At 74.1% G+C, this 53,215-nt stretch carries 57 protein-coding genes and 2 pseudogenes (1 of these 59 cut by a window edge); 32 read left to right on the top strand and 27 right to left on the bottom strand.

Translation table 11 applies throughout. The features are described from left to right. On the top strand, positions 1-252 hold the 3' end of the coding sequence (locus ACFVHI_RS25570) for a serine hydrolase domain-containing protein (RefSeq protein WP_380343072.1). It extends 903 nt beyond the left edge of the window; only the last 252 of its 1,155 coding nucleotides appear in the window; the start codon falls outside the window, past its left edge; it ends in the stop codon at positions 250-252. 93 nt (positions 253-345) lie between these two features. On the opposite strand, the gene ACFVHI_RS25565 is transcribed toward ACFVHI_RS25570, so the two are convergent. Further along, positions 346-831 carry a cysteine/serine endopeptidase inhibitor gene (locus ACFVHI_RS25565; protein ID WP_063346414.1) on the bottom strand — a complete coding sequence of 162 codons (486 nt, stop codon included), beginning with the start codon at positions 829-831 and terminating at the stop codon, positions 346-348. Between the two features lie 261 nt (positions 832-1,092). Here ACFVHI_RS25565 and ACFVHI_RS25560 point away from each other — a divergent pair, with 261 nt between their 5' ends. Beyond that, positions 1,093-1,293 carry a hypothetical protein gene (locus tag ACFVHI_RS25560; RefSeq protein ID WP_063346415.1) on the top strand — a complete coding sequence of 67 codons (201 nt, stop codon included), beginning with the start codon at positions 1,093-1,095 and terminating at the stop codon, positions 1,291-1,293. Positions 1,294-1,321: 28 nt separating this feature from the next. On the opposite strand, the gene ACFVHI_RS25555 is transcribed toward ACFVHI_RS25560, so the two are convergent. Next, on the bottom strand, positions 1,322-2,131 hold the full coding sequence (locus ACFVHI_RS25555; RefSeq protein WP_063346416.1) for an SMP-30/gluconolactonase/LRE family protein: 810 nt from the start codon (positions 2,129-2,131) through the stop codon (positions 1,322-1,324). Positions 2,132-2,156: 25 nt separating this feature from the next. Beyond that, positions 2,157-2,315, bottom strand: a complete 159-nt coding sequence (locus tag ACFVHI_RS25550) for an SDR family oxidoreductase (protein WP_380343068.1) — start codon at positions 2,313-2,315, stop codon at positions 2,157-2,159. Between the two features lie 19 nt (positions 2,316-2,334). Between ACFVHI_RS25550 and ACFVHI_RS25545 the strand changes: the two are divergent. The 3 genes and pseudogenes from ACFVHI_RS25545 to ACFVHI_RS25535 all read left to right on the top strand — a co-directional run. Next, a pseudogene (locus ACFVHI_RS25545) lies at positions 2,335-2,605 on the top strand (hypothetical protein); the annotation flags it as partial. 47 nt (positions 2,606-2,652) lie between these two features. Then, positions 2,653-3,306 (top strand): 4'-phosphopantetheinyl transferase, encoded by a 654-nt coding sequence (locus tag ACFVHI_RS25540; RefSeq protein ID WP_380343065.1) that lies wholly within the window; start codon positions 2,653-2,655, stop codon positions 3,304-3,306. Positions 3,307-3,347: 41 nt separating this feature from the next. Next, on the top strand, positions 3,348-3,731 hold the full coding sequence (locus ACFVHI_RS25535; RefSeq protein ID WP_063346419.1) for a barstar family protein: 384 nt from the start codon (positions 3,348-3,350) through the stop codon (positions 3,729-3,731). Between the two features lie 25 nt (positions 3,732-3,756). On the opposite strand, the gene ACFVHI_RS25530 is transcribed toward ACFVHI_RS25535, so the two are convergent. Beyond that, complete coding sequence (locus ACFVHI_RS25530; RefSeq protein ID WP_380343062.1) at positions 3,757-4,662, bottom strand: polysaccharide deacetylase family protein; 906 nt, start codon at positions 4,660-4,662, stop codon at positions 3,757-3,759. A 199-nt stretch (positions 4,663-4,861) separates the two neighbouring features. Here ACFVHI_RS25530 and ACFVHI_RS25525 point away from each other — a divergent pair, with 199 nt between their 5' ends. Together ACFVHI_RS25525 and ACFVHI_RS25520 are read left to right on the top strand one after the other, a co-directional pair. Continuing rightward, positions 4,862-6,484, top strand: a complete 1,623-nt coding sequence (locus ACFVHI_RS25525; protein WP_380343059.1) for a CehA/McbA family metallohydrolase — start codon at positions 4,862-4,864, stop codon at positions 6,482-6,484. 183 nt (positions 6,485-6,667) lie between these two features. Beyond that, positions 6,668-7,162, top strand: coding sequence for a hypothetical protein (locus ACFVHI_RS25520; RefSeq protein WP_063346422.1), 495 nt, complete (start codon positions 6,668-6,670; stop codon positions 7,160-7,162). Between the two features lie 48 nt (positions 7,163-7,210). Here the strand turns inward: ACFVHI_RS25520 and ACFVHI_RS25515 are convergent, their stop codons facing one another. Then, complete coding sequence (locus ACFVHI_RS25515; RefSeq protein ID WP_380343078.1) at positions 7,211-7,669, bottom strand: DinB family protein; 459 nt, start codon at positions 7,667-7,669, stop codon at positions 7,211-7,213. 386 nt (positions 7,670-8,055) lie between these two features. Between ACFVHI_RS25515 and ACFVHI_RS25510 the strand changes: the two genes are divergently transcribed. Further along, positions 8,056-8,898, top strand: a complete 843-nt coding sequence (locus ACFVHI_RS25510) for a class I SAM-dependent methyltransferase (protein ID WP_380343054.1) — start codon at positions 8,056-8,058, stop codon at positions 8,896-8,898. A 100-nt stretch (positions 8,899-8,998) separates the two neighbouring features. On the opposite strand, the gene ACFVHI_RS25505 is transcribed toward ACFVHI_RS25510, so the two are convergent. Next, positions 8,999-10,285 carry an MFS transporter gene (locus tag ACFVHI_RS25505; RefSeq protein WP_380343051.1) on the bottom strand — a complete coding sequence of 429 codons (1,287 nt, stop codon included), beginning with the start codon at positions 10,283-10,285 and terminating at the stop codon, positions 8,999-9,001. A 230-nt stretch (positions 10,286-10,515) separates the two neighbouring features. Between ACFVHI_RS25505 and ACFVHI_RS25500 the strand changes: the two genes are divergently transcribed. The 3 genes from ACFVHI_RS25500 (at position 10,516) to ACFVHI_RS25490 (ending at position 13,963) form a co-directional block, all read left to right on the top strand. Further along, positions 10,516-11,865, top strand: coding sequence for a condensation domain-containing protein (locus ACFVHI_RS25500; RefSeq protein WP_380343048.1), 1,350 nt, complete (start codon positions 10,516-10,518; stop codon positions 11,863-11,865). A 108-nt stretch (positions 11,866-11,973) separates the two neighbouring features. Continuing rightward, a complete protein-coding gene (locus ACFVHI_RS25495; RefSeq protein WP_380343045.1) occupies positions 11,974-12,948 on the top strand; it encodes an NAD-dependent epimerase/dehydratase family protein in 975 nt (324 codons plus the stop codon). A gap of 142 nt (positions 12,949-13,090) precedes the next feature. Beyond that, positions 13,091-13,963 carry an aminoglycoside N(3)-acetyltransferase gene (locus tag ACFVHI_RS25490; protein WP_380343043.1) on the top strand — a complete coding sequence of 291 codons (873 nt, stop codon included), beginning with the start codon at positions 13,091-13,093 and terminating at the stop codon, positions 13,961-13,963. Between the two features lie 101 nt (positions 13,964-14,064). On the opposite strand, the gene ACFVHI_RS25485 is transcribed toward ACFVHI_RS25490, so the two are convergent. The 4 genes from ACFVHI_RS25485 to ACFVHI_RS25470 form a co-directional block, all read right to left on the bottom strand. Further along, positions 14,065-15,591 (bottom strand): M1 family metallopeptidase, encoded by a 1,527-nt coding sequence (locus ACFVHI_RS25485; protein ID WP_380343041.1) that lies wholly within the window; start codon positions 15,589-15,591, stop codon positions 14,065-14,067. A gap of 187 nt (positions 15,592-15,778) precedes the next feature. After that, positions 15,779-16,651, bottom strand: a complete 873-nt coding sequence (locus ACFVHI_RS25480; protein WP_063346426.1) for a sulfurtransferase — start codon at positions 16,649-16,651, stop codon at positions 15,779-15,781. A 139-nt stretch (positions 16,652-16,790) separates the two neighbouring features. Next, entirely contained in the window at positions 16,791-17,123 is a 333-nt protein-coding gene (locus ACFVHI_RS25475) for a hypothetical protein (RefSeq protein ID WP_063346427.1), read from the bottom strand. Positions 17,124-17,300: 177 nt separating this feature from the next. Continuing rightward, positions 17,301-18,176, bottom strand: coding sequence for a polysaccharide deacetylase family protein (locus ACFVHI_RS25470; RefSeq protein ID WP_380343037.1), 876 nt, complete (start codon positions 18,174-18,176; stop codon positions 17,301-17,303). 228 nt (positions 18,177-18,404) lie between these two features. Between ACFVHI_RS25470 and ACFVHI_RS25465 the strand changes: the two genes are divergently transcribed. Next, positions 18,405-19,265, top strand: a complete 861-nt coding sequence (locus ACFVHI_RS25465; protein ID WP_079135406.1) for an SAM-dependent methyltransferase — start codon at positions 18,405-18,407, stop codon at positions 19,263-19,265. A 118-nt stretch (positions 19,266-19,383) separates the two neighbouring features. On the opposite strand, the gene ACFVHI_RS25460 is transcribed toward ACFVHI_RS25465, so the two are convergent. Beyond that, positions 19,384-20,253, bottom strand: a complete 870-nt coding sequence (locus ACFVHI_RS25460) for an Fpg/Nei family DNA glycosylase (protein WP_380343030.1) — start codon at positions 20,251-20,253, stop codon at positions 19,384-19,386. A 134-nt stretch (positions 20,254-20,387) separates the two neighbouring features. Between ACFVHI_RS25460 and ACFVHI_RS25455 the strand changes: the two genes are divergently transcribed. The 4 genes from ACFVHI_RS25455 (at position 20,388) to ACFVHI_RS25440 (ending at position 23,177) form a co-directional block, all read left to right on the top strand. Continuing rightward, the gene (locus ACFVHI_RS25455) at positions 20,388-20,840 is read left to right on the top strand and encodes an SRPBCC family protein (RefSeq protein WP_363369629.1); all 453 of its coding nucleotides are present in this window, start codon (positions 20,388-20,390) and stop codon (positions 20,838-20,840) included. A gap of 149 nt (positions 20,841-20,989) precedes the next feature. Further along, the gene (locus tag ACFVHI_RS25450) at positions 20,990-21,667 is read left to right on the top strand and encodes a hypothetical protein (RefSeq protein ID WP_063346431.1); all 678 of its coding nucleotides are present in this window, start codon (positions 20,990-20,992) and stop codon (positions 21,665-21,667) included. A gap of 98 nt (positions 21,668-21,765) precedes the next feature. After that, positions 21,766-22,563 carry a thioredoxin domain-containing protein gene (locus tag ACFVHI_RS25445; RefSeq protein WP_063346432.1) on the top strand — a complete coding sequence of 266 codons (798 nt, stop codon included), beginning with the start codon at positions 21,766-21,768 and terminating at the stop codon, positions 22,561-22,563. After that, positions 22,560-23,177: a vitamin K epoxide reductase family protein gene (locus ACFVHI_RS25440; RefSeq protein ID WP_380343027.1), complete on the top strand. Its 618-nt coding sequence runs from the start codon at positions 22,560-22,562 to the stop codon at positions 23,175-23,177. The genes ACFVHI_RS25445 and ACFVHI_RS25440 overlap by 4 nt, the downstream gene beginning before the upstream one ends. Positions 23,178-23,276: 99 nt before the next feature. On the opposite strand, the gene ACFVHI_RS25435 is transcribed toward ACFVHI_RS25440, so the two are convergent. Next, positions 23,277-24,260, bottom strand: coding sequence for an adenosine deaminase (locus tag ACFVHI_RS25435; RefSeq protein WP_063346434.1), 984 nt, complete (start codon positions 24,258-24,260; stop codon positions 23,277-23,279). A 173-nt stretch (positions 24,261-24,433) separates the two neighbouring features. Between ACFVHI_RS25435 and ACFVHI_RS25430 the strand changes: the two genes are divergently transcribed. After that, a complete protein-coding gene (locus ACFVHI_RS25430; RefSeq protein ID WP_063346435.1) occupies positions 24,434-24,715 on the top strand; it encodes a DUF6158 family protein in 282 nt (93 codons plus the stop codon). A 122-nt stretch (positions 24,716-24,837) separates the two neighbouring features. Continuing rightward, positions 24,838-26,226, top strand: coding sequence for an NADP-dependent succinic semialdehyde dehydrogenase (locus tag ACFVHI_RS25425; protein ID WP_380343024.1), 1,389 nt, complete (start codon positions 24,838-24,840; stop codon positions 26,224-26,226). Between the two features lie 51 nt (positions 26,227-26,277). On the opposite strand, the gene ACFVHI_RS25420 is transcribed toward ACFVHI_RS25425, so the two are convergent. Beyond that, positions 26,278-26,568, bottom strand: a complete 291-nt coding sequence (locus ACFVHI_RS25420; protein ID WP_380343021.1) for a hypothetical protein — start codon at positions 26,566-26,568, stop codon at positions 26,278-26,280. Between the two features lie 44 nt (positions 26,569-26,612). After that, positions 26,613-27,665, bottom strand: a complete 1,053-nt coding sequence (locus ACFVHI_RS25415) for a Ku protein (RefSeq protein WP_063346438.1) — start codon at positions 27,663-27,665, stop codon at positions 26,613-26,615. Between the two features lie 101 nt (positions 27,666-27,766). On the opposite strand from ACFVHI_RS25415, the gene ACFVHI_RS25410 reads away from it, so the two are divergent. The 3 genes from ACFVHI_RS25410 to ACFVHI_RS25400 all read left to right on the top strand — a co-directional run bounded on the left by ACFVHI_RS25410 (position 27,767) and on the right by ACFVHI_RS25400 (position 31,044). Continuing rightward, positions 27,767-27,991 (top strand): hypothetical protein, encoded by a 225-nt coding sequence (locus ACFVHI_RS25410; protein ID WP_363369643.1) that lies wholly within the window; start codon positions 27,767-27,769, stop codon positions 27,989-27,991. A 256-nt stretch (positions 27,992-28,247) separates the two neighbouring features. Next, a complete protein-coding gene (locus tag ACFVHI_RS25405; protein WP_063346440.1) occupies positions 28,248-29,687 on the top strand; it encodes an amino acid permease in 1,440 nt (479 codons plus the stop codon). A 166-nt stretch (positions 29,688-29,853) separates the two neighbouring features. Then, positions 29,854-31,044, top strand: a complete 1,191-nt coding sequence (locus ACFVHI_RS25400; RefSeq protein ID WP_380343018.1) for a helix-turn-helix domain-containing protein — start codon at positions 29,854-29,856, stop codon at positions 31,042-31,044. A gap of 115 nt (positions 31,045-31,159) precedes the next feature. Here the strand turns inward: ACFVHI_RS25400 and ACFVHI_RS25395 are convergent, their stop codons facing one another. Continuing rightward, positions 31,160-31,957: a serine protease gene (locus ACFVHI_RS25395; RefSeq protein WP_380343015.1), complete on the bottom strand. Its 798-nt coding sequence runs from the start codon at positions 31,955-31,957 to the stop codon at positions 31,160-31,162. 200 nt (positions 31,958-32,157) lie between these two features. Here ACFVHI_RS25395 and ACFVHI_RS25390 point away from each other — a divergent pair, with 200 nt between their 5' ends. Continuing rightward, positions 32,158-33,009 (top strand): EI24 domain-containing protein, encoded by an 852-nt coding sequence (locus tag ACFVHI_RS25390; RefSeq protein WP_380343013.1) that lies wholly within the window; start codon positions 32,158-32,160, stop codon positions 33,007-33,009. 191 nt (positions 33,010-33,200) lie between these two features. Here the strand turns inward: ACFVHI_RS25390 and ACFVHI_RS25385 are convergent. Further along, positions 33,201-33,251: pseudogene (locus ACFVHI_RS25385) on the bottom strand (hypothetical protein); the annotation flags it as partial. A 297-nt stretch (positions 33,252-33,548) separates the two neighbouring features. Between ACFVHI_RS25385 and ACFVHI_RS25380 the strand changes: the two are divergent. The 3 genes from ACFVHI_RS25380 to ACFVHI_RS25370 all read left to right on the top strand — a co-directional run bounded on the left by ACFVHI_RS25380 (position 33,549) and on the right by ACFVHI_RS25370 (position 38,517). Continuing rightward, entirely contained in the window at positions 33,549-34,214 is a 666-nt protein-coding gene (locus tag ACFVHI_RS25380) for a lytic transglycosylase domain-containing protein (RefSeq protein WP_380343010.1), read from the top strand. A 202-nt stretch (positions 34,215-34,416) separates the two neighbouring features. Continuing rightward, complete coding sequence (locus tag ACFVHI_RS25375; RefSeq protein ID WP_063346445.1) at positions 34,417-35,421, top strand: glycosyltransferase family 2 protein; 1,005 nt, start codon at positions 34,417-34,419, stop codon at positions 35,419-35,421. Positions 35,422-35,595: 174 nt separating this feature from the next. Then, positions 35,596-38,517: an FAD-binding and (Fe-S)-binding domain-containing protein gene (locus tag ACFVHI_RS25370; protein ID WP_380343007.1), complete on the top strand. Its 2,922-nt coding sequence runs from the start codon at positions 35,596-35,598 to the stop codon at positions 38,515-38,517. Here the strand turns inward: ACFVHI_RS25370 and ACFVHI_RS25365 are convergent. Both ACFVHI_RS25365 and ACFVHI_RS25360 read right to left on the bottom strand, forming a co-directional pair. Further along, a complete protein-coding gene (locus ACFVHI_RS25365; RefSeq protein ID WP_380343004.1) occupies positions 38,514-39,020 on the bottom strand; it encodes a hypothetical protein in 507 nt (168 codons plus the stop codon). The genes ACFVHI_RS25370 and ACFVHI_RS25365 overlap by 4 nt on opposite strands. Positions 39,021-39,061: 41 nt before the next feature. Continuing rightward, positions 39,062-39,574, bottom strand: a complete 513-nt coding sequence (locus ACFVHI_RS25360) for a DUF1453 domain-containing protein (protein WP_380343001.1) — start codon at positions 39,572-39,574, stop codon at positions 39,062-39,064. A gap of 79 nt (positions 39,575-39,653) precedes the next feature. Here ACFVHI_RS25360 and ACFVHI_RS25355 point away from each other — a divergent pair, with 79 nt between their 5' ends. Then, positions 39,654-40,277 carry a TetR/AcrR family transcriptional regulator gene (locus ACFVHI_RS25355; protein WP_380342998.1) on the top strand — a complete coding sequence of 208 codons (624 nt, stop codon included), beginning with the start codon at positions 39,654-39,656 and terminating at the stop codon, positions 40,275-40,277. A 63-nt stretch (positions 40,278-40,340) separates the two neighbouring features. On the opposite strand, the gene ACFVHI_RS25350 is transcribed toward ACFVHI_RS25355, so the two are convergent. The 3 genes from ACFVHI_RS25350 to ACFVHI_RS25340 all read right to left on the bottom strand — a co-directional run bounded on the left by ACFVHI_RS25350 (position 40,341) and on the right by ACFVHI_RS25340 (position 43,145). Next, positions 40,341-40,799: a CBS domain-containing protein gene (locus ACFVHI_RS25350; protein WP_063346447.1), complete on the bottom strand. Its 459-nt coding sequence runs from the start codon at positions 40,797-40,799 to the stop codon at positions 40,341-40,343. Between the two features lie 76 nt (positions 40,800-40,875). Next, entirely contained in the window at positions 40,876-41,847 is a 972-nt protein-coding gene (locus tag ACFVHI_RS25345) for a slipin family protein (protein ID WP_380342995.1), read from the bottom strand. Between the two features lie 380 nt (positions 41,848-42,227). Then, positions 42,228-43,145: a PIG-L deacetylase family protein gene (locus tag ACFVHI_RS25340; RefSeq protein ID WP_063346448.1), complete on the bottom strand. Its 918-nt coding sequence runs from the start codon at positions 43,143-43,145 to the stop codon at positions 42,228-42,230. Between the two features lie 294 nt (positions 43,146-43,439). Between ACFVHI_RS25340 and ACFVHI_RS25335 the strand changes: the two genes are divergently transcribed. Then, positions 43,440-44,222 (top strand): uracil-DNA glycosylase, encoded by a 783-nt coding sequence (locus ACFVHI_RS25335; RefSeq protein WP_380342991.1) that lies wholly within the window; start codon positions 43,440-43,442, stop codon positions 44,220-44,222. Positions 44,223-44,300: 78 nt separating this feature from the next. Here ACFVHI_RS25335 and ACFVHI_RS25330 read toward each other — a convergent pair whose 3' ends face one another. Further along, complete coding sequence (locus ACFVHI_RS25330; RefSeq protein WP_380342988.1) at positions 44,301-45,074, bottom strand: SDR family NAD(P)-dependent oxidoreductase; 774 nt, start codon at positions 45,072-45,074, stop codon at positions 44,301-44,303. Positions 45,075-45,206: 132 nt separating this feature from the next. Here ACFVHI_RS25330 and ACFVHI_RS25325 point away from each other — a divergent pair, with 132 nt between their 5' ends. Then, entirely contained in the window at positions 45,207-46,058 is an 852-nt protein-coding gene (locus tag ACFVHI_RS25325) for a helix-turn-helix transcriptional regulator (RefSeq protein WP_380342985.1), read from the top strand. A 212-nt stretch (positions 46,059-46,270) separates the two neighbouring features. Here ACFVHI_RS25325 and ACFVHI_RS25320 read toward each other — a convergent pair whose 3' ends face one another. Then, a complete protein-coding gene (locus tag ACFVHI_RS25320) occupies positions 46,271-47,158 on the bottom strand; it encodes a CHAD domain-containing protein (RefSeq protein WP_380342983.1) in 888 nt (295 codons plus the stop codon). Positions 47,159-47,444: 286 nt separating this feature from the next. On the opposite strand from ACFVHI_RS25320, the gene ACFVHI_RS25315 reads away from it, so the two are divergent. The 3 genes from ACFVHI_RS25315 (at position 47,445) to ACFVHI_RS25305 (ending at position 49,795) form a co-directional block, all read left to right on the top strand. Then, a complete protein-coding gene (locus ACFVHI_RS25315; RefSeq protein ID WP_063346453.1) occupies positions 47,445-48,119 on the top strand; it encodes a hypothetical protein in 675 nt (224 codons plus the stop codon). Positions 48,120-48,254: 135 nt separating this feature from the next. Further along, on the top strand, positions 48,255-49,076 hold the full coding sequence (locus ACFVHI_RS25310) for a thioredoxin domain-containing protein (protein WP_063346454.1): 822 nt from the start codon (positions 48,255-48,257) through the stop codon (positions 49,074-49,076). A gap of 68 nt (positions 49,077-49,144) precedes the next feature. Then, positions 49,145-49,795, top strand: coding sequence for a vitamin K epoxide reductase family protein (locus ACFVHI_RS25305; RefSeq protein ID WP_380342979.1), 651 nt, complete (start codon positions 49,145-49,147; stop codon positions 49,793-49,795). A 33-nt stretch (positions 49,796-49,828) separates the two neighbouring features. On the opposite strand, the gene ACFVHI_RS25300 is transcribed toward ACFVHI_RS25305, so the two are convergent. The 4 genes from ACFVHI_RS25300 to ACFVHI_RS25285 all read right to left on the bottom strand — a co-directional run bounded on the left by ACFVHI_RS25300 (position 49,829) and on the right by ACFVHI_RS25285 (position 52,521). Further along, positions 49,829-50,326, bottom strand: coding sequence for an NUDIX hydrolase (locus tag ACFVHI_RS25300; protein ID WP_363623640.1), 498 nt, complete (start codon positions 50,324-50,326; stop codon positions 49,829-49,831). Between the two features lie 113 nt (positions 50,327-50,439). Continuing rightward, the gene (locus tag ACFVHI_RS25295) at positions 50,440-51,513 is read right to left on the bottom strand and encodes a serine hydrolase domain-containing protein (protein WP_380342976.1); all 1,074 of its coding nucleotides are present in this window, start codon (positions 51,511-51,513) and stop codon (positions 50,440-50,442) included. Positions 51,514-51,559: 46 nt separating this feature from the next. Then, positions 51,560-52,072, bottom strand: coding sequence for a GNAT family N-acetyltransferase (locus ACFVHI_RS25290; RefSeq protein WP_380342973.1), 513 nt, complete (start codon positions 52,070-52,072; stop codon positions 51,560-51,562). A gap of 23 nt (positions 52,073-52,095) precedes the next feature. Continuing rightward, positions 52,096-52,521: an ankyrin repeat domain-containing protein gene (locus ACFVHI_RS25285; protein ID WP_380342970.1), complete on the bottom strand. Its 426-nt coding sequence runs from the start codon at positions 52,519-52,521 to the stop codon at positions 52,096-52,098. 408 nt (positions 52,522-52,929) lie between these two features. Between ACFVHI_RS25285 and ACFVHI_RS25280 the strand changes: the two genes are divergently transcribed. Continuing rightward, a complete protein-coding gene (locus ACFVHI_RS25280; RefSeq protein ID WP_063346460.1) occupies positions 52,930-53,124 on the top strand; it encodes a hypothetical protein in 195 nt (64 codons plus the stop codon). Positions 53,125-53,215 lie beyond the last annotated feature (91 nt).

The following is a 53,215-nucleotide window of genomic DNA, read 5'->3' as shown; positions in this document are numbered from 1 at the left end:
CTCGCCCAGATGCAGGTCACCGTCCCCGCCGAGTACATGGGCCCCGGCGGCCGGTACGGGCTGGGGCTCGCCAGCCGCCCGCTGTCCTGCGGCGGTGTGTACTGGGGCCACGGCGGCACGCTCCCGGGCTACGCGACCCGCGGTGGTGTCACCGAGGACGGTCGCGCCGCCGACATCGCCGTCACCACCCTGCCCTCTGCCGATGTCAAGCAGCGCGTCGCCGACGCCGTCGACGCCGCGCTCTGCCGCTGAGGCGGTCAGGCACTCACACGCGAGAGCGGACCCCGGGCGACGACCGTGCCCGCCCCCGCGTCACGGGGCGGGCACGGTCGCTCATCCGCGGTCTCAGCCGATGGTGGATCCGGTGATGGGCTCGGAGAGTTCGACGGTCTTGCCGTTCAGGCCGGCCTTGACGAACTGCCAGGTGAGGCCGTTGATGACGCCCTGGCCGAGCGGGGCCAGCTGGGCGAAGGCGGGCTGGCTGAGGTCGAGGTGGCTGGCGTCGCAGGAGGGGCACTTGTCCCGGACGGGGACGGTGACGGTCTTGCCCTGGTAGCTCACCTTGACCGAAATGCCCTGACACAGGGGGTCGTTGTTGGGGTTGGCGCTGGTCCACCAGGTGTGGGAGACCGCGACGAGCATCTGGTTGGAGGCGTTGATCTGGGTGCCGCAGGCGCCGTAGCCGGCGTCGTTGTAGTAGGTGGCCTTGCCGGCCATGGGCGTGTTGATCGGTATCGCCGCGCTGGCGGTGCCGGCGGTGAGGGCGATGAGGGCGGCGGCCGCGAGCGGGGCGCCCGCGAGGATCCTGAGGTTCTTGCTGATGGCGCGCATGGTTCCCTCCGGTTCTTTAGCCATGGACATGACAGGCAGAAGTCGCCGAAGCCGCAGGGGGATTCAGCGAGACCGCCCGATGCCCGTCCGAGTGAAGAGAACGTATGCGCCCGACGGCGGTGTGGTCCAGACCGCCGCCATGTTGACATGAACACAAGTCAGGAATCTTTACCAATACGGCCGAAGGGGCGAAGATACGTGACCGCACCGCGCCGCAGGGTGTTGACAGGCCACCACGCCCACCCCCGGAGGCCCCGCCCCATGCGCACCGCACTCGCCGCACTGCTCCTCGGCGCCGCCCTGATCCCGGCCGCCGCCGCACCCGCCAACGCCGCACCCGTGCCCGTACCCCGCGCCGTGAACCAGGGCTACAGCATCCCCGTCGGCGCCGTCACCGACCTCGGCGCGCTGCCGGTGCTCGGCAGCCTCGGGCTGGACTTCGCCCGCCTGCTCGGGCAGTAGGGACGCGGACCCTTCAAAACCGGCCCCCTCACACCCGGACGCTGAACAGGCCGCCGGAGAGCGGCTGTTGGTCGGACCGGGCGGACGTGATGTAGAGCGTCCGCCCGTCCGGCCCGCCGAAGGCGCAACTGGTGACGCGCGGCACCGGCAGCTCGACCGACGCCAGCACCTCACCCTCCGGCGAGAGGCACCGGACCGCCCAGCCGTCCCAGAACGCCACCCACAGGTTGCCGTCGGCGTCGAGCGTCATGCCGTCCGGGTAACCCGGCAGGTGGGAGACGTCGAGCGTGCGGATCCGCTCGCCGAGGGGGCCGTGCTCGGGATAGGGGTAGAGGGCGATGCGGCGCGTGGTGGTGTCGATGTGCCAGAGCCGGTCGGGCTCCGGCCAGGCGAGGCCGTTGGGGATGTCGAGCCCGTCGAGGATCGCCCGGACGCCGCCGTCGCGCTCCAGCCGGTACAGCGATCCTGGCTCGCGCGGCTCCCCCCGCCCCATCGAGCCGGCGACCGGCCGGCCGTACGGGTCGGTCTTGCCGTCGTTCATCCGGCGGTCCTGGCGGTCGGCTTCGACGGCGGCGACCAGCGTGGTGCGGCCGGTGGCCGGGTCGAGCCGTTCGAAGCCGCGCTCGGTGGCGAGCATCAGTCCGCCGTCGCCGTACGGCATCAAGGTGCCGGGGGTGACGTCGAGTTCGACCGAGCTGATCGCGCCCGAGGCCGGGTCCAGGGTGAGCACCCGCCGGTCGGGGATGCCGATCCAGCGCAGCAGTTGCGCGGACTGGTCCCACAGCGGGCCCTCGCCCAGCTCCAGGTACGGTGTGTCGGCGACCGGTTCGGCACGCACAGCGGGGCCCTCCTCGAACAAGGTGTCAGCGCAGCAGGGCTTCGGGCAGCATCGCGGTCATTCCGCCGTCCACGGCGAGGCAGGCACCACTGATGAACGAGGATTCCTCACTCGCCAGGAAGCCGACCACCCGCGCGACCTCGGCCGCACTGCCGAACCGCCCCAGTGGGGACGACCGTAGCATCGCGGCGCTCGGCTGCGGATCGGTCCACCAACTGATCGGCACGGCCCCCCTTCCAGGGCATCGGCGTCGACGTCGACCGCAAGTCCCCGGTGTCCTGGCCGGTGTACGAGCGCCACCGCTCCCTCCGCTGCACCGGCGGCCTGCACTCCGTCACCTACCTGCCCGGTGGCCCTGGCGTGTTGGTGGCCCTGGCGTGTTGGTGGCCCTGGCGTGTTGGTGGCCCTGGCGTGTTGGTGGCCCTGGTGGATCTTCCCCGGAAGGCCCGCCGGGACCGCCCCCACCCGGGTTAGGCTCGATCCGCGCGGCGGCCGTCCGCGCACCGACCGAGGGGGAGCGTGTGATCGGGGACCTGCTGCCGGACGCCGTCGTGACCGAGGTGTCCTACGACGACCCGCCGGAGGCCCGGCTGGAACCGGCCGAGGAGGCCGCCGTCGTCCAGGCGGTGGCGAAGCGCCGCCGGGAGTTCACCACCGTCCGCCACTGCGCCCGCACCGCCCTCACCCGCCTCGGCATCCCCTACCGCCCGCTGGTCCCCGGCCTGCGCGGCGCCCCGAGCTGGCCCGACGGCGTCGTCGGCAGCCTCACCCACTGCGAGGGCTTCCGAGCGGCGGCCGTCGCCCGCTCCGGCGACCTCGCCTCGGTCGGCATCGACGCCGAGCCCGCCCTGCCGCTCCCGGACGACGTCCTGGACGTCATCGCGCTGCCCGAGGAGGGGAAGCGGATCGTCGACCTGCTCGCCGAGCACCCCGGCACCCCGTGGGACCGCATCCTGTTCAGCGCCAAGGAGTCCGTGTACAAGGCGTGGTTCCCGCTCACCGAGCAGTTCCTGGACTTCAGCGAGGCCGACCTGGTCCTCTCCCCCGACGGCTCCTTCACCGCCCGCCTGCTGGTCCCCGGCCCGAACGTCAACGGCCGCCGCATCGAGGGCTTCGAGGGCCGCTGGGCCGTCGGTGACGGGCTGCTCGCCACCGCCATCGCGGTCGCCCGGTAGTCCGGCGCACCGACGACCGCACTCGGCATATCCTCGACCCCGTGACCGTGACCTATGTGATAGCTGGCACCCGGATCCACACGCTGGACGACTTCTGGGACGTGGTCGGTGAGACCATCGGCAGCGACGGCTACTTCGGCCGGAACCTCGACGCCTTCGCCGACTGCCTGCGCGGCGGCTACGGCACCCCCGAGGACGGCGACTACCTGATCGAGTGGCGCGACCACGCGGTCTCCCGGCGCAACCTCGGCTACCCGGAGACGGTCCGCCAGCTGGAACTGCGACTGGCCCACTGCCACCCCGCCAACCGCGAGCACGTCCGCGCCGACCTCGCCGCCGCCCGGGCCGGCAAGGGGCCGACGGTGTTCGACTGGCTGGTCCGGATCATCGAGGAGGAGCACCCGGGAGGCCTCCGACTGGCCTAACGCCGCAACGCGGCACCCCTGCACCTCACCGCAGCACGTCCGACAGCCGGACGAAGCGCCGCCCCGCCGCCAGCAGCCCCGGCACCGCCGCCACCACCCCGGGGGCGGTGCCGCCGCCCGGGTGGTTCATGTGGCAGATCACGATCGCCCCGGGCGGGGCCGCCGCGATCTCCTGCCGCACCTCGGCGGCGCTGAGCGTCGCCCCGCCGTCGCCGTTCACCGTGAAGCCCGCGGCGCGTTCCCCCAGGTCGGCGACCACCCGGGCGGCGACGTCGTCGTAGTGCGCGGTGCCGGAGCGGAAGAACCGCACCGGGTGGCCGAGCAGCCCGGCGAGCTTGTGTGCGTTGCCCGCGACCTCGTCGTACACCTCGCCGACGCCACCGGTGCCGGCGATGCCGTAGGCGGAGCGGCCGGTGACCGAGAGCGGGCGGTGGACGGTGCCGTGGTTGCCGATCTCGAAGAGCGGATCGGCGGCAAGCTGCTTGAACACGTCCGGGTTGGCGTCGATCCAGCGGGCGTTCAGGAAGAGCGTGGCGGGGACGGAACGTTTCCGCAGGAAGTCGATCAGGTCGGCGTCGTACCCGTTCCCGCCGGGGCCGCCGCAGGCGTCGAAGGTGAGCGCCGTCGCGCTCTCGCCGGCGGGCAGCTTGGTGGTCACCCCGGTGACCTCCATCCCCCACTCCTTCGGCGCGGTGCCGCCGTACCGGGCGATCAGCTCGGCCCGGGTCGGCTCCCGGCTCGCGGTCGCAGCGGTCGGGGCGGGCGTCGGGGGCGTCGCCTCCGATATCGCCGAGGCCCCGGAGGCCCCGGAGGCCCCGGAGGCCGAAACGGGGGCCTCCGGGGCCGCCGCCCCGCCGCCCGCCGAGGACCCGCACCCCGCCAGCGTGCTCCCGGCCACCGCCGCCAGCAGCGCCCGCCGACTCAGTGCCACACCCGTCTCCTCCGCGATGACCCGATCCGCTCGTTATGAATATGAACGGACTAATCGTCATCGCCCGCAACTCGCCGACCCGGCCGACGCCGACCCCCTTCACCGACCCGCCCCCCGCCCGTGGGCCCCGGCTCACCCCTGATTCACCACCACGGGTAAGGAGCCGAACGGACCCGCCCGCCCCGACCCGGAGGACCCGATGCCCGCCGACCACGACACCCCACGCCCCGCCCGCCGCGACCTCCTCCGCACCGGCCTCACCACCGGAGCCGCCGCCGCCCTCGGCCTCACCGCGACCACCCCCGCCGCCGCCTCCGCACCCGGCGCCCCCGCCACCCCGGGCACCCCGGGCACCCCGGGCACCCCCAGCGCCCCCAGCGCCCCCGGCACCGAACGGACCCTCACCCTCACCGGCCACCTCCCCACCGGCGCCCCCGACTTCGTCTACCTCCCCGTCGAAGTCCCCGCAGGCGTCCGCGAGATCGCCGTCAGCTACGGCTACGACAAGCCCCCGGTCCCGGCCGGCACCCCCGGCAACTCCTGCGACATCGGCATCTTCGACGAACGCGGCACCGACCTCGGCGGCCCCGGCTTCCGCGGCTGGTCCGGCGGTTTCCGCACCGAGTTCAGCCTCGCCCGCGACGCCGCGACCCCCGGCTACCTCCCCGGCCCGATCAACCCGGGCACCTGGCACCTCGTCCTCGGCCCCTACCAGATCGCGCCGCAGGGGCTGGACTACCACGTGCAGGTCACCCTCCGGTTCGGCGCCCCCGGGCCGGCGTTCGCCCCGCACTACCCGTCCGAGCGGGCCCGCGGCCGCGGCCGCGCCTGGTACCGGGGCGACTGCCACCTGCACACCGTGCACTCCGACGGCCGGCGCCTCCCGGAGGAGGTGGCCGCCGGCGCCCGCGCGGCCGGCCTGGACTTCATCGTCTCCACCGACCACAACACCAGCTCCTCGCACGCGGTCTGGGGCCCGCTGGCCGGCCCCGACCTGCTGATCATCCCGGGCGAGGAGATCACCACCCGCAACGGCCACTGGCTGGCCCTCGGCCTCGAAGCGGGCCAGTTCGTCGACTGGCGCTACCGCTCCCGCGACGAGGAGTACCCGCGCTTCGTCCGTCAGGTCCATCGCGCCGGCGGCCTGGTGGTGCCCGCGCACCCGTACTGCCCGTACGTCGCCTGCCAGTGGAAGTTCGGCTACGAGCAGGCCGACGGCGTCGAGGTGTGGAACGGGCCCTGGACGTACGACGACGAGTCCGCGGTCGACACCTGGGACGGCCGGCTCGCCGTCGCCCTGCGCGAGGGCCGTTCCTGGCTGCCCGCCCTGGGCAACAGCGACGCGCACAGCGCCCCGCAGGTGATCGGCTCCCCGCACAACGTCGTCCTGGCCGAGGACCTCACCCGGGACGCGATCCTCGACGGGCTGCGCGACGGGCGCAGCTGGCTCGCCGAATCCGCCGCCGTCCAGCTGGAGTTCACCGTCACCGGGCACGGCCGCCGGGTCGGCATCGGCGAGGAACTGGCCGTCCCGGCGGACGCCCCGCTGGACGTCCGGCTCACCGTCTCCGGCGTCCCCGGCGGGACGGTCCGCCTCCTCACCGACGAGGGCCAGCTGCACCAGGAGTCACTGCCCGCCGACGGCTCCGGCACGGTGGTCTGGCGCACCACCGCCTCGCTCGCCGCCTACGTCCGGGCCGAGGTCCGCCACCCGAAGCCGGACGGGTCGCCCGGCAAGGGCAACGCGATGGGCCCGGACCTCCCCTGGGGTCCGATGGCGGCCCTCACCAACCCGATCGTGCTGCGCGTCGAGGACCGCTGAGGCGTCCGGAGCAGGAGTGGGGACGACTCGGGGCACCGGCGTGGACTAGGTTGATCCCCGAAAGCACCAGTCGTAGGGACGAGGCGGTCGGCTGTCCGTATCCGGGCCGGCCGGCCCTTCCGCACTCCGACCGCCTCGCCCCGGCTACCCGTCCGTCCCCGGCCCGCGAAGGGATCAGCAGCTGTGAACCGTACGACCGTAGGTGGGCCGGAGCTCGGGGGCGGCCGGGGCGCCGGCGGCGTCCTCGTCCTCGTCGACCCGGCCGGGGCCGGCCAGAGCCCGGTCGCGAGCCGGCTCGCGGAGGAGCTGCACCCGAGCGTCCACCTGCGTGCGCACGACTTCCTGCGGGTCATCCGGCGCGGCCAGCTCCCGCCGCACCTCCCCGAGGCCGAGCGGCAGAACACCACCGCCCTCGCCGCCGCCGCGCAGGCCGCCTTCGCCTACGCGACCGGCGGCTACCAGGTCATCGTCGAGTGCCCGGCCGCCCCGCCCACCCTGGACACCTTCCGCCGCGAGAGCCGCACCACCGGCGCCGCCCTCCACCTCGTCGTCCTCCAGCCCACTCCGGGCGCCGTCCCCGGCCCGCACACCCTGGACACCAGCTCCCTCACCCCCGTCGGCGCCGCCGAGTCCATCCTCGCCGCCCTCACCCGCCGCACCCACCTGCTCGGCTGGTGACCCCGCGGGGTGCCCGAGGCCCCGGCCCCGGGCACCCGGCGCGCACGGCTACGCCCCCACCACCCCGTCGATCGCCTCCCGCAGGAAGTCGGCGTGCCCGTTGTGCCGGGCGTACTCGTGGATCAGGTGCAGCATCACCAGCCGCAGCGACACGTCGGCGTCCCACCGGGCCTGGTACCCGGTGACGTCGAGGGTCTCGGCGGCGCGCTCGATGCGGCGCGCGTGTTCGACCTCGGCCTGCCAGACGGCGAAGGCCTCGGCCCGGGTGGCGCCGGTGGCGTCGTACGCGGCCTGGAAGTCGCCGTCCTGCGACCAGACCAGCGGGACGTCCTCGCCGTCGATCACCCTGCGGAACCAGGTGCGCTCCACCTCCGCCATGTGCCGGACCAGCCCGAGCAGGGTCAGGGTGGACGGCGGGCTGGAGCGCCGGCGCAGCTGCTCGTCGGTGAGGCCCTCGCACTTCAGGGCGAGGGTCGCCCGGTGGAAGTCCAGGAAGCCGCGCAGCATCTCGCGCTCGCCGCCACGGAGCGGCGGTGCGGGGCGCTGGTCAGGGATGTTCACGGTGTCGCTCTCCTCAAACCCTCGGGAATCCTCGCGGACTGTAGCGAACCGGCCGTCCGCGCCCGGTAGCCGCCCCCGGTAGTGCGGCGGTGTTCTGAGCCCCCCGGGCCACCTCCGCGCCCCTTTCCCGCCCCGGACCGGGGTCCATCACGTACCGTGTTCGGATCACCACCGGTTTGGGTACGTACCTCGGCGCGCCCGACGGGCGCCGAGCACCGCGGTGCCGGTCACAGCGCCGCCACATCGTCACGCAGCACGTTCAGCGCCCCCGGTCCGGGGTCGTCACTCCACCGCCGAGACCGGGTACATCACACACCGGGAGACCGACCATCATGAGCCACGACCACATCCCCGCCCCCGTACGCCGGACCTACGGTGCCGGCGATCTGTCCCAGGCCGCGAGCTTCGCCGGTGGATTCATCAACTTCGGCTACTGGCAGGACATGGACCTCACCGCCCCGACGACCGAGGACCGGGTCCACAGCCAGGAACAGCTCTACCGCCGGGTCCTGCGGGAGTTCGCGGAGCCACGTGAGCGGCTGCGGCTGGCCGAGGTCGGCTGCGGGCGCGGGCTCGGCGCGGCGCTCGCCCTGCGCGAGTTCCGGTTCGGGGGCGTGACCGGCGTCGACATCCACCCCGACCAGATCGAGCGCGCCCGCGCCGTCAACGCCAAAGCCCTGGCCACCTACCCCGATCGGCTCGCCTACACCTTCGGATCGGCCAACCAACTCCCCTTCGCCGACGGCTCCCTGGACGGCGTCTACTCCGTCGAGGCCGCCCAGCACTTCCGCGAACTCACCGGCTTCGCCCGCGAGACCGCCCGCGTCCTACGCCCGGGCGGCCGGCTCGTCGTGACCACCTTCTTCGCCGCCGCCGGACCGGACATCACCGAGCGCCTGAGCATCCTCCTCGCCAGCTTCGCCGACGGCCTCGACCTCCCCCACCCCCTCGCCGCCTTCACCAGCGACCTCACCGCGGCCGGCTTCACCACCATCACCACCGAGTCCATCGGCGACGCCGTCTGGCCCGGCCTCGACCGCTACCTCACCGACGCCGTCCCTCCCGGTCACTGGAGCCGCAACTTCCTCCCCGCCTGGCGCAGCGGCCTCCTCGACTACCACGTCGTCACCGCCACCCGGCCCGGGCCGGCGGAAACGGCCCGCCAGTCGATCTGACGCGCCGTCCTGCCCCCCCCCGGTACGTCGCGGGGCCCTGACGCCCCCTCCGCCGTCCGCTCCGGGCCCGGCGGGCGCCCGTCGGCCGCGACGCGCCGGATCAGCCGACCGCCGCCCCCACCCGCGGCGACGGCTCGGCCGCCGGGCCGGCCAGGGCCGCCAGCCGGCGCAGGCTGGCCCGGCGCTGGAGCGCGCCGAGGCCGACGGTCGCCGCGCCGAGGGCCAGCCAGCCGGCCGGACCGGCCGTCATCACCACGCCGGTGAGCAGCAGCGGGCCCACCGACTTCTGCACCGACTGGGCCATCCCGGCCACCCCCAGGTAGGAGGCTTGGGCCCCCGGGGGCGCCAGGACGACCGCCAGCTCCCAGGAGCTCACCGAGCGCATCAGCTCCGCCAGCGTGACGAGCATCGCCGCGGCCAGCAGCGCGAGCGAGGCCGTCCACGGCCCGCCGCCGGTGGCGAGCGCGGTCAGCAGGCAGCAGCCGAGCAGCGTCAGGCCGTACCAGCCCACCGCCGCGGCCGCCCCGTGCGGGCCCTGCGCCCGCGCCGAGACGCGCAGTTGCAGGAGCACCACGAGCACCGTGTTGAGGATCAGGAAGACCGGGACGACGGCGTGCGGCGCGCCGGTGTGGTGGACGAGCCAGAGCGGCAGGCCGACGTTGAGGATCGAGTCGTCCAGGTTCAGCGGCATGTCCAGCGCGACGAACAGCAGGTAGCCCCGGTCGCGCCAGGGGCTCGGAGCTGCCGCCGGAGCTGTCCCCGGGGCGGCGGCGGGCTCTTCCCCGGAGGCCGCGGCGACCAGGCCGCGCCCGGCCGGCTCCCGGGTGCGCCAGACCAGGACGGCGGCGAAGGCGAAGGAGAGTGCGTTGGCCACGATCAGCGCGCGGTAGGCGTTCGTGGTGCCCATCGCCAGGCCGATCGCCGCGATGCCCGCGCCGAGCGCGTACCCGGCGTTGGCCACGCTGCGGAACAGCGCCTGGTACGTGCCACGCCGCTCGCCCGCGATCCGGGTGGCGAACAGCATCTCCAGGGTCTTGGCCGCCCGTTCGGCCAGGCAGGTCAGGGCGACGGCGGGGAGCAGCGTGGCGAAGTCGTCGACGACCAGCAGCAGGCCCATCGTCCCGATCCGCAGCAGGTGGCACCCGATCAGCAGCCACCGCACCGGCAGCCGTTCGGCCGCCCGCCCGGCGAGCGGGGACCCGGCGATCCCCGCCGCCGCGCCCACGCCCAGCAGCACGCCGAGCTGCCGGGCGTCCATCCCGCACACGTAGGTGAAGTACAGCACCGAGGCCGCCGCCCACACCCCGCTCCCGGTCCGGTCGACGCACTGCGCCAGCAGCATGATCCGCGCGTCGCGCCCGCCCGGCGGCTTCCGCAGCTGCGCCATCAGTCCGTTCCCCCGCATGGCAGGCCCCCGTTGCATGATCGACATCAATCTCGACATCAAGATACTTCACGTCGAGATAGATGCGGAAGCCCCGGCCGCACACCCGCCGGGCCCCGAACCTCGGACCTCGACGGCGGGCGGGCGGTGCGCCACACTCTCCCCAGCAGCATCCGCGCTCCCAACGCACCGGCACGACGTCACGATCCACCGCCACATCGGAGAGCCACACGGTGACCACTCGTCAACTGCTGGAGATCGCCTTCTCGTCCGGCCGGGCCGGGTCCGGCCCTGCCACCTGGGGCCAACAGGCCATCTGGGACGTCCTGAGCCGGCTCACCCCGGCCGACGTGCCGCGCTACAACATCGCCGCGGCGGCGCCGCTCGACCCCGGGCTGCCGCTGCCCGCCCTGCTCGCCGGCCTGGAGGGGCTGCTCCACCTGCACGACTCGCTGCACACCCGCCTGGTGCCGGGCGAGGCCGGCCGGTTACACCAAGTGGTCGACGCCGAGGGCCGGTTGGAGGTGGAGGTACGGCACTGCGCGGAGCCGGCCGATCCGGCCGAGGCGGGCGCGCGGCTGCACGAGGAGCTGGCGGCACTGCCGTTCGACACCGCCACCCAGTGGCCGATCCGGGTCGGCGTGGTGGAGGCGGGCGGGTCGGCCCGGTACGTGAGCCTGGTGCTCTCGCACACCGCGGTGGACGGCACGGGGATGAACCGCCTGGTGGCCGACCTGACCGCGCTCTGCCAGGGCACCTCGCCGGACGAACTGGCCAAGATCCGCGAGCCCGCCCAACAGCCGCTGGAGGAGGCGGAGTTCCAGGCCTCCGAGCGCGGTCGGCGGCGGGACGAGGGCGCCCGCAAACAGTTCCTGCGCAAGCTCCGGCTGGCCCCGGCCCGGCTGTTCCCCCCGCCCGGCGAGCCGGCCACACCGGGCGCCAGGTTCCCGAACGCCGTCCTGCGCTCGCCCGCGCTGCCCCGCGCGGTGGACCAGGTGGCGGCCGCCCACCGGGTGACGTCCTCCTCGGTGCTGCTGGCGGCGACGGCGGCGATGACGGCCCGGCTGTCGGGCTCGACGGAGGCGGTGCTGAACGTCGTGGTGAACAACCGCTTCCTGCCCGAACTGACCAACGCGGTGAGCGTGGTCGCGGGCGACGGGCTGTTCCACCTCCCGGACGCCACCGCCGAGTTCAGGGACGTCGTCCGGCGCACGAACGCCGCCGCGATCGGCGCCTACCGCCACGCCTACTACGACAAGCTGCGACTGCAGGCCGAGATCGGGCGGCTCGCCGCCGAGGGCGTCCCGCTCGCGGACCGGTCCTGCATCTTCAACGACACCCGCGAGCTGGTCACCGCCTCCCCCGACACCGGGACGGGTGAGGAGACCACCCTGACCTGGCCGGTGGAGTTCGAGCCCCGCCCCGGCCTGACCTACGCCCTGGACGCACTGCAGTCCCCGGGCGCACTGAGCCTGACCATGACGGCCGACCCCGCGGTGCTCCCGCGCCCGGCGATGGAGCGCTTCCTGTACGGGATCGAGGAGTTGATCCTCACCGAGGCCCGCACCCTCGAAGCAACCTAGCCGTGCCCCGAGACCGGAGGGCACCGTGCACCACGCGGCGCCCTCCGGCGCCTCCCCGCCACCCGCCGCTCCCCCCGGGCCCGTTGGCCCCGCCGCTACGCTGAGCCCATGCGGATCCTCCTCCTCGGCGGCACCTCCTTCGTCGGCCGCGCGATCGCCGACGACGCCCTGCGCGGCGGCGCCGAGGTCGCCCTGTTCACCCGCGGCCGGACCAAGCCCGGCCTCTTCCCCGCCGCCGCCCACCTGATCGGCGACCGCGACACCGGCGACTACACCGCCCTGCGCGGCGGCCGCTGGGACGCGGTGGTGGACGTCAGCGGCTACCGCCCCCGCCAGGTCGGCCAGGCCATGGACGCGCTCGGCGACCGGGTCGGCCGCTACCTGTTCATCTCCAGCCACGCGGTGTACGAGCGCGCCGGCCTCGCCCCCGGCTCGGACGAGTCCGCCCCGCGCCGCGCACCCCTGCGCGACGCCGAGCAGCTCACCGAGGAGACGTACGGCCGGCTCAAGGTCGCCTGCGAGGACGACGTCACCGCCCGCTACGGAGACCGGGCGACGATCGTGCGCCCCGGAAAGGTGGCCGGCCCCCACGACGAGCAGCGCGGGCTCACCTACTGGGCGCGCCGGGCCGCCCGGGGCGGGCGGATCGCGCTGCCGGGGCGGCCGGAGCAGCCCGTCCAGGTGGTCGACGTGCGCGACCTGGCCCGGCTGGTGGTCCGGCTGCTCCAGGACGGCCGGGCGGGCGCCTTCCACGCCGTCGGCCCGGCCGAACCGACCACGCTGGGTGGGCTGATCGCCACCTGCGCCGAGGTCGCGGGCGCCGAGGTGGAGGTCGTCCCGGTGCCGCCGGAGAGCGCGCCGCCACCGTTCTTCCCGCTGGTCCGGGCTGCGCCGCTCTGGACCGGACAGCAGCGCAGCGCCGCCCGGGCCAGGGCGGCCGGGCTGCCGGCGACCCCGCTCGCGGTCACCGCCGCCGACGTGCTCGCCTGGGACCGCGAGCGCGGCGAACCGCCCCTCGGCCACGGCTTCACGCCCGAGCAGGAGGCCTGGGTGCTGGCCGAAGCGACGGGGCCGAGGCCCTGAACGACCGCCGACCCTGCACAGCACGACCGGTCAGGACGGACTGCCGGACGGCCACCCCGTCCTGACCGGTTGTCAGTGTCACGCGCTATGGTCGGCCCCGAACGATCCCACCAGCACCTGCACAGCACCGCCAGGGGGCACCATGACCGCGCACCGCACCACCGCGCACAGCGCCGGCCCGCGCACCACCCCGCTCGACGCACCGCTCGACACCCCGCTCGACGCGTCGCTCAGCACCGCCGATCTCGTCGACGGCTGGCGGCGGGTGGGCGTCCGCGAGGGCATGGCGATGATCGTGCACTCCTCGCTCTCCAGCCTCGGCCGGGTCGACGGCGGCGCCGCGGCCGTGGTGGCCAGCCTGCGCGAGGCGGTCGGGCCCGGCGGCACGGTCGCGGTGCCCACCTTCACCACCGCCGTCGTCCGGGACCCGGCACCGGAGCACGCCGGCCTGCCGAGCCCCGAGGTCGCCGAACGGCGCGCCGCCGTCCCGCTGTTCCACCCCGGGCTCCCCTCCCCGATGGGTGCCGTGCCGGAGGCGCTGCGCGCGCTGCCGGAGAGCCTGCGCAGCACGCATCCGCAGGCCTCGGTCGCCGCGGTCGGGGCGCACGCCCGCGAGGTCACCGCCCGCCGCTCGCTGGGCTTCGCGGTCGGCCGCGAGTCGCCCTTCGGCGCGCTGCACGACCTCGGTGGGTACGTGCTGCTGATCGGTGTCGGGCACAACCGCAACACCTTCCTGCACTACGCCGAGACCTTCGCGCCCAACCGCCGCCTCAAACTCCGGCGCTTCCCGATGGCGATCCAGGGCGAGCGGGTCTGGATCGAGGCGCCCGACGTGGGCGACGACAACGACACCCACTTCCCGGTCGTGGGAAAGGAGTTCGAGGAGCGGGCGGGCATCCACGAGGTGCTGGTCGGCAACGCGCCCTGCCGGCTGATCCCGGTCCGGGAGCTCATACCCTTCGCCGTCCGCCGCCTCACCGAACTGCTGGCGGCGGACGGCCCCGGAGCGGCGTAGCCCGATCGACCGCCCGCTTCCTCAAGCGGCCGACCGGACCACGCCCGTCACCAGGTCACCAGCTCACCAGGTCACATCCGGGGGCTCAACGAGCCCAGACCTCAATGCTCCTCGTCGTGCAGCGAGTTGGTCTCCTGGATCTTCTTCCAGGACTTCGGCTCCGCCGGCAGCTGCCCGTCGGCCTGTCCCGCGCCCGCACCCGGCGCGAGCGAGGCCGCCGCTGCGGCCGGCGCCGGCCCGACGGCCGGCTTCGAGGCCGTGAACAGCCAGGTGGCGAAGAGGTCCCCGAGCTTCTTCCCGGAGACCTTCTCGGCGTACGCCTGGAACTCCGGGACGGAGGCGTTGCCGTAGCGGCGCTCGGTGGGCCAGCCCTTCAGGATCTGGAAGAACTTGTCGTCCCCGACGGCGTTGCGCAGCGCCTGGATGGCCACCGCGCCCCGGTCGTAGACGGCGTTCGCGAACTGGTTGGCGGCTCCCGGGTCGCCCGGCTTGACGGTCCAGAAGGGGTCGTCGGCCGGGTGCGAGGCATAGACGTAGTCGGCGATTTCCTGCGCCGTGCCCTCGTCCTCGTGCTCGGACCAGAGGAACTGCGAGTACCGGGCGAAGCCCTCGTTCAGCCAGATGTCGCTCCAGTGCGAGACCGAGACGCTGTCGCCGTACCACTGGTGGGCCAGCTCGTGCACGACGACGGAGGTGTTGGAGCCGCGCGCGAACTGCCGGGGGCTGTAGAAGACCCGGGTCTGGGTCTCCAGGGCGAAGCCGGTCTTGACGTTGGGCACGTAGCCGCCGACCGAGCTGAACGGGTAGTCGCCGAAGTAGCCGCTCAGCCAGTCGACGATCTCGCCGGTGCGCTCGACGCTGGCCTTGGCCGCGTCGGTGTTCTCGCCGAGGTCCTTGCTGTACGCGTTGTAGACGGGCAGCCCGCTCGGTGTGCTGTCGGTCGTGACGTCGAACTTGCCGACCGCGAGGGTGGCCAGGTAGGTCGCCTGCGGCTTGTTCTCGCGCCAGCTGTAGCGGGTCCAGCCGGCCTGCGAGACGGCGCCGGCCAGGATGCCGTTGCTGATCACCTGGTTGCCGTCCGGCACCTGGACCGAGACGTCGAAGGTGGCCTTGTCGCTCGGGTGGTCGTTGCTCGGGAACCACCACCACGCCGACTCGGGCTCACCGGCGGCCACCGCGCCGTCCGGCGTGCGCAGCCAGGCGGTGAAGCCGTACTTCTTCACGGTGGACGGGACGCCCTTGTAGCGGACCACCACGGTGGCCTGGCTGCCCTTGGCGAGCGGCCGGGCGGGCGTGACCTCCAGCTCCTGCTCCCCGCTGGTGGCGAAGGTCGCCGGACGTCCGTTGACCCGGACCTCCTGGACGTTCAGCGCGAAGTCCAGGTTGAAGCGGGAGAGGTTCTCGGTCGCCGTGGCGAGGATGGTGGTGGTGCCCTCCAGTTCGTCGGTGGCGGGCTGGTATTTCAGCCGGATGTCGTAGTGCGAGACGCGGTACCCGCCGTTCCCGTAGGTCGGGTAGTACGGGTCTCCGATGCCGGCCGCGCCGGGTTGGAAGTCGGCCGCCGAGGCGGGGACGGCCAGGAACAGGCTCAGGGCGCTGGCAGCGGAGACGATCAGCCTCTTGCGCACGTGGTCCTCCAGGGTCACTGGGACGATGGGTCGGATCGATCCATGTCCCGGTGGCTCCCGGTCCACTCCCCAATTGTGAGATGTTCATGAAAAGAAACAGGCCGACATGGCGCCGCCGCGACACCGCCACACACCCCGGGGACCCCCTGCGCCCCACCCGCCCCTCACACCCCGGCCCCCGCCCCCCTCACCCGCCGAGCGTCACCGGCGCCCGCACCAGCGAGCCGTACTCCGTCCACGAGCCGTCGTAGTTCTTCACGTGCGGGTACCCCAGCAGCTCGGTGAGCGCGAACCAGGTGTGCGCCGACCGTTCGCCGATCCGGCAGTACGCGATCACCTCGCGCTCCGGTTCCACGCCCTTCCCCCCGTACAGCGCCCGCAGTTCCTCCGCCGAGCGGAACGACCCGTCGTCGTTGGCCGCCTGCGACCAGGGGACGTTCACCGCGCCGGGGATGTGCCCGGGCACCTGCGCCTGCTCCTGCGGCAGGTGCGGCGGCGCGATCAGCTCGCCCCGGTACTCGGCGGGCGAGCGGACGTCGACCAGCACCGCGTCCGAACCGGGCTTGGCGAACAGCTCGGCCTTGCCGAGCACTTCGTCCCGCAGCGCCCGCAGCTCCGGGCGCTCGGGCCCGGTCAGCCGGTAGGCGGTGTGCTGGTAGTCCATCACCTCTTCGGTGAGCCCGCGCCCCTCCAGCTCCCACTTCTTGCGCCCGCCGTCCAGCAGTCGCACGGGGCCGAAGCCGCGCAGCCGCAGCAGCCAGTAGGCGTACGCGGCGAACCAGTTGTTGTTGCCGCCGTAGAGCACCACGGTGGTGTCGTCCTCCACGCCGGCCGCCCGCAGCAGGTGCTGGACGCCCTCCCGGTCGGCGTAGTCGCGGCCGACCTGGCTGTGCAGGTCGGTGGTCCAGTTCCAGCCGATCGCGCCGGGGATGTGGTCCCGGTCGTAGGCGGTGGTGTCCTCGTCCACCTCGACGACCCGGATCGTCCCGTCGTCCAGGTGGTGGGCCAGCCACTCGGTACCGACCAGCGCCTCGGGGTGTGCGTAGCCGTTGCCGGTCATCCCAGGCCCTCCTTCGCTCTGCCCAGGCTTTCGGCGCCCGACCAGGGGCACAGCGAGCCGCGCACGGGCACGGCGGGGCGCCGGCGACCGGGCCGGACAGTTCGACGCTACGCCGACCGCCCGGCCCGGGCCACCCCGCTCAGGAGAAGATCACGGAGCGCAGCTTCAGCCGGTCGCCGAGCTTCTTGCCGGGGTTCATGACGTAGTAGACGTCGCCCTCGCAGTCGAAGTCCAGGAACACCGTCGCCGTCGAGCGGGTGAGGTTCTCCGGCGCGAAGGCCGGGTCCGCCTCGGTGGCCCCGAACAGGTTGATGCACTCGCGGCTCTCCGGGTCCGCGAGCCCGGCCGGCACGCCGGGGAGGCGGCCGACCTTGTAGAGGAAGTCGCCGGTGGCGGCGTTGGCGGAGGTCGGGACCGCGAGGATGAGGGCGACGGCGCTGGCGACGGCGAGTGCGGTGTTGCGGAGACGCATGATTGATGGCCTTTCAGGAGGTACCTGGCGGTACCTGATGCATTGATGCGAGATCACCCTAGAGGCCAAAAATCAGCAGAAACGGTTCTCCCAATCCACTCTTTCAGGTGGTTTAAGCGGCAAAGCCGCGACTTCTGCCGAGAACCGTCACCCGCACCCGCCGCCCCGCGCCCGCACTCAGTTCGCCGGGGCCGAGAAGGAGTACCCCTGGTCGATCAGCACCGGCAGGTACGCCTTCAGCGCCGCCACCGTCTGTGACCGGTCACCACCGCCGTCGTGGTTGAGCACGATCGACCCGGGCCGGACGTTCTTGAGGATCCGCTCGGTGATCACCGAGGTCCCGGGCGTGGCCCAGTCCTCCGGGTCCACCGTCCAGCCCATCGGCCGCATCCCCAGCTCGGTGGTCACCCTGATCGCGACCGGCGACCAGTCCCCGCCGGGCGCGCGGAACCAGGACGGCTGGCGCCCGGTGGTCCGGTACAGCAGGTCGGAGGTGCGCTCCAGCTCGTCCCGCACCGCCTCGTCGGACATGTGCCGCAGGTCGGGGTGGGTCCAGGTGTGGTTGCCGATGTGGTGGCCGCGGTCCGCGATCTCCCGCACCAGCCCGGTGTTCTCGACGGCGCACTCGCCGACCAGGAAGAAGGTCGCCCGGATCCCGTACTGCTGGAGCAGCGCCAGGACGGTCGGCGTGTACCGGGGATCCGGCCCGTCGTCGATGGTGAGCCCCACCACCCGTTGGCCCGGGTCGAGTTGGTTGACCGGCTTGGCCTCCTCCTCCGTGAGCCGCCGGCGGGCGGGCATCGGCGGCGGGGCGGCGGCGGGTGTCGGCGGGGCCGGGGCGGCCTGCGGGGGCGCGGCGGAGGGCGCACCGGAGGCGGCGGCCTGGGCCGCCTCCGCCCCGGGGGCCTCCGGGGCGGCCCCCGGCGGCCGCGCCGTAGCGCCCGCCCCGGCGTCGTCCGCGCCGCTCCAGGGGCTCCCGCAGCCGGCCGCTCCGAGCAGGGACATCCCGGCCGCGACCAGCAGCAGTCGCCGCGAGGGCGTTCGTTTGGGCATTTGTGAGTAAATCTGATGATCTGACAGCATTCTGAATGCTTCCCCCGTGTGCCGCCGCCGCTCCCCGATGGCGCCTCAGACGGACCCGATCACCACTCCGACGGCGCAAGCACACCCCGCCCGCCCCCGGCTTCCGCAGCACTTCCCCGACCGGACGCCCGCCCTCCCCTCCCGACCGCTACGCTGTGCCTTCCCCAGTGTGATGATCTGCCATCAGAGGACGTGGCCATGACGACAAGTCAGGACATCCCGGACCAGGGCCGGCCCGACGACGACCCCGCCGAGCTGAGCCAGTGGGAACGGTTCGGCGTCGACACCACCGCCCCCCACTCGGCGCGCGTGTACGACTACTGGCTGGGCGGCAAGACCAACTTCCCGCCGGACCGCGCCATGGGGCAGGCCATCGAGGAGGCCGTGCCGAGCGTCAAGCAGATGGCCAAGGCGAACCGCGCCTTCCAGGGCCGGGCCGTCCGCCACCTCGCCCGGGAACACGGCATCCGCCAGTTCCTCGACCTCGGCACCGGCATCCCCACCTCGCCCAACACCCATGAGATCGCCGAGGCGGTCAGCCCCGGCACCCGGGTGGTCTACGTCGACAACGACCCGATCGTGCTCGCCCACGCCCGCGCCCTGATGGTGTCCAGTCCGGCCAGCCGGACCACCTACATCCACGCCGACCTGCGCAAGCCCGAGGAACTGTTCACCGACCCGGCGCTCACCGCCACGCTGGACCTCACCCAGCCGGTCGGCCTGCTGATGATCGCCGTGCTGATGCTCATCGCCGACGAGGACGACCCGTGGGGCCGGGTCGCCGCCCTGCGCGACGCCCTGCCCGCCGGCAGCTGCATCGCCCTCACCACCCCCACCCAGGACTTCGACCCGGAGGCGGTCGGCAAGGTCACCGAGGCCGCCCGGGCCGGCGGCATGACCCTCGTCCCGCGCACCCACGACGACGTCCTGCGCTTCTTCGACGGCTGGGACCTGGTCGAGCCGGGCCTCTCCCCCGTCCTCGCCTGGCGCCCGGACGGCGAGCCGCCGGCCGACCCGAAGGCCGCGTACTACTGGGGCGGCGTCGCCGTCAAGCGCTGAACCCGCGCCGGGCCCGCTCCCACCGGAGCCCCGTAGGAACCCGCCCCGGGCGGGGCGGGCCGCACCAGGCCCGCCCCGCCCGCGCCCTCACCCCAGCAGCCCCGCCCCGCCCGCGCCCTCACTTCAGCAGCCGCGACAGCCGCCGGTCCGCCAGCGGCTTCCCCCCGGTCTGGCAGGTCGGGCAGTACTGCAGCGAGGAGTCCGCGAAGGACACCTCGCGCACGGTGTCCCCGCAGACCGGGCAGGGCAGGCCGGTCCGGCCGTGCACCCGCAGCCCCAGCTTCTTCTCCGCCTTGAGCTCCCCCGCCGCCAGCCCCCGCGAGCGCTCCACCGCGCCGCGCAGCGTGGCGCCGAGCGCCTCGTAGAGCCGCGCCGTCTCCTCCTCCGTCAGGCTGGACGCCGGCTTGTACGGGGACATCCGGGCCGCGTGCAGCACCTCGTCCGAGTAGGCGTTGCCCACCCCGGCCAGCACGCCCTGGTCCCGCAGCACGCCCTTGAGCCGGCGCCGGTCGCCGCTCAGCAGGGCGGCGAAGTCCGCCAGGGTGAACGCCGGGTCCAGCGGGTCGGGGCCGAGCCGGGCCACCCCGGGCACCTCGGCCGGGTCCTTCACCACGTAGACCGCGAGGCCCTTCTTCGTCCCCGCCTCGGTCAGGTCGAAGCCGTCGCCGGCCTCCCCGGCCAGGCGCAGCCGCAGCGCCAGCGGGTTCCTCGGGCTCGGGCGCGGCGGTTCGGCGGGCAGGCCGTCCTTCCAGCGCAGCCAGCCGGCCCGGGCCAGGTGGACCACCAGGTGCAGCCCGCCGGCCTCGATGTCGAGGAACTTGCCGCGCCGGGTCACCGGGCCGACGGTCCGCCCCTCCAGCGCGGTGACCGGCGGGTCGTACGTCTTCAGCGCGCTGATCGCGACCGGCTGCACCCGGGCGATGACGCGCCCGGTCAGCCGCTCGGACAGGAAGTCGCTCAGCGCCTCGACCTCGGGCAGCTCCGGCATGCGCCCAGTCTCCCGCAGCCCCGCGGCGGCCGCCCGCCCGGGGGCGCGCCTTTGCCCGGCTCCCGCGCGGGGCGCAGGCTGGAACTGCGCGCCGTACCCAGCGCCCCCCTGCGCCCCCGCCACGGAGCACCGTGATGAGCATCCTTGAGGAACAGATCGACCTCGCCGTCCCCGTCCTCGTCGCCTGGGAGCAGCTGCACCGGGTGCACGAGTACCCGCAGTTCGTCGACGGCGTCCGCAGCGCCCACCCGCACGGACGGAACCTGGCACACCTCGGGGTGGAGGTCGACGGCGCCGAGCGGGCGGTGGACACCGAGATCACCGACCGCGGCCGGGGCCGGGTGATGTCCTGGCGGACGCTCGACGAACCGCGGCTGCACGGCGCGTTCGCGCTGCTGCCGCTGGACGCCCGGCACACCCGGCTGCAGATCCGGGTGGAGTACGACCCGGAGGCGATGCACGAGGCGTTCGGCGGGCCGCGCGGCTTCGCCCTGGCCGGGGCGATCGAGCGGACCGTACGGGACGACCTGGAGCACTTCCGGGAACTGGTCGAGGAACGGGTCGGCGCGGCGGTCAGACGCGGGTGAGCGCAGCCGGCAGGCCCGGGTGAACACGGCTGGCAGGTCCCGGTGAGCCCTGCGGCCCGACCCGCGTAAGGGCCGCATAAGCCCAGCTCAGCGCCGGTGGTGAGGCTCTTCACAGCGGACCTCCGGCCCGACCGTTTCACTTTCAACCTGTGGCAGACTCGGATGCCATGGACATCGGCCCGGTCACCAGGACGCTCCGCGCGGCGGTCTTCGCCGCGCTGGTCGTGCTGCTCGCCGGGCTCGGCCAGGTGCTGGTCACCGGCCGCGCGCTGCCGGCCGGCCCGATGGCCCTGGCCTGCGTCGCCGTGTTCGCGGTGGCGTACGCGCTGGCCGGCCGCGAGCGCGGCTACCCGGCGGTCGCGGCGGTGTTCCTGCCGCTGGAGCTGGGCGTCAGCGCGCTGTTCGACTTCGCGCAGACCGCCTGCCCGTCCCTGCCGCCCGGCTCCGCGCGCGGCTTCCAGCCGCTGCTGTGCGGCGGCGGTTCGCTGGGCGGGTTCCTGCTCGGCCATGGCGTCTCCCAGCAGATCGGCGTCCTGCTGCTCCTGCTGCTGCACGCCGCGATCGCGCTGGCCGGCGCGTTCTGGCTGCGCCGCGCGGACGCCGCGCTGGCCGGCCTCGCCCGCACCGTCCGGATGCTGGGCGACTTCCTGCACCGGCACCTGCCGGCCGCCGCCCGCTGGCTGCGGCTGCTCGCCGCGCCCGTCCCGGCCCGTCCGGTGGCGCGGGTGCCGTTCCCCCGGGCCAGCCGGGCCCTGGTCCCGGCCGAGGACGTCGTCGTCCGCCCGACCGTCCGGCGCGGTCCGCCGGCGCTCGCCCTGGCCTGCTGACAGGCGCGCGCCGCTCGGCGCCGCTCCCGGCCGGTCCTCTCGCCGCGCGCCCCGCGCGCCCGCACCCCCGCACGCCCGAGAGCACAGGACGACACCTCATGAGCAACACCCGCAAGGCCGCCGCCAAGACCAACGCCACCGACCGCATGCGCGCCGCCCGCGCCCAGGCCGAGCGCTCCGACCGGATCCGCCGCCGGGTCGTGGTCGGCGGCGCCTCCGCCGCCGTGCTCGCCCTCGTGGCGGGTGTGGCCTTCGCCGTCGGCGGCTCCTCCGGCTCCGGTTCCGCCGACGCGGCCGCGAGCGGCCCGCTGGTCGTCCCCGCCAACACGGGCGGCCAGGACGGCACCGTGATCACCTACGGCAAGGCCGACGCCCCGCACACCCTGGAGATCTACGAGGACTTCCGCTGCCCGTTCTGCGAGCAGTTGGAGACCACCACCGGCAAGGCCATCCAGCAGCTCGCCGACGACGGCACGTACAAGATCGAGTACCACCTGGCGACGTTCCTGGACAAGAACCTCGGCGGCAAGGGCTCGCGCACCGCGCTGGCCGCCGCCGGCGCCGCGCTCAACGAGGGCGTGGACAAGTTCAAGCAGTTCCACGACGTGCTCTACGCCAACCAGCCCGACGAGCGCACCGACGGCTTCGGCGACGTCAACCACCTCCTCGACCTGGCCGGCCAGGTCCCCGGGCTGAAGACCGACGGCTTCGTCAAGGCCGTCCAGGACGGCACCTACGCGCCGTGGGCGGCCAAGGTCAACGAGGAGTTCAACAAGAGCGACGTCACCGGCACCCCGACCGTCAAGCTGGACGGCAAGAAGCTGGACGTCCTCACCGGCGGCAAGGCCGCCACGCCCGAGCAGTTCACCGCGATGGTCAAGCAGGTGACCGGATGACGGCCGCCGCCCCCGCCGCGCGGACGTACGGCGCGAGCCGCCCGTTCGCCTGGCTGCTGCTGATCGGCGGCGCGGTCGGCCTGTTCGCCTCCTCGGTCCTCACCCTGGACAAGATCCGGCTGCTGAAGGACCCGTCGTACGTCCCCTCCTGCAACATCAACCCGATCATCAGCTGCGGCTCGATCATGCGCAGCGACCAGGCCGAGGCCTTCGGCTTCCCCAACTCGCTGCTCGGCCTGGTCGGCTTCGGGGTCGTCATCGCGATCGGCGCCGGGCTGCTCGCCGGGGCGGCGTACCGGCGCTGGTTCTGGCTCGGCCTCCAGGCCGGGACGGTCTTCGGCATCGGCTTCGTGACCTGGCTGATGTACCAGGCGCTCTACCGGATCGGCGCGCTCTGCCCGTACTGCATGGTGGTCTGGGCCGCGATGATCCCGCTGTTCTGGTACACCACCCTGCACAACCTGCGTTCCGGGATCATCCCCACCGGCCGCGCCCTGCGCCCGGTCGTCCGCGAGGCGGCGCGCTACCACTGGGTCGTCCCGGCGCTCTGGTACCCGGTGATCGCCCTGCTGGTCCTCAACCGGTTCTGGTACTACTGGAGCACCCTGCTCTGACCCCGTTCGGCCGACCGTTCGGCAGACCCGTCCGCCCGGCCCCGGGCCCTACGCTCCGGGGCCGGGCGGCTGGCCGTCAGATGCCGCCCAGGACAGCGCCTAGAAGCGGAACTCCTCGACCTCGGCCAGCAGTTCGGCCCGGCGCTCGTCGTCGATGAAGGAGGCCCGGAAGGAGTTGGCGGCGAGCCGGCGCAGGGTCTCCTCGTCGAGCGCGAGGGCCTGCTGCACGGCCCGGAAGTTGTCGTCGACGTAGCCGCCGAAGTACGCCGGGTCGTCCGAGTTGACGGTGACCAGCAGGCCGGCCTCCAGCATCTCGCGCAGCGGGTGGTCGGCGAGGGTGTCGATGCACCGCAGGCGGACGTTGGAGAGCGGGCAGAGCGTCAGCGGGACCTGCTCGCGGACCAGCCGAGCGACCAGCTCGCCGTCCTCCAGGCAGCGCAGACCGTGGTCGATCCGCTCGACGCCGAGCACGTCCAGCGCCTCGGTGATGTAGGACGCCGGGCCCTCCTCGCCCGCGTGCGCGACACGGCGCAGCCCGGCCTCGGCGGCCCGCCGGTAGACCTCGCGGAACTTGGCCGGCGGGTGGCCGACCTCGGCCGAGTCGAGGCCGATGCCCGCGATCCGGTCGAAGTACGGGCGGGCGGCCTCGAAGGTCTCCAGCGCGGATTCGGCGGACTCGTCCCGCAGGAAGCACATGATCAGCTGGGTACTGATCCCGTGCCGTTCCTCGCTGCGCGCCAGCGCCCGGGTCAGGCCGTCGACCACCACGCCGAGCGGCACGCCGCGCGCGGTGTGCGCCTGCGGGTCGAAGAAGATCTCCGCGTGCCGCACCCCCGCCTCGGCCGCCCGGGTGAGGTAGGCGTCGGCGAGGTCGGCGAAGTCCTCCTCGGTGCGCAGCACGGCCATCAGCGCGTAGTACAGGTCCAGGAAGGACTGCAGGTCGCTGAAGGAGTACGCCGTCCGCAGCGCCTCGGTGTCGGCGTAGGGCAGCGTGACCGCGTTGCGGGCGGCGAGGGCGAAGGCGAGTTCGGGCTCCAGGGTGCCTTCGATGTGGAGGTGGAGTTCGGCCTTGGGGAGCGGCATGGGGGATCTGTCCGAGCTGTAGGGGGCGGGAGCGAAGAGTCCAGAAGCATTCATCCTACGATCCGTTCGATCACGACCGGCCTGACGGGCGCGCCCCCGGCCACCCGAACTGGTGCACCGGCCGGGGGCAGCGGGCACCCTGGAGGAGGGGGCTTCCGCCGAGGAGGTACCAGATGCGGCACGTCGAGGATCCGCACATCCGGCCTGCGGGCGTCTCCCCGCACGCCCTGGGCAACGACACGCTCCTGCACGAGCTGGAACAGCTGCACCGCACGCGCCACGAGACCTTCCTGTACGGCTCGGAGGAAGCCCTCAAGCGGCACACCCTGCGCACCGGGCAACTGGAGGCCGAATACCTGCACCGCTTTCCCGGCCGGCTGGTGACGGCCGGGCGGACCAGGGCCGGCGCCCGGGCCCGCGAGGCGGCGGCCCGGGTGGAGTCGCTGCCCGAGTAGACGTGCCCGCGCCACCACCGCCCGGCGGGACACGCCGGGCGGTGGTGGCGTGCCCCGGGCGGGCCGTCGGGGAGGGTAAGAGGCGCAGACGCACCGGACCCCGACCCCCCTGGGAGCCCCGCATGCCCATCGCCAGCGTCAACCCCGCGACCGGCGAGATCCTGGAGACCTTCGAACCGCTCGACGCGGCCGGCATCGAGCAGCGGCTGGCCCGCGCCGAGGCCGCGTTCCACGGCTACCGCACCACCCCCTTCGCCGCCCGCGCCGACCTGCTGCGCCGGGCCGCCGACCTGCTGGACCAGGACCGGGAGGCGATCGCCCGCACGATGACCGAGGAGATGGGCAAGCCGCTCACCGCCTCCCGGGCCGAGGCCGCCAAGTGCGCCACGGCGATGCGCTGGTACGCCGACCGCGCCGAGGAACTGCTCGCCGACGAGCACCCGGCCCCGGCCGACGTCGCCGACTCCGGCGCCGCCCGCGCCTACGTCCGCTACCGCCCGCTCGGGGCGGTGCTGGCCGTGATGCCGTGGAACTTCCCGTTCTGGCAGGTGGTCCGGTTCGCCGCGCCGGCCCTGATGGCGGGCAACGTCGGCCTGCTCAAGCACGCCTCCAACGTGCCCCGGACGGCGCTGGCGCTGGAGGAGCTGTTCCGCCGGGCCGGCTTCCCGGAGGGCTGCTTCCAGACCCTGCTGATCGGTTCGGGCGCGGTCGAGGGCGTGATCCGGGACCGCCGGGTGGCCGCGGTCACGCTCACCGGCAGCGAGCCCGCCGGGCGGGCGGTCGCCGCCACCGCCGCCGACGAGGTGAAGAAGGCCGTCCTGGAACTGGGCGGCAGCGACCCCTTCGTGGTGCTGCCCAGCGCCGACCTGGACGCGGCGGTGCGCACCGCCGTCCGGGCCCGGGCGCAGAACAACGGGCAGTCCTGCATCGCCGCCAAGCGCTTCATCGTGCACACCGACGTGTACGACCGCTTCACCGCCGCCTTCACCGAGGCGATGCGGGCGCTGCGCGTCGGCGACCCGATGGAGGAGGCGACCGACGTCGGCCCGCTGGCCAGCCGCCAGGGCCGGGACGACCTGGAGGAGCTGGTCGAGGACGCCCGCACCCACGGCGCCCGGGTCGAGTGCGGCGGCGGACGCCCGGAGGGCTGGGACACCGGCTACTTCTACGAGCCGACGGTGCTGACCGGCATCACCCCGGCCATGCGGATCCACCAGGAGGAGACCTTCGGCCCGGTCGCCACGGTCTACCGGGTCGCCGACCTGGACGAGGCGGTGGCGCTCGCCAACAACACGCCGTTCGGGCTCAGTTCCAACGTCTGGACCCGGGACGAGGGCGAGCAGGAGCGCTTCGTCCGCGACATCCAGGCCGGCGGGGTGTTCTTCAACGGGATGACCGCCTCCCACCCGGCGCTGCCGTTCGGCGGCGTCAAGCGCTCCGGGTTCGGCCGGGAGCTGTCCGGGCACGGGATCCGGGAGTTCTGCAACATCACCACGGTGTGGATCGGCTGAGCACCCCCGGATCCGCAGGCACGAACCGAGCCCGGCTCGGACCCGGCCGGGTCAGGACGCCACCCGGTGCCTGCCCCGGCCGGGCGTCATCCAGCGGGCGACCACGCCGACCAGGGCGAGGACGGTCGCTCCCCAGACGATGGCCATCAGCACCAGCATCGGCAGCCAGCTCACCTGGGCGGCGACCATGCCCAGGCCGAGCGAGAGCGCGACCATGACCACCACGGCGGTCGGGTTGAGGCTCAGCAGCCAGTGCCAGGCCCGCTGCGCCGGGCTCCGGCGCTGCGGCGGGGCCTCGGGGTCAGTGTCGCTGTCGAGTTCCTTGTAGGTCAGCAGGTCCATCGGGATCGCCTCCGGTTCTCGGGGGGCTGCCGGATCCGCGGGGCTCAGGAGGCCTTGCGCGGAGCCGTGGACTTTCCGGTCGCGGTCCTTCCCGCCACGGCCTTTCCGGTCGCGGACTTTGCGGTCGTGGCCTCTCCGGTCGCGGTCTTCGCGGTCGCGGTCTTCTTCGCCGGGGCAGTCCTCTTCGCCGGGGCGGCCTTCCCGGCGGCGGCCGCCGACCCGGCGGGCTTCTTCGCCGGGGCGCGCTTGCGGGTCGCGGGCTGCTCGTCCTCCGGTTCGTCCGTGTCGGGCCCCGCGTCGGGCCCGGCGGCGTGCCCCCGCCCGCCCTTGGCCCGCTTGAGGCTGCTGCGCAGCGCCTCCATCAGGTCGATCACGTTGTCGGGCGCCTCGCCCGGCTCCTCCTCGTGCGGGAGCTCGACGCCCTCCAACCGGGCCGTGATCACCTGCTGGAGCGCCTGCTGGTAGTCGTCGTGCAACTGGGCGAGGTCGAAGTCCTCGGAGAGGGTGTCCATCAGCGACCGCGCCATCTTCAGCTCCTGCGGCCGGACGGTGACGTCCCCCTCGGGCGCGATGCCGGCCGCGGGGCGGACCTCGTCGGGCCAGATGCAGGTCTGGAGCACCAGCGTGCCGTCGTGCACCCGCAGCACCGCCGGGGATTCCCGGGTGCGCAGCGCGATCTTGGTGACGGCGATCTGCCCGGACGCGGTGAGCGCGTCGCGCAGCAGGGCGTACGGCTTGGCGGCGGCCTGGTCGGCGACGCCCACGTAGTAGGCCTTGGAGAACATCAGCGGGTCGATCTCGCCGGCGTCCACGAAGGCCAGCACGTCGATGATCTTCTTGCTGGGCAGCGGCAGGTCGGCGAGGTCCTCGTCGGTGAGCGTGACGGTCCGGCCGTCGGGGGACTCGTAGCCCTTGGCGATCTCCGCGTACGGGACCTCCTTCTCCTCCCGCTCGCAGTACCGCTTCATCCGCACCCGTCCGCCGTCCTTGGCGTGCACCTGGTGCAGCGGGACGTCGTGCTCCTGGGTGGCCGAGTAGAGGTGGACGGGGATGCTGACCAGCCCGAAACTGATCGTCCCCTTCCAGGTGGTCTGCATGGGGGTCGCTCCTTCCCGGAGCGTGCCGAGAATCCCACTGTGCCTGGGTTTGCCCCGATCGGCCACACCGGGCCGACAATGAGCCGAGGAGGTCGATGCCGATGACCGTCCGGAGCCGTGGGCAGGGCGCACCGCCGCCGCCGGAGCGGACCGTGTACCGGGTGGTGTACGCGGTGCGGGGCGAGGCCGGCGTGCGGCGGGCGGAGGTCGAGGTGGTTCCCGGGTACTCGCAGGAGGGCGACATCCCCCGGATCCTGGCGGCGCGGCTGACCGGCCGGCCCGCGGACGCGGCGCGGATCACCGTGCTGGACCTGCGCGGGCCGTGAGCCGCGACAGGGCTCCGACCGGGCCCCGAGCGCCGCCGACGCATTGGCGGTGCGTCAGATTTGAGCTTTTCGCACCCCTTTTCCACCCGCTCTGACCTGGCTTTTTATGTCCGGTTACCGAACATTTACGGATGCTCTGTTCCGATACTCGGCCGTAGAAGTTAGGTTGCACCGCAATGCGCGGGTCCGTCCCCCACCCTCCGGCGCAACGAGCCGAGGGTCGCGCCGCGCGCTGGAAAGGCACAGGGCTCATCTGATGAGTGCGGACACCACCAGGCCTGCGGCAGCCGCCCAGGTCCCCCAGCAGGCCGGGCCGCCCGGGCACGGCGGCGAGGGCCATCTGAAGGCGGGGCTCAAGAACCGCCACCTGTCGATGATCGCCATCGGCGGGGTGATCGGCGCCGGCCTGTTCGTCGGCTCCGGCGCGGGCATCGCCTCCACCGGGCCGGGCATCCTGCTCTCCTACACGCTGGCCGGTGTGCTGGTCGTGCTGGTGATGCGGATGCTCGGCGAGATGGCGGCGGCCGACCCGCAGAGCGGCTCGTTCTCGGCGTACGCGGACCGCGCGCTCGGCCGCTGGGCCGGGTTCACCATCGGCTGGCTCTACTGGTTCTTCTGGGTCGTGGTGCTCGCGGTGGAGGCCACCGCCGGCGCGAAGATCCTCAACGCCTGGATGCCCGGCGTGCCGCAGTGGGCGTTCGCGCTGCTCGTGATGGCGGTGCTGACCGCCACCAACCTGTTCTCGGTCGCCTCCTACGGCGAGTTCGAGTTCTGGTTCGCCGGGATCAAGGTGGTGGCGATCGCCGCGTTCCTGGTGATCGCCACGCTCGCCGTCTTCGGCGTGCTGCCCGGCACCCACGCGGTCGGCACCAGCAATCTGACCGGCCACGGCGGCTTCCTGCCGCACGGCGTGGGCGCGGTGTTCACCGGCATGCTCACGGTGGTCTTCGCCTTCATGGGCAGCGAGATCGTCACCCTGGCCGCGGGCGAGTCGGAGGACCCGGAGCGCGCGGTCAGCAAGGCCACCAACAGCGTGATCTGGCGCATCGGGATCTTCTACCTGGGCTCGATCCTGCTCGTGGTCACCCTGCTGCCGTGGGACTCGGACGCCGTCAAGGGCAGCCCGTACGTGGCGGTGCTGGAGCACGTGGGCATCCCGGGCGCCGGCCAGGTGATGAACGTGATCGTGCTGACGGCCGTGCTGTCCTGCCTCAACTCCGGGATGTACACGGCCTCCCGGATGGCCTTCTCGCTCGGCCAGCGCGGGGACGCGCCCAAGGCCTTCGCGACCGTGACCAAGCGGGGCGTGCCGCGGGTGGCCATCCTGTCCTCGGTGGTCTTCGGCTTCGTCGCGGTGTTCTTCAACTACACCTCGCCGGACACGGTGTTCGCGTTCCTGCTCAACTCCTCCGGCGCGGTTGCGCTGTTCGTCTGGCTGGTGATCTGCTTCTCCCAGCTGCGGATGCGCCGGATCATCGAGCGGGAGGCTCCCGAGCGGCTGACCGTCCGCATGTGGCTGTACCCCTACCTGACCTGGACGGCCATCGGCATGATCGGGTTCGTGGTGGCGTACATGTTCACCGACGCCGACGGGCGCAAGCAGATGTACCTGTCGCTGGTCGCCGCGGCGATCGTGCTCGCGGCCTCGGCCGTGGTGGGCCGACGGCGGCGGGCCGCGGTGGCGGCGGGGTCCTGACCCGTCCGCGCCGCGCGACAGTGCCGGGTCCGGGAGCCGTTGCGGAGGCTCCCGGGCCCGGTGCCGTTCGCCGGACACGAACCACAGTTTGACAATGGCACGTCAAGGGGGATACCTGGGCATGGCGCTCCCCCACGAGCGCTCCCCCACCCCCCCGGGAGACCCCTTGCCACCCCTCCCCGCCCCCGCGTCCGCGCGCCTGCGCTTCGGCCACCGGCTGCGCCACTGGCGCGAGGCCCGCGGACTCAGCCAGGCCGAACTCGGCCGCCTGCTCGGCTACCACAACTCACTGATCAGCCGAGTGGAGAACGCCCGCCGTTGGCCACCGCCGGGGCTCCCCGCCCGGGCCGACGAACTCCTGCTCACCGGAGGCGAGTTGGCCGCCCTGTGGCAGCCCGTCCGGCAGGAGCGGGAGCACCTCGGCGAACTCGCCGCCCCCGCCCTGCCGCCCCTCGGCGAGAGCGGCACAGGGCCCCCGACGGGCCGACCGGACGCCGCCACCTTCGCCGTGCTCGGCCACCTGCTCGACGTCTACCGCGCGGCCGCCGCCCACACCGGCGGCGAACAGCTGGCCACCGTCCTCGAACACCACGCCCGCACCCTGGCCGCCTGGCAGCACGCCGCCCCGCGCGAAACCGCCCCCGCCGTCCGCTCGCTCGCCGCCCGCTACGCCGAACTCGCGGGCTGGGCCCACTTCGAGGGGGACCGCCGCACCCGCGCGCTCGGCTGGTACGCGGCCGGACTGGAATGGGCCCGCGCCGCCGACGACCAGCCGACCGCGGCCGCCCTGCTCGCCCGGCAGAGCACCCTGCACTGGTGGAGCGGCGACCCGGCCACCGCGCTCGCCCTGGCCGAGGCCGCCCACGCCACCGCCCGCACCCTGCCCGGCCTGCGGGCCTGGGCCGCCCTCGCCCAGGCGCACGCCCACGCGCTGGCCGGCGCGGCGCCCGAGACGTGGCGGGCGATGGCGGACGCCGAACGGCTGACCGAGGCCGCCCTGCGGGCCGGCGAGCCGGTGCCCGGGGCCGCCCGAGCGGCCCTGGTGCTGGGCGTCGCCCACGGCACCTGCCACCGGGACCTCGCCGTCCGCACCGGCCGCACCGCCCACGCGCACGCGGCGGTGGCCCACCTGGGCGCCGCCCTGGGGCGCCTGGACCAGGCCGCCCACCCGCACGACCACGCCCTGGTCGCCGGCCGCCTCGCCGGGGCGTACGCCCGGGCCGGGCGCCACGAGGCCGCGGCCGCCGTCCTCTCCCGGCTGCCGCCCGACGCCACCGGCCGGATCGCCTACGAGCGGCGCCGGGCCCGGGCCTGGCTGGGCGGCTCGACGGCGCACCGGCCCCCGGCGGACGGCTGACCGCTGACCGCTGACCGCTGACCGCTGACCGCTGACGGCGGACGCGCCGGAGCGCCCGGTGGGGATTCTCCGGGCGCTCCGGCTCTTCGGTTCTTCGGCTCTTCGGCGGTCGGCGTCAGAGCCCGGCCGCCGCCGAGGCGATGTCGGCCGCGTAGGTGCTGACCTTGGTGTAGACGCCCGGGTAGCCGGGCCGGGCGCAGCCGTTGCCCCAGCTGACGATGCCGACCTGGACCCAGCGGCCGGCCGCGTCCCGGTGGACCATCGGCCCGCCGGAGTCGCCCTGGCAGGTGTCGACGCCGCCCTGGTCGACGTAGCCCGCGCAGAGCGAGGCCGCGCTGTTCAGGCCCGGGTAGGCGTTGGCGCAGGCGGCGTCGTCGACGAACGGCACGGTGGCCTTGAGCAGGTAGCGCTGCTGCGCGCCGCCCTCGGTCGCGGCGCCCCAGCCCATGATGGTGAAGGTGCCGCTGTCGTAGGCGGTGGAGTCGGTGGTCGGCAGCGTGCTCACCTGGCTGCCGCCGACCGGCGAGGCCAGCTTGATCAGCGCCCAGTCGTCGCCACTCTCCGCACCGGAGAAGCCGGGCGCCTGGTACACGTACGTCGAGCGGACCTTGACCGCGCTGCCGCTGCGCAGGTCGACCGCGCCGGCGGTCGCGGTGATGCTGGTGTCGGCGCCGGTGCCGTTGACGCAGTGGGCGGCGGTGAGCACGATCTGCGGGGTGTAGAGCGCGCCGCCGCAGCCCATCGAGAGCCGCACCACGAACGGGAACTCGCCCTGCGCCGCCCGCGTGCCGCCGACCACGCCCGGCGACGGCGCCGAGGGTGCGGGCGAGGCGGCGGCGGGTAGCACCAGCGCGCCGGTGCCGAGCAGCAGTGCGGCCAACAACACGATGAATCTGCCGAATTGACGCTTCATCAGACTCCTCCACTGACAGGTCGGGGAGCACCGAGGGTGGCCCCGAAGGCGTCGCGACAGGAGGGGCCCGACCCTGCCGGTCGAAACTGGCAGGAACACGGCAATGCGGGGTTCCGGACGGGGAAGCCAGGGCATGTCTGACAATTCGCGACGCCGCACGCCCGGCGGGAATTGTCAGACATGCCCTAAGGTGATCGCCCATGCGAGATCTTGTGGCGGGGATGAAGTACCTGGTCGGGGGCCAGAAGTGGGTGGGTCGGCACGGCCGCTGGTGGGGCTTCGGCATACTACCCGCACTGCTCACCCTGGCCGGGTACGCCGTCGCGCTCGTCTTCCTCGGCGGCTGGTCGAAGGACCTCGCCGACTGGGCCACCCCGTTCGCCGACCACTGGAGCTCGCCCTGGCAGGGCCTGCTGCGCGACGCGATCGCCGCGATCGCCTTCGGCGGCGGCCTGCTGCTCTCGTTGCTCACCTTCACCGCCGTCACGCTGCTGGTCGGTCAGCCCTTCTACGAGGCGCTGTCCGCGAAGGTCGACGAGACCGAGGGCGGTGCGCCCACCCCGCCGGAGTCGCCGCTGTGGCGCGAACTGGTGATCGCGGTACGGGACAGCGCCTCCGTCCTGGTGCGGGTGGCCGCGTTCGGCGTGGTGCTGTTCGCCTGCGGCTTCATCCCGGTGATCGGGCAGACGGTGGTGCCGGCGCTGGGCTTCCTGGTGTCCGGCTTCTTCCTGACCGTCGAGCTCGTCGCCGTCGCCCTCCAGCGGCGCGGGGTGCCGCAGCGTGAGCGGATCCGGCTGCTGCGCGCCCGGCTCGGGCTGGCGCTGGGCTTCGGCACGCCGCTGATCCTGGCGTTCCTGGTTCCGCTGGTGACGGTGCTCGCCATGCCGGGGGCCGTCGCGGGCGCCACCCTGCTGGCCCGGGACCTGGCCCGCGACCTCGCCCTCGACCCGGTCCACGACGCGGCCACGGCGGACGAGCAGGAGCAGGAGCAGGAATCGGCGGCGGAGCCGGCCTCCCGGCCCGCCACCGGGAACCCGTACGCGACCTCCTGAAGCGGTGACCGGCCGGTCACCCTGCGCCGATCCCGGCCGGCCGGAGGTGTGAGGCCGCCCACACGGGGTTCGCCGTCTACTGCCCCCGATAGTGGACGGCTACGGCCCGGGCGCCGGCCGACCCCCCGGCACGGGCTCCCGTCCCGCGTCGGGCTGCCCGGAATGCCTCGAAGAACGCAGGCCACCGCACCTCACACCCACGCATTCCGCTCGCGCCACCGACCTTCGACCCACAAGTACGCAAGTCGGACAAATTATCCCAAACCCATCACCGCGTCTCGCCGCAGCCACCCTGCGGCTACTACCCGCCGTAGTGGCACCTGCCTTTGCCACCCGTCCCCGGCCCTGCGAAGAATGGCCCGTCGCCAGGCAGCGCAGCCGGCCCCGTCCGCCGCGCAGCCGACCCGCCCCGCCACTTCCGCCGGGGCACCACGGCCGTCCCGGACGGCCGCGCGGGCCCCGCTCACCCGGGCGCCCGTGCGATGCCCCGCACCCGGTGCCACCGGCACGGCCCCCGACGGAAAAGGATTGTCCGCTTCATGCAGCTCAGCCATGCCCGCCGCAACTCCCTGATCACCGGCATCGCCACCCTCGTCGTCGCGAGCGCCGCCACCGCCGCCCTCGCCCTCCCGCAGGCCGGGAACACCACCGAGGCCGCCGCCCCCGCGGCCGCCGTCACGGTGGACGGCAAGGCGGCCGCCGACCAGGCCCAGGCTGACACCGCTGCCGCTGCCGCCGCCGCCGACCAGGCCACTCAGGAAGCCCAGGCCCAGGCGCAGGCCGAGGCGGAGTCCGCCGCCCAGGCGCAGGCCGAGGCCGACGCGAAGGCCCAGGCGGACGCCAAGGCCAAGGCCGACGCGGACGCCGCCGCCTCCCGCTCGCAGGCGCGCCAGGACCTCACCAGCGCCCCGGCCCTCACCGGCAGCCCGCAGCAGATCGCCGCGCAGCTCGTCCCGGCCGGCCAGCTCCAGTGCTTCAGCAACATCGTGTCCCGCGAGAGCAGCTGGAACCACCTCGCCGTCAACGCCTCCTCCGGCGCATACGGCCTGGTCCAGGCGCTGCCCGGCAGCAAGATGGCCTCGGCCGGCTCCGACTGGCGCACCAACCCGGCCACCCAGATCAAGTGGGGCCTGGACTACATGAACTCCCGCTACGGCAGCCCCTGCGCCGCCTGGTCGTTCTGGCAGAACCACCACTGGTACTAAACCGAGGCTGCCGAGCCTCGACTCACCCCGGGCCCGCGACGCACCACGCGTCGCGGGCCCCGCGCGTTCCGGCTGTCGTGGACGCGTCCGGCAGGCCGCGTGAAGATATGGCGTACGGTCGTACGATTTGGCGGGAATTGCTCGGTATTACGCACCGTCAGGGCTTTGCCACGGTCAGCGCGTCCTCTTACGCTCCGGCGTCATGCCCTCACCCCTCATCAGCGTCGTGCTCCCCGCCTACGACCAGCACAAACAGCTCGCGGACTGCCTGGACTCGCTGTTCGCGCAGTCCCTCCAGGACGTCGAGGTGATCGTGGTCGCCGACCGCTCCCCCGACGCCGCGGGCGAGCTCGCCGACGCGTACGCGGCCCGGCACCCGCGGCTGTCGGTCCTGCACCTCAACGCGGCGGTCGGGGTCGGGGTGAGCCGGAACGCGGGGGCGGCGCGGGCCGCCGGCGAGTACCTGCTGTTCCTGGACGCCGACCACCAGCTGCCCCAGGACGCGCTGCAGGCCCTCGCCGACCGGCTCGGGCAGACCGGCCCGGTGGATCTGCTGCTGTTCGGCCACTCCCGCCGGCACAACGGCCGGGACTGGCCGGGCGGGGCGGAGGCACTGCTCGCCGAGGCCGGCCCCGAGGTGTTCGAGCCCTTCGACCAGCCCGCCCTGTTCGGCGCGCCGCCGCTGGTCTGGGACCGGCTGATCCGCCGCGGCCACTGGGAGGAGCTGCGGCTGGCCTTCCCCGACGGCCGGTACGAGGAGATCCCGGTGGTGCACGCGGCACTGCTCGGCGCCCGCCGCGTCGCCGCGCTGGCGCGCGAGTGCGTGCAGCTGCGCCGCCGGGAGACCGTCCACCCCACCGGTTCCCCGGGCAGCGGCGTGTTCGACCTCTTCGACCAGTACGAGCGCAGCTTCGCGCTGCTGGAGGACCAGCCGCACCTGTACGCGGTGCGGGACGCGCTGTTCGTCCGGATGATCCGGCACTACCTGTTCGTCTTCGACCTGGCCGGGTGCGTCACCCGCGCCGAGCGGCCGCAGTTCTTCCACCGGGCCGCCGAGCACCACCGGCGCTTCCAGCCACCCGGCCACCGGCGGCCCGGCGGCCGCGAGGGGATCAAGTTCTCGCTGCTGGCCGGCGGCGCCTACCCGGCGTTCGAGATGGCCAAGCTCTCCCACATCGCCCGCGGCACGCTCACCGGGCGGCGGTGACTGGACTCCGCACGTGCGCGACCCCGCCTCCGCAGGCGGCGGGGCCGAGGTCCTGTCCGGGCGGCCGCCGACCGACACCCCATCGGCGGTACCCCGGTCGTGGCCGGTACCCCTGCGGGCGCGCGGCTGCCATGATCGGCCGGAGCCGTCGCCGCACCCGCCCGGAGGTCCCTGGTGAGCCGTCCGTCCGCAGCCCCCGGGGCCGAGCTGGCCCGCGAACTGGCCGCCGTACTGCGCGGGGAGGTCCGCTTCGGCACCGCCGAGCGGACCGTCTACAGCCACGACGCGTCCAACTACCGGCAGCTGCCGCTCGGCGTGGTCAAACCCGCCGACCTCGACGACGTCCGCACCGCCGTCGCGCTCTGCCGCCAGTACGGCGTGCCGGTGGTGCCGCGCGGGGCGGGCACCAGCATCGGCGGGCAGGCGATCGGCCCGGGCGCGGTGGTGCTGGACTTCCGCCGCCACCTCGGCGCCGTCCTGGACGTCGACCCGCAGGCCCGCACCGCCCGGGTCCAGCCGGGCACCGTGCTGGACGACCTCCAGCGCGCCGCCCGGCCGTACGGGCTGCGCTTCGGCCCCGACCCGTCCACACACAGCCGCTGCACCCTCGGCGGCATGATCGGCAACGACTCCTGCGGCTCGCACTCGCTCGCCTGGGGGCGCACCTCGGACAACGTCGAGCGGCTGGAGCTGCTGCTCGCGGACGGCACCGAGCTGACCGTGGGCGGCCGGCTCACCCCGCAGGAGCGCGCCGCGCTCCGTGCCCTGCCCGGGCGGCCCGGTGAACTCCACCGGCAGCTCCAGGAGTTCACCGACCGCAACCTCGCCACCATCCGCCAGGGCCTGCCCGCGCTGCCCCGCCGCACCTCCGGCTACCCGCTGGACGCCCTGCTGCCCGAGCACGGCCACGACCTGGCCCGCGCGCTCACCGGCACCGAGGGCAGCTGCGCGGTGCTGCTCGGCGCGACCGTCCGGCTGGTCGAGGAACCGCCCGCGCGCGCCCTGGTGGTGGCCGGCTACCCCGACGAAGGCGCCGCCGCCGACGCCGTCCCCGCGCTGCTGCCGCTGGGGCCGCTCACCGCCGAGGGCATGTCCGCCGACCTGATCGCCGCACTGCTCGCCGCCGGCCCCCGACCGCCCGCGCTGGACCGGCTGCCCGCGGGCGAGTGCTGGCTCTTCCTGGAGACCGGCGGCGCCACCCCGGTCGAGGCCTACCAGGCCGCCCGCCGGCTCGCCGACGCGGTGCGCCGCGAACGCTCCGCCTCCGTCGCCCTCGTCACCGACCCGGCCGAGCAGCGCCAGCTCTGGGCCGTCCGGGAGGCGGGCGCCGGCATCGTCACCCGGCTGCCCGGCGGCGGCGAGGCCTGGCCCGGCTGGGAGGACTCCGCCGTCCCGCCCGAGCGCCTCGGCGACTACCTGCGGGACCTGCGCGCCCTGCTGCGCCGGCACAGCCTGCACGGCGTGCCGTACGGGCACTTCGGCGACGGCTGCGTGCACCTGCGGATCGACTTCCCGCTGGACGAGCCCGCCGGGGTGCTGGTCTTCCGGGAGTTCCTGGAGCAGGCCGCCGACCTGGTGGTCTCCTATGGCGGGTCGCTCTCCGGCGAGCACGGCGACGGGCAGGCCCGCGGCGAGCTGCTGCCCCGGATGTACCCGCCCGAAGTGATCGCCCTGTTCGGCGAGTTCAAACGGATCTGGGATCCCGAGCACCTGCTCAACCCGGGGGCGCTGGTCGACCCGCGCCCGCTCGACGCCGACCTGCGCTTCGTCACCGCCCCGCGCCGCCCGCTGCCGCTCGCCCTCCCGTACGAGCAGGACGGCGGCAGCCTGGCCAAGGCCGTGCACCGCTGCGTCGGCGTCGCCAAGTGCGTGGACCCGAACACCGGGGTGATGTGCCCCAGCTACATGGCCACCGGCGAGGAACGGCACTCCACCCGGGGCCGGGCCCGGCTGCTGGCCGAGATGCTGCGCGGCATGGCGGCACCTCCCGGCCGCCAGGGCGGCGCGGCGATCGCCGACGGCTGGCGCTCGACGGAGGTCCGGGAGGCCCTGGACCTCTGCCTGAGCTGCAAGGGCTGCGCGAGCGACTGCCCGGTCCATGTCGACATGGCGACCTACAAGGCCGAGTTCCTCCACCAGCACTACCGGCACCGCCCGCGCCCGCTCGCCCACTACTCGATGGGCTGGCTGCCGCGCTGGCTGCGGGCCGCCGCCCTCGCCCCCGGCGCCGCCAACACCCTCGCCCGCTCCCCGGCCGCCGGGCTGCTCAAGCTGCTCGGCGGGATCGACCGGCGCCGTGTGCTGCCGGTCCTCCCGCCGGAGACCTTCACCCGCTGGTACCGCCGCCACCGCGCCGCGCACCCGGCCCCGGCGGGGGCACGGCCGGTGCTGCTGTGGCCGGACACCTTCTCCGACCACCTCCAGCCGAACGTGCTGCGCTCCGCCGTCGAGGTGCTGGAGCACCTGGGCTTCGACGTGCGGCTGCCCGCCGGCCCGGTCTGCTGCGGCCTGACCTGGTACTCCACCGGCCAACTCGGCACCGCCCGCCGGGTGTTGCGGCGCAGCCTGCGGACGCTGGCCGACACCGGACTGCCCGCCGACACCCCGGTGGTCGGGATGGACCCGAGCTGCACCGCCGCCCTGCGCGAGGACCTGCCCCGGCTGCTCGGCCCGGACGGCCGCCCGCTCGCCGAACGCACCCGCACCTTCGCCGAGTTCCTCGACCAGTACGCCCCCGACGCCCCGCTCCCCCACGTCCCGCTGGACGCCGTCACCCAGACCCACTGCCACCAGCACGCCGTCCTCGGCAGCGCCGCCGACCGCCGGGTCGAGGCCCGACTCGGCCTGCACAACCGCGTGCTGGACTCCGGCTGCTGCGGCCTGGCCGGCAACTTCGGCTTCGAGCGGGGCCACTTCGAGGTGTCCGAGGCGATCGCCGAGCGCGTCCTGCTCCCCGAGGTCCGGGCCGCCGCCCCCGACACGGTGATCCTGGCCGACGGCTTCAGCTGCCGCACCCAGATCTCCCAACTCGCCCAGGGCCGCCAGGCCCTGCACCTGGCGGAACTGATCGCCCGGGCGCTTCGGGAGCGTTCCTAGGGCGCGGCGTGCTCGCCGAGGAAGGCCCCGGCGCGGGCCGCGGCCTCCTCCTTCGTCGGGTAGCCGCGGTCGGCCGCGCCGCGCGCGCCGTCGGCGCCGACGCCCGCCCAGCGCCAGTCGCCGGATTCCGCCTCCTGCTCCAACTCGGCTGTTCCGCCGAACAGTTCGAGCATGCCGTGCGGCGCCGCCGGGCGGGCCTCCGGCCACTTCTTCCGGGCACCCTGCCGGGTGATGCCCCAGGCCGCGCCCAGTTGCTCGTAGCTCGCGCCGTAGGAACCCGCCGTCGCCGCCGCGATCGCGGTCAGCCGCTTGACCTCCGTGTCCACCACCTTCCAGGTGGCGAGGGCGGAGAGCGCGACCTCGGCCGGGTCCGCGTTCCACATCCGGTTTTCGGGCAGCCCGGTCTCGCGCGAACGAACAGCCCTGGCAAGAGGGTTCAGGGCGTCACCGAGCGCCCTGGCCAGCTCGGACCGCTCCTCGGGGGTGATCTCGATCGATGTCATGCGACAACCATAGTTACCGAACCGGCCTACGACAACCAAAGTTACCTCCTGATTCGATCCGCGCCGAGTGGCGGATTCAGACCCCGCCGCTCGGGCGCGAAGGGAAGACCCGCGACGAGCACCCGGCAGCCGACCGCCAGGGCCTCACCGAGGAAGCCCACGCCGATCGACAACTGCACCGGCCGGGCGTCCGGAGCGAGACCGAAGCGGCCGGCGAGGAGGCCGAAGCCCGCCATCACCGCGAGGGAGCCGGCGGCGACCAGGAAAGTCCGGCCGGTGTACCGCTGCCACGCCACACCGTCGCGCTCGAACAGCGTGACGGTGATGCCGCGCAGCACCCCGAGCCCGACGCCGAGCGCGGCACCGGCGGCCACCCAGGCGTAGTCACCCGCGCCCAGACCCGGGTGCCGCACCAGCGACCAGAACCCGATCGCGGTCAGCACCACCGGCGGCGCGAACAGGTCCCGGGCATTGAGCGGTTCCCCACGCAGCCGCCGGATCACCACCACCACGACCACGACGGCGATCAACCCCGCTTGCAGCCAGACGTTCATCGACACACCCCTCCCCGGGAGTTTTTTAGCTCGACCATGCTAAATCAGCAATTTAGCTCGACCGTGCTATAACGGCAACATGCCCAAGATCGTGGACCCCGCGGAACGCCGCCAGGCCGTCGCCGACGCCGTGCTCCGCGTCGCCGCCCGAGAGGGACTGGAACGCGCCTCACTGCGCAACGTCGCGGACGAGGCCGGGCTCGCCATCGGCTCGGTACGGCACTACTTCGCCGGCAGCTCCGAACTGATGATCTTCGCGATGCAGGAGCTGGCCCTCCGCATCGACAGCCGCATCCGCACCCACGCCCGCACCCTGCTCGACCCGGAGGGCGGCACCGACCGCCGCGCACAGGTCGAGGAACTCCTCACCGAGACCCTCCCGCTGGACGCCGAGCGCCGGGAGGAGTCCGCGCTCTGGCTGTCCTTCGTCACCGCTGCCCGCACCCGCCCCGAACTCCACTCCCGCGCCGCCGAGTTGCAGGCCGGACTGGACGAGCTGATCCACCGCGTCCTGACGGAGGCCGAACACTCCGGCGCCCTGGCGCCCGGCCTCGACCTCGCCGTCGAGACCCGCCGCCTCTCCGCCCTGCTCGACGGCCTCACCCTCCAGGCCGTCCAGCACCCGGACCTGGTCGGCCCGGACGAACTGCGCGCCGTGCTGCGCCGCCACCTCGACACGCTGGCCGGACGATGCCCTGATTGATTCGCCGCGTCCCTGATCCGCCACAGCTGGCACTGACCCCCCGGCCCGGATCAGCCGCCGCCGTCAGGCCCCGGCCTTGGCCGCCTCCTCCGCGGGCGCCTCCTCCGCGCAGACCGCCGACACGAACTCCGCGACCCGGGCCTGCGGCAGCCCGCGCGCGATGTCCGCCTCGCTGATCATCCCGACCAGCTTGTGCTCCGGGTGGTTGATCACCGGCAGCCGGCGCACCCGGTACTGCTCCATCACCCGTAGCACCTGCTCCGCGTCCTCGTCCGCCTCCACCGTCATCGGCCGGCCCAGGGCCAGCTCGCCCGCCGTCACCCCGGCCGGGTCCCGGCCCTCGGCGACGCAGCGCAGCACGATGTCGCGGTCGGTCACGATGCCCAGCAGCTTGTCGTCCTCCCCGCAGATGGGCAGCGCGCCGACGTGCCGTTCCCGCATGATCCGGGCGGCGGCGGCGAGCGTCTCGTGCTCGCGGATGCACTCCGCGCCCGGGTGCATGATGTCGCTGGCTCTGGTCATGATCCCGCCTCCTGGCCTGGCTTCCGCCCCCTGTCCATCCTGGTCCGGGCCCGCGGCGGCCGCCACCGGGCGCCGGTCAGGCCGCCTGGTCCGGCTCCGCACGCCCGCCCGGCGCGTCCGCGCCCGGCAGCGGCGACTGGTCCAACAATTCCTCCAGCGGCGGGAGTTCGTGCTGCAACCGGTCCTGCTCGACCTCCGCCTTCGCCGCCTCCTCCCGCTCCACGGCGGCCCGTTCGGCGCCCTTCGCCGCTGCCGCCGCGGCGTTCACCGCGGCCCGCTGCTGGTTGTCCGTCGCACTGTCCAGGAAGCGCAGCAGCTCCACCGGGAAGGGCAGCACCAGCGTCGAGTTCTTCTCCGCTGCCACCTCCACCACCGTCTGCAGCAGCCGCAGTTGGAGCGCCGCCGGGGTCGCGCTCATCACCGCCGCCGCCTCCGACAACCGGGCCGAGGCCTGGAACTCACCGTCCGCCGTGATGATCCGCGCCCGCCGCTCCCGCTCGGCCTCCGCCTGCCGCGCGATCGAGCGCTTCATCGACTCCGGCAGCGCGACGTCCTTGATCTCCACCCGGTCGATCTCGATGCCCCAGCCCAGCGCCGGGCTGTCGATCATCAACTCCAGCCCCTGGTTGATCGGTTCGCGGTTGGCCAGCAGGTCGTCCAGCTCGCTCTTGCCGATGATCGAGCGCAGCGAGGTCTGCGCCACCTGGGAGATCGCGAAGTGGTAGTCCTGCACGTTGACGATCGCCTTCACCGGGTCCTCGACCCGGAAGTACACCACCGCGTCCACCCGGACGGTCACGTTGTCCCGGGTGATGCCCTCCTGCGCCGGGATCGGCATCGTCACGATCTGCACGTTCACCTTGCGCAGCTTGTCCGCGATCGGCAGCAGCCCCACCAGCCCGGGCTCGCGCACATCCCTGCGCACCCGGCCGAAGCGGAACACCACTCCCTTCTGGAACTGCTGGACGACCCGGACGCTCAGGCCCGCCCAGATCGCCCCCAGCCCGACCAGCCCCCCGATGGCACCCAGCACCGCATCGACGATCATCGCGGCCTCCTTGCGGCCTCGGCGAGGCCTCCTCGCGCACCAGCCAGCCCCGGCCGTCGCCGACCCGGCCCAGCCGGGGGGCCGCCGGAGCAGCTGATTCCACGCTACGCCTGCCCGGCCAGGCCGGCGCAGGGCCGATACGGGCCCGGCACGAGCTCGGTGCACGGCCGATGCGGGCCCGGTGCGAGCCCAGCGCGAGCCCTAGGAGGGCTTTGTCAGGTCCGGTGGTGGGGGTCGGGGGTTGTCCGGCCTCGAACGTCGCTGCGAGACGATCACCCGCTCGGGGATCGGTGGGGCGGTGGTGACCGGTTCGTCCCGCGGGGTTGAGCGGGAGTCCGGGTCGGGCCGTCCGCCGACAGCCCGACCCCGGCCCTGTTCTGTTACGACCACTCCGGGTGCGGGGCCGTGATGCTCCCGAACTGGTACGAGTTGTTGGGGAGGGTGAAGACGTACTCGTGCGGGTCGTTGTGCGCGGACTCCAGCTTGTTCGGGACGCTGTGGTAGCCGAGCGCGTAGAGGTTCCGGGACGGGGCCCAGGTGTTGTAGCAGTAGATGGCGTTGCGCTTGGTCGCCATGTGCGCGGCAGGGATGTCCAGCACGTAGGCGGCACCGTTCGCGCGGGAGCCGAGCGGCTGGTCGTAGGCGTAGACGAAATTGAAGCGCACGTCGGTGAGTTTGCCCTCGCGGGCCAGTTGCACGGCCGCGTCGGCGATCGCCTTGTGGGTGTCGGTGATCTCCAGCCAGCCCGCGGTGAACTTGTGCGAGGCGCCCGGGTACTGCCGCGCGATGGACGCGATCTTCGACTTGACCGTGGCGACGAACCGGGCGAAGGCATCGGGCCCCCCGTAGGGGGAGTCGACGATCTTCAGGTTGATCACCTTGTCGACCCCGAGGGTGGCGGCAGAGGCCATGAACTCGGCCGTCCGGCAAGGGACGATCTTGCTGCTGCCGTCGGTCGGCCAGTTCACCCCGTGGTGGCCGCCGGCCGCGCAGGGGTGCCGGTCCGAGCCTGTGGTCAGCGGGCAGGGATCGGTGTTCATCAGCTTCGCCAGCCCGTCGTTCTCTCCCCGTGTCACCAGCACGAGGTACACCGGCCGGCCGGCCGCCTTGTGCTCCAGGATCGCCCCGGCCAGGCCCAACGCCTCGTCGTCCTGGTGCGGCGAGTAGAAGATCGCCGGCGGTGCCGCCGCCGACGCCTCGGTCGCCCACATGCCGGAACTCAGCACCGTCGCGCCGGCCAGCGCGCCGGCCGTCAGGACCTGCCGTCGAGACGGACCCGCGTACCCGTTCTCCACCATTGCTGCCTCCCGGTCCCACCGGACCTTCTCGCCACCGCCCCGATCACCGGGCCCAACCCGGTCGACGGGCCACCGTCACCCGGCGGTTCAACCAGGCCACCGTCCAGACCGCCCAGCGGGTGCGGCCGGACAGGGCCCAGTAGGGCTTTGTCGGGCGCCACGGATGGTCAGGCGAGGGGAGGGATGCCTCACCCGCCCAGGCCCCCTGGACCGGTGCCTGCCCGATATGCGACCGACCCGCATCCGCCCCGCTCCCACCACAGGACCTGACAAAGCCCTACTAGGATCGGGGCCATGCCGCAGTCCGCCGCCGCCGACGACCCCGGCCACCCCCGCCACCCCGCCGAGGCCGCCGCCCGCGCCATCTCGCTCACCGCGCTGGACCGCGTCGTCACCGACTGCCGGGCCTGCCCGCGCCTGGTCGAGTGGCGCGAGGAGACCGCCCGCACCAAGCGCCGCGCCTACCTGGACTGGGACTACTGGGCCCGCCCGATCCCCGGCTTCGGCCCGCCCGACGCCCCGCTCGTCCTGGTCGGCCTCGCCCCCGCCGCCCACGGCGCCAACCGCACCGGCCGGATCTTCACCGGCGACCCGTCCGGCGACCTGCTCTACGCGGCGCTCTACGACCTCGGGCTCGCCAACCGCCCCGAGTCCGTCCGGTACGGCGACGGCCTGCACCTGCGCGGCGTCCGCATCACCGACCCGGTCCGCTGCGCCCCGCCCGACAACAAGCCCAGCACCGCCGAACGCGACACCTGCCGCCCCTGGATCACCCGCGAACTCCAGTTGCTGCGCCCCACCGTACGGACCGTAGTCGCCCTCGGCGGCTTCGCCTGGCAGGCCCTCCTGCCCGCCCTCGCGCAGGCCGGCTGGCAGGTCCCCCGGCCCCGCCCCGCCTTCGGCCACGGCGCCCTGGCCGTCCTCCCCGCCACCGACGGCGGCCCCGCCCTCCAGCTGTACGGCTGCTACCACGTGAGCCCGCGCAACACCAACACCGGCCGCCTCACCACCCCCATGCTCCGCGCCCTGCTCCGCACCGCCGCCCGATCGGCCGGGCTGGAACCGGCGCCGGAGTAGGCCCGACGGCACCGACCCCCGTACGGTGCCGTCGAGCCGGCCCCGACCAGCCGGGCCCCCAACTGATCGGGCCCGCACTCAGTCGAACCGCCGGGTCGCGGTGATGCCGCCGTCCACCGGCAGGGTCACCCCGGCCACGTACGACGCCCGGTCGCTCAGCAGCCAGGCCGCCGCCTCCGCGATCTCGGTGTCCGCTCCCGCCCGGCCCAGCGGGGTGGAGCGGATGACCAGGTCCTCGAACTCCAGGCCGGACCCGAAGAACTGCTCCGTCGAGGGCGTCCGCACCACGCCGGGCGCGACGGCGTTGACCCGGATGCCGTGCCGGGCGTAGTCGGCGGTGGCCGCCTTCACCAGGCCGGTCAGGCCGTGCTTGGCGGCCTGCTGGACGCCGTCCCCGAAGCCGCCCACCAGCGCGCCCACCCCGGAGTTGAGCACCACCGCGCCGCCCCGACCGCCCGCAGCCATCGCCCGCAGCTGGGCCCGCAGGCAGAGCCAGCTGCCGCGCAGGTTGAGCGCGTGGGTGTCGTCCCACTCGGCCTCGGAGCGCTCGGCGAGCGGGGCCGGCGACAGGCCGGAACCCGCGTTGTCGAAGGCCGCGTCCAGCCGGCCGTACGTCGTGAGCGCCGCCTCGACCGTCCGCTCGGCGCCCTCGGCGGTGGTCAGGTCGGCGGCGACGGCCACCGCCCGGGCCCCGCCTGCCCGCAGGGCGGCGGCCAGCGCCTCCACCTCGGCGCCGGAGCGGGCGGCCAGCACCAGCAGCGCGCCCTCCCGGGCGAACAGCCGGGCGGCGGCTGCACCGATGCCGCGCCCGGCGCCGGTGACGATCGTGACCTTGTCGTCGAGAAGTCCCATGCGGCGAGCCTCCCGGCGCCCCGCCCGGGCCACCAGCGGCCAGCCCTTCCCGGGGACGGGCCGACCGGGGACGAGCCAGCCAGGGACGGCCAGGTCCTGGCTAACCCCACCCGGCTGTGGCAGCGTGACCGCATGCCCGAGACCCCGCTGGGCGCGTTCCTGCGCGCCCGCCGCGCCCGCCTCGCGCCCGCCGAGGCGGGCCTGCCCCCGGCCGGGCGCCGCCGGACGCCCGGGCTGCGCCGCGAGGAGGTGGCGGCCCGCGCGGGCATCTCCGCCGACTACTACGCCCGGCTGGAGCAGGGCCGCCAGCGGGTGCCCACCGGCCCGGTCCTCGACGGCATCGCCGAGGCCCTGCAACTGGCCGGGGCGGAGCGCGCCTACCTGCACCGGCTGGCTGCCCGGCACCGCGCACCGGCCGGGGCGTCGCCCGAGCCACCGGCCGTCTCCGCCACCACCCTGGCGCTGCTGGACACCCTGGACGCCGCGCCCGCCTTCGTCACCGGCCCGACCTTCGAACTCCTCGCCTGGAACCGCCCGGCCGGCCTGCTGATGGCCTGGCCGGAACGGCGCCCGCCCCACGAGCGCAACCTGCTCTGGCAGGTGTTCTGCTGCCCGTACGGGGACCGCTCGCAGGGCAACCTCGCGGCCACCGGCTCGATCGGCGCGGACCTCGTCGCCTCGCTGCGCGCCCACCACGCGGACCGCCCCGGCGATCGCGGGCTCACCCGCCTGGTCCGCCGGATGTCCTCGGACAGCCCGGCCTTCGCCGCACTGTGGGACCGCCACCGGGCCGGGCCGCCCGGCCCCGGCCGGCTCCACATCCGCCACCCGGCCCTGGACACCGACGTCCTGGACTACACCGTGCTCGCCCTGCCCGAGGAGGGCCGGTACGTCTTCGTCTGCCTCGCCCCACCCGGCAGCCGCGCCCGCCACGCCTTCGCCGCCGCCCACGACGCGGCCCCGGCCCACGCGGCGCCGTTCTAGGTTGGGCCTAGGTTTGGCCTAGGTCCTGTCCGGCCAATCTTGGCGGGCCCGCGACGCCGGGCATCCCGCCTGGACGCACGCCCGAATCGCCCAAGTACGTCCAGTACGAGGGCGGTCCGGGCGCACGCCCAGCCGGGCGCGTAATGGGGGTACCTCCCGGCCGAAGGCTGGGGGAGCCGCGGGCTGATCCGCCAAGATCGACCGGACAGGACCTAGCCGAACCGCGGCAGCTTGCGCCCCGCCGCCCGGGCCCACACCTGGGGCAGCCGGGCCCGGGCCGTCTCGGCGGCGGTGAGCTGGCGGGCGTAGAGCACCCCGAGGCCGAAGGGCTCGCCGCTGTCGGCGGCCTGCCCGGCGAGGGTGCCGGCGGCGACCACCGCGTCCTGGTGCTCGCCCAGCAGTTCCTGGACGGCCTTCATCCGGTCCGTGTACCGCTCGGCGGCCGCGCCGACCGCCGGGGCGGCGGTCTCGCCGGCGTAGCGGGCGCGTTTGGCGGCCTTGCGGGCCTCGTGCAGGGCGCGGTCGCGCTGCTCGGCGGGCCCGGCCCCGGTGTCGAGGGCCGCCCGGACTCGCTCGCCGGTGCGGTGCTGCTCGCGCTCGGCGATCCGGGCCAGCTCGGGGACGGCGTCACGGCCGGCCCGGCGGCGCAGCGGGGGGTCGGCGAGGAGGGTGGCGAGGGCGTCGGCGAGGGCGCGGCGGCGCGGGCTATCGAGGGCCGCGAGCACCTCGGGCCAGGCCTGCCGGTACTCGACCCGCCCCCACCGCTCCAGCTCCGCCGCGACCCGCTCCGGCCGGCAGGCGGCGGGCAGTGCCCGGGCCTGGGCGGCCAGCCGCTCGGCGAGCACCTCGCCGTCCCGGGCGCGGCCGAGGGCGGCCGCGAGCCAGCGCAGTTCGGCGACCAGGTGGTCGGTGGCCCCGGGGGCGAACAGCCGCCGGAAGGTCCGCAGGGCACTGCGCAGCCGCCGGCAGGCGACCCGCATCCGGTGCACCGCGTCCGGTTCGTCCGCCCGGACGGCGTCGTCGAGGCCGGCCAGTACCGCCGCCTGCCCGCCGAGGCGGTCCAGCAGCACCTGCCCCACCGTGGTGGCGGGTCGCGCCATGAGCGCTCACCCCCTCATCGGGGTCGCCGGGAACGCCTTCCAGGCTACGGGTCCGGGCGCACGACGACGACCAGGACCGCGACGGGAACGAGCAGGCCCGGGACGGGGACGAGCCAGGCCCGGGACGACCGCTCGGCGCACACGACGCCGACCCGCACGAACAGCGAAGCGGTCCCGGCTGAGCGGGCGTCAGGCGGGTGAACGAACGGCCTCCGGCGGGCAACGCTTCCACTCCCCGGGTACGCGCCCTCGTGCCGGATGTAAGCGTCGTGGCATACTCCGGGACGTGACGACCTCCACCCATGCGATCAGGGCCCTGCGGGCCGCGGTGTTCACCGCGCTCGCCGTGCCGCTGTCCGCGCTGGGCCAGGTGGTCATCACGGGTCGCCCGCTGCCGCTCTCGCTGGTGGCGGCCGCGACCGCCGTCGTCTTCCTGGTCGCGGCCGCGCTGGCCGGCGGGGAGCGGCGGCTGCTGCACATCTCCAGCGTGCTGGTGCCGGTCGAGCTGCTGCTCAACACGACGTTCAACCTGGGGCAGGCCGGCTGTGGGCCGATCCTGTCCGAGCACGTGCCCGCGCGCGGTGTGAACCTGCTGGTGTGTGGCGGCGGTTCGGTGGACGGGTCGCTGCTGGCCGGTCCGCTGGGCCATGTGGGGCCGCTGGCCCCGGCGGCGACCCAGGTGCTGCTCCTGCTGGTGCACCTGGTGATCGCGCTGGCCGCCGCGGCCTGGCTGCGGCTGGGCGACGCCGCCCTGTCGGGCCTGGCCCGGTCGCTGCGCGCGCTGCGCCAGTCGCTGGCCCGCCCGTTGCGCGCCCTGGTCCTGCTGCTGCTCCCGGCTCCGGTTCGGCCGGTGCTGCGGGTGCCGCTGCCGGTGTCGGACCGCGAGCGGCCGCGCCGCGAGGACGTGGTGCTGAGCCCGGCTCCCCGGCGTGGTCCGCCGGTTCTCGCGCCTGCCTGCTGACCCGCCCGAGGCCGTAGGGCCGCCGCGCACGTTCGTCCGCAGGCAGCGCGCACAACTCCCGCGTTCACTCGATCCCGCCGCACCCGGTGCGGTTTCCCGCGCGCATCCGCGCGCCGCGTACAGGAGTTGCCTTCCATGGCTCAGACCCCCAGCAAGCAGCAGGCCAAGCGCATCAGTGCCCGTGAGCGGATCCAGGAGGCGCAGCGCATCGAGCAGGCGGCGTCGAAGCGCCGCCAGCGGATCGTCGTGGCAGTGTCCGCCGTCGCGGTGCTCGCCCTCGCGGGCGGAGCGGCGGTCGCGATCAACTCGGCGTCCGGCAAGAAGGACTCGACGGCGGCCGCCGATGCGGCCGCGCCGACGGAGCTGGTCGTCCCGGCGAACGCCTCCGGCCCGGACGGCACGGTGATCACCTACGGCAAGGCCGACGCCCCGCACACCATGGAGGTGTACGAGGACTTCCGCTGCCCGGTCTGCAAGCACTTCGAGGCGGCGAACGGCGAGGCGGTCAAGAAGCTGACCGAGGACGGCTCGGTCAAGGTGGAGTTCCACCTGGCGGCGTTCCTGGACAACGCCCTCGGCGGCAAGGGCTCGCGCACCGCGCTGGCCGCCGCGGGCGCCGCGCTGAACGAGGGCGTGGACAAGTTCAAGCAGTTCCACGACGTGCTGTACGCCAACCAGCCCGACGAGCGGAAGGACGACTTCGGCAACGTCAACCACATCCTCGACCTGGCCGGCCAGGTGCCCGGGCTGAAGACGGACGCCTTCGTGAAGGCCGTCACCGACAAGACGTACGCGCCGTGGGCGGCGAAGGTCGCGGAGGCGTTCAACGGCAGCGGGGTGACGGGCACCCCGACGGTCAAGGTGGACGGCAAGCCGATCACGCTGTTCAGCGGCCAGTCCACGGTGACGCCGGAGCAGTTCACCGCCCAGGTCAAGCAGGCCGCCGGCCTGAAGTAAGCAGGGCACCACCGGCCCGGCCGAACCCCGGCCGGGCCGGCTCCTCCCAGCCACCGGAGTGTGCTGCCATGACCGCCGCTACCTCTGTGCACCTCTCCCCTCCCGCCCCCGGCGACGCCGGCCGTGCGCCGGTCGGCGCGGGCCGGGCGTTCTCCCTGCTGCTGTTCCTCGGCGGGCTGATCGGGCTGGCCGCCTCGGCCGTCCTGACCTTCGACAAGCTCCGCATCCTGGAGAACCCGTCCTACGTCCCCAGTTGCAACCTCAATCCGGTGATCAGCTGCGGTTCGGTGATGCGCACCGAGCAGGCGGAGGTCTTCGGGTTCCCGAACCCGCTGCTCGGGCTGGCCGCCTTCGGCGCGCTGGCGGCGGTCGGGGCGGGGCTGCTGGCCGGTGCCGCGTACCGGCGCTGGTTCTGGCTGGGCCTGCACGCGGGCACCCTGCTGGGTGTGGTGTTCGTGCACTGGCTGATCGACGAGGCGCTGTACCGGATCGGCGCGCTGTGCCCGTACTGCATGGTGGTGTGGGCGACGGTGGTGGTGCTGTTCTGGTACACGACGCTGCACAACCTCCGGACGGGGGTGATCCCGGCGGGTCCGCGGCTGCGGCCGGTCGTGCGGGAGGCGGCGCGCTACCACTGGGCGGTGCCGGTGCTGTGGGCGGCGGTGATCGCGCTGCTGATCCTCAACCGGTTCTGGTACTACTGGAGCACGCTGGTCTGACGGGCCCGACCGACTGGCATATTTGACCGACCGTCAGCCGACGTACCCCGTGGAGTGCAGCAGCGCGGTGGCGCCGGTGCGCCGGGCCGCCAGGGCCCGGGTGAGCCGGCGCGCCGCGCAGGGGTGCAGCAGTGCGGCCGCCCGGGCGGGGGTGAAGTACCCGTACTCGGCGATCTCCTCGGCCTGCACCCGGATGGTCGCGCCGGCCGGGACCGTTCCGCCGTCGAACATGAACTGCACGGCGGGGTGGGCGTGTTCGCCCTGGCCCGGGATCGGATCGCGCCACTCGACGACGAGCAGCCGCAGCTCGCCGGCCACCAGCCCGGTCTCCTCGCGCAGTTCGCGGGCGGCGCATTCGGCGGGACCCTCGCCCGGGTCCATCCCGCCGCCGGGGAACTGCCACTGGGCGCGGTAACTGGCCTTCAGCAGCAGGACGTCGCCGCCTTCGCCGGTGAGCAGCACGCTGCAGCCGACGTAGGCGCGCAGCAGTCCGGCCAGCCAGTCCTGTTCCGAGAGCCAGGTGTCCGTCATCGCGCCTCCTCCGCCGGTGCCCCGTCGCGGTGGCTACTCTGCCGCAACCCCCGTGCCGGATCCGGTGGTTCGTACCTAATCCACCCGATCGGGTACTCGACGCACGAGAGCTCCTACCCGAAGACCGCCCGCCGGTAGGCGTTGCGCAGGTCGGTGAGCGGCTGGACGCCGCGGTCGTAGTGGACCTTGTTGGTGAGCAGCAGCGCCCAGCGGCCGAGCCGCCGGGAGATCCAGATGCCGGTGCCGGTGAAGCCGTAGTGGACGAAGGTGCCCTCGGCGGGGTCGGTGCCGGGGGCGTGCAGCCAGGACAGGCCGCGGGCGGGGGCGAGACCGCCGGTCTGCTCGCGCAGCGACTCGGCGATCCAGGCCTCGCCCCAGGGCAGTTGGGGCGGCGAGGCGAGCAGCGCGGCGAGGAAGCGGGCGAGGTCGCGGGCGGTGGAGAAGGCCCCGGCGTTGCCGCAGACGCCGCCGAGCAGCCGGGCCGAGGGGTCGTGGACGACGCCGCACAGGTGGCTCCCGGCCTGCGGGTCATACTCGGTGGGTGCGGTGCGGGCGGTGTCGGCGGGGCCGAGCGGCCCGTACCGGGTGTCGGCCATGGCGAGCGGCCGCCAGATCCAGCGGGTGGCGAGCTCGTCCAGCGGCGCGCCGCCGAGGTCCTCGACGAGGTAGCCGAGCAGGACGGCGGCGCGGTCGGTGTACTCGACGGCCGTGCCGGGCGCGCGGTGCAGCGGGGCGGCGATCACCCCGGCCCGGATCGCCGCGAGGTCGCGCCCGTAGAGCTGCTCGAATCCGGTGTGCGGGAGCATTCCGGCGGTGTGCGCAAGGAGTTGACGGGCCGTCACCGCGCCGACGGGGTGCCCGGAGGCAGGCGGCCACCAGCGGCCGAGCGGTTCGTCGAGCGGGAGCCGCCCGGCCTGCCGGAGCACTCCGGCGCAGGGCCAGAGGGCGACGATCTTGGTGAGGCTGGCGAGGTCGTACCGGGTGTCCGGCCCGGGGGCGAGCCGGGCGTACGGGCCCTGCCCGAGCACGCCGTGCGCGCCGCCGCCGAGCGCCCCTCCGGCATCGCCGACGGCCCAGACGGCGCCGGCCCCGACGGTGCGCACGCCGCCCCGGACCAGCTGGTCCAGCTCCCCGCCGGGCGCGGCCAGGGCGGGGAGCCGGTCGAATCCTGGCGGTTGCTGGCTCATCGTCCCCCCTCAGAGGTGTCGTGAGCCTACCCGCCGGGCGGGCCGGTCAGGCCGCCGCGGGCAGTTCCTTGCCGAGGCAGATGCTCTGCGGGTGATCGCGGTAGATGCCGAACTTCCGGATCGCCGCGTACCCCTCGGACCCGTACAGCGCCACGGCCTCGGGCTGCTCGGTGCCGGTCTCCAGGATGACGCGGGTGCGGCCGGCCTCGGCGGCGGTCTGCTCCAGGCGGCGCAGCACCGCCCGGGCCAGGCCACGGCCGCGGGCGGCGGGGACCACGAACATCCGCTTCAGCTCGACGTCGCCGTCGCGCAGCCCGTCCGGCCCGGCCTGCTTGGCCCGCCAGCCCCCGCAGGCGACCGGCCGGCCGTCGAGGTAGGCGATCAGGAACAGGCCGGCCGGCGAGTCGAAGTCGTCGAGGTGCAGCACGGTCTCGTCGGGGTCGCCGTAGCGGCGGACGTACTCCTGCTGCACCTCCGCCGACAGGGCCTGGGCGTCGGGGTGGGCGTAGCCGGTGACGCGGAACTCGACGGTTCCGGCCTCCATGGTGGTGCTCTTCATGAGGGAAGAGCCTACGACCTGGATCAGCGGGCCTCGAAACGGGCGACCAGCTCGTTCTTGCCGAACATCCGTGCGGTGTCGACGGCGTTCGGGGTGCCGGCGGTGGGGTCGGCGCCGCCGTCCAGCAGGACGGTCAGCACGTCCTCGGCGCCCTTGAAGACGGCGCCGGCGAGCGGGGTCTGGCCGCGGTCGTTGGCGCGGTTCGGGTCGGCGCCGCGCGCCAGCAGGGCTTCGACGGTGGCGGCGTGGCCGTGGTAGGCGGCGAGCATGAGCAGGGTGTCGCCGCGGTCGTTGGTGAGGTCGGCGGGCGCACCGGCGTCCACGTAGGCGGCCAGGGTGTCGGTCTCGCCGGCGCGGGCGGCGTCGAAGAGCTTTCCGGCCAGGGCGATCACCTCGGCGTCGGGGGCGCCGGGAGCGTCGGCGGGCTGCTGGTTGGCGGCGTCGGTCATGGCGGGCGGCCTTTCCGGTCTGTGGGTTCTGCGGGCTCTGCGGGTGGCGGAGCCGCGGTGGCGGAGTGCGGCTGGAGGAGCTGCGCGTACCGCACCGTAGCGGCCGGGTGCCGGGCCGGGCCAGCGCGCATCCGGATGGCGGATGGCGGCCCTCGAACGGCGGCCATCCGGGCGAACTTCCCCGACCCCCCGGAAACCTCCCGCCCACCCGGCGGGAATGCCTCGCCGCGCTGGAACTGCGCGGGACACGGCCCCACCCCGGCCGGTCCGCCCGCCTTCGCCCGAACTCCAGGGCGACGTTGAACGGGAAACCACCCATTTGCACCGTTCCATCATCTATTACTTTTTGTCACGATTAGCGCACTTTCCGTAACACCGTCCCCGTCCCCCCTCCCCGAGGAGCAGAACGTGATCCTCTCGATTTCCGGCATCGTCCTGTTCGGCACCATCGCCTTTCTGTTCTTCCGCAGGGACGGGCTAAAGGTCTCCCACGCCGTCGTCTGCGCCCTCTTCGGCTTCTACGTCGCCGGCTCCTCGATCGCCCCGAGCATCACCGCCGGCGGTGCCAGCCTGGCGAGCCTGCTCGGCGGCCTCAAGTTCTAGGGCGTGTCTGACAATTCCCGCCGGGCGCGCGACGCTCCCCCAGCCTGGCGGCCGGGAGGTGCCCCCAGGCATCCCGCCTGGACGCACCGGC

Origin of the sequence: Kitasatospora sp. NPDC127121, assembly GCF_042677305.1 — a bacterium.
GTDB lineage: Bacteria > Actinomycetota > Actinomycetes > Streptomycetales > Streptomycetaceae > Kitasatospora.
This window is presented reverse-complemented; position numbering and strand designations above follow the sequence as displayed.

What these genes read in the sequence shown, in the direction of transcription:
- ACFVHI_RS25565 (WP_063346414.1), bottom strand. Translation starts at nt 831, where the DNA reads ATGCGCGCCATCAGCAAGAACCTCAGGATCCTCGCGGGCGCCCCGCTC.
- ACFVHI_RS25560 (WP_063346415.1), top strand. Translation starts at nt 1,093, where the DNA reads ATGCGCACCGCACTCGCCGCACTGCTCCTCGGCGCCGCCCTGATCCCG.
- ACFVHI_RS25550 (WP_380343068.1), bottom strand. Translation starts at nt 2,315, where the DNA reads ATGCTACGGTCGTCCCCACTGGGGCGGTTCGGCAGTGCGGCCGAGGTC.
- ACFVHI_RS25525 (WP_380343059.1), top strand. Translation starts at nt 4,862, where the DNA reads ATGCCCGCCGACCACGACACCCCACGCCCCGCCCGCCGCGACCTCCTC.
- ACFVHI_RS25515 (WP_380343078.1), bottom strand. Translation starts at nt 7,669, where the DNA reads ATGCTGCGCGGCTTCCTGGACTTCCACCGGGCGACCCTCGCCCTGAAG.
- ACFVHI_RS25510 (WP_380343054.1), top strand. Translation starts at nt 8,056, where the DNA reads ATGAGCCACGACCACATCCCCGCCCCCGTACGCCGGACCTACGGTGCC.
- ACFVHI_RS25505 (WP_380343051.1), bottom strand. Translation starts at nt 10,285, where the DNA reads ATGGCGCAGCTGCGGAAGCCGCCGGGCGGGCGCGACGCGCGGATCATG.
- ACFVHI_RS25495 (WP_380343045.1), top strand. Translation starts at nt 11,974, where the DNA reads ATGCGGATCCTCCTCCTCGGCGGCACCTCCTTCGTCGGCCGCGCGATC.
- ACFVHI_RS25490 (WP_380343043.1), top strand. Translation starts at nt 13,091, where the DNA reads ATGACCGCGCACCGCACCACCGCGCACAGCGCCGGCCCGCGCACCACC.
- ACFVHI_RS25480 (WP_063346426.1), bottom strand. Translation starts at nt 16,651, where the DNA reads ATGACCGGCAACGGCTACGCACACCCCGAGGCGCTGGTCGGTACCGAG.
- ACFVHI_RS25475 (WP_063346427.1), bottom strand. Translation starts at nt 17,123, where the DNA reads ATGCGTCTCCGCAACACCGCACTCGCCGTCGCCAGCGCCGTCGCCCTC.
- ACFVHI_RS25470 (WP_380343037.1), bottom strand. Translation starts at nt 18,176, where the DNA reads ATGCCCAAACGAACGCCCTCGCGGCGACTGCTGCTGGTCGCGGCCGGG.
- ACFVHI_RS25465 (WP_079135406.1), top strand. Translation starts at nt 18,405, where the DNA reads ATGACGACAAGTCAGGACATCCCGGACCAGGGCCGGCCCGACGACGAC.
- ACFVHI_RS25460 (WP_380343030.1), bottom strand. Translation starts at nt 20,253, where the DNA reads ATGCCGGAGCTGCCCGAGGTCGAGGCGCTGAGCGACTTCCTGTCCGAG.
- ACFVHI_RS25455 (WP_363369629.1), top strand. Translation starts at nt 20,388, where the DNA reads ATGAGCATCCTTGAGGAACAGATCGACCTCGCCGTCCCCGTCCTCGTC.
- ACFVHI_RS25445 (WP_063346432.1), top strand. Translation starts at nt 21,766, where the DNA reads ATGAGCAACACCCGCAAGGCCGCCGCCAAGACCAACGCCACCGACCGC.
- ACFVHI_RS25440 (WP_380343027.1), top strand. Translation starts at nt 22,560, where the DNA reads ATGACGGCCGCCGCCCCCGCCGCGCGGACGTACGGCGCGAGCCGCCCG.
- ACFVHI_RS25435 (WP_063346434.1), bottom strand. Translation starts at nt 24,260, where the DNA reads ATGCCGCTCCCCAAGGCCGAACTCCACCTCCACATCGAAGGCACCCTG.
- ACFVHI_RS25430 (WP_063346435.1), top strand. Translation starts at nt 24,434, where the DNA reads ATGCGGCACGTCGAGGATCCGCACATCCGGCCTGCGGGCGTCTCCCCG.
- ACFVHI_RS25425 (WP_380343024.1), top strand. Translation starts at nt 24,838, where the DNA reads ATGCCCATCGCCAGCGTCAACCCCGCGACCGGCGAGATCCTGGAGACC.
- ACFVHI_RS25420 (WP_380343021.1), bottom strand. Translation starts at nt 26,568, where the DNA reads ATGGACCTGCTGACCTACAAGGAACTCGACAGCGACACTGACCCCGAG.
- ACFVHI_RS25415 (WP_063346438.1), bottom strand. Translation starts at nt 27,665, where the DNA reads ATGCAGACCACCTGGAAGGGGACGATCAGTTTCGGGCTGGTCAGCATC.
- ACFVHI_RS25410 (WP_363369643.1), top strand. Translation starts at nt 27,767, where the DNA reads ATGACCGTCCGGAGCCGTGGGCAGGGCGCACCGCCGCCGCCGGAGCGG.
- ACFVHI_RS25405 (WP_063346440.1), top strand. Translation starts at nt 28,248, where the DNA reads ATGAGTGCGGACACCACCAGGCCTGCGGCAGCCGCCCAGGTCCCCCAG.
- ACFVHI_RS25395 (WP_380343015.1), bottom strand. Translation starts at nt 31,957, where the DNA reads ATGAAGCGTCAATTCGGCAGATTCATCGTGTTGTTGGCCGCACTGCTG.
- ACFVHI_RS25390 (WP_380343013.1), top strand. Translation starts at nt 32,158, where the DNA reads ATGCGAGATCTTGTGGCGGGGATGAAGTACCTGGTCGGGGGCCAGAAG.
- ACFVHI_RS25380 (WP_380343010.1), top strand. Translation starts at nt 33,549, where the DNA reads ATGCAGCTCAGCCATGCCCGCCGCAACTCCCTGATCACCGGCATCGCC.
- ACFVHI_RS25375 (WP_063346445.1), top strand. Translation starts at nt 34,417, where the DNA reads ATGCCCTCACCCCTCATCAGCGTCGTGCTCCCCGCCTACGACCAGCAC.
- ACFVHI_RS25365 (WP_380343004.1), bottom strand. Translation starts at nt 39,020, where the DNA reads ATGACATCGATCGAGATCACCCCCGAGGAGCGGTCCGAGCTGGCCAGG.
- ACFVHI_RS25360 (WP_380343001.1), bottom strand. Translation starts at nt 39,574, where the DNA reads ATGAACGTCTGGCTGCAAGCGGGGTTGATCGCCGTCGTGGTCGTGGTG.
- ACFVHI_RS25355 (WP_380342998.1), top strand. Translation starts at nt 39,654, where the DNA reads ATGCCCAAGATCGTGGACCCCGCGGAACGCCGCCAGGCCGTCGCCGAC.
- ACFVHI_RS25350 (WP_063346447.1), bottom strand. Translation starts at nt 40,799, where the DNA reads ATGACCAGAGCCAGCGACATCATGCACCCGGGCGCGGAGTGCATCCGC.
- ACFVHI_RS25345 (WP_380342995.1), bottom strand. Translation starts at nt 41,847, where the DNA reads ATGATCGTCGATGCGGTGCTGGGTGCCATCGGGGGGCTGGTCGGGCTG.
- ACFVHI_RS25340 (WP_063346448.1), bottom strand. Translation starts at nt 43,145, where the DNA reads ATGGTGGAGAACGGGTACGCGGGTCCGTCTCGACGGCAGGTCCTGACG.
- ACFVHI_RS25335 (WP_380342991.1), top strand. Translation starts at nt 43,440, where the DNA reads ATGCCGCAGTCCGCCGCCGCCGACGACCCCGGCCACCCCCGCCACCCC.
- ACFVHI_RS25330 (WP_380342988.1), bottom strand. Translation starts at nt 45,074, where the DNA reads ATGGGACTTCTCGACGACAAGGTCACGATCGTCACCGGCGCCGGGCGC.
- ACFVHI_RS25325 (WP_380342985.1), top strand. Translation starts at nt 45,207, where the DNA reads ATGCCCGAGACCCCGCTGGGCGCGTTCCTGCGCGCCCGCCGCGCCCGC.
- ACFVHI_RS25320 (WP_380342983.1), bottom strand. Translation starts at nt 47,158, where the DNA reads ATGGCGCGACCCGCCACCACGGTGGGGCAGGTGCTGCTGGACCGCCTC.
- ACFVHI_RS25310 (WP_063346454.1), top strand. Translation starts at nt 48,255, where the DNA reads ATGGCTCAGACCCCCAGCAAGCAGCAGGCCAAGCGCATCAGTGCCCGT.
- ACFVHI_RS25305 (WP_380342979.1), top strand. Translation starts at nt 49,145, where the DNA reads ATGACCGCCGCTACCTCTGTGCACCTCTCCCCTCCCGCCCCCGGCGAC.
- ACFVHI_RS25300 (WP_363623640.1), bottom strand. Translation starts at nt 50,326, where the DNA reads ATGACGGACACCTGGCTCTCGGAACAGGACTGGCTGGCCGGACTGCTG.
- ACFVHI_RS25295 (WP_380342976.1), bottom strand. Translation starts at nt 51,513, where the DNA reads ATGAGCCAGCAACCGCCAGGATTCGACCGGCTCCCCGCCCTGGCCGCG.
- ACFVHI_RS25290 (WP_380342973.1), bottom strand. Translation starts at nt 52,072, where the DNA reads ATGAAGAGCACCACCATGGAGGCCGGAACCGTCGAGTTCCGCGTCACC.
- ACFVHI_RS25285 (WP_380342970.1), bottom strand. Translation starts at nt 52,521, where the DNA reads ATGACCGACGCCGCCAACCAGCAGCCCGCCGACGCTCCCGGCGCCCCC.